We start from the raw sequence: 57282 nt of genomic DNA on the forward strand, positions 1-57282 counted from the left end.
CGGTGAGGCTGGAGCTACTTCACGTCCTCGTCGACCCAGTCGAACGTGCGGGTGACAGCCTTCTTCCAGAGCCGCAACTGGCGGTCGCGCTCCCCTGCCTCCATGGATGGGATCCAACGCTTGTCCTCGGCCCAGTTGGTCGCCAACTCGTCGGTGTCCTTCCAGAAACCCACCGCAAGACCTGCCGCATAGGCTGCGCCCAACGCAGTGGTCTCGGTGACCTTCGGCCGGATCACCGGGATACCAAGGATGTCGGCCTGGAACTGCATCAGCGCGTCGTTGGCGACCATACCGCCGTCGACCCGCAGGTCCTCCATGTCCACTCCCGAATCGGCGTTCGCCGCGTCCAGCACCTCGCGGGTCTGGAACGCGGTGGCTTCGAGAGCCGCCCGGGCGATGTGCCCCTTGTTCACGAACCGGGTCAGACCCACAATGACGCCGCGGGCTTCTCCGCGCCAATACGGCGCAAACAGGCCGGAGAACGCTGGCACGATGTACACGCCACCGTTGTCCTCAACCGATTCAGCCAACTGCTCCACCTCGGGTGCCGACTTGATGATGCCGAGGTTGTCCCGCAGCCACTGGATCAGCGACCCGGTCACAGCGATCGAGCCTTCCAGTGCGTAGACAGCCTTGGCGTCGCCAAGCTTGTAGCAAACGGTGGTCAACAGACCATTCTTCGAGTGAACAATCTCCTCACCGGTGTTGACGATCATGAAGTTGCCGGTGCCGTAGGTGTTCTTGGCGCCGCCCTTCTCGAACGCCGCCTGACCGAACGTCGCCGCCTGCTGGTCGCCCAGGATGCCGGCCACCGGCACCTCGCGCAGCAGTTGTGAGGTGTGGACCGTGCCATAGACCTCGGAGGAGGATTTGATCTCCGGCATCATCGACCGCGGCACACCGAAAGCTTCAAGGATTCCGTCGTCCCAGGACAGGGTCTCGAGATCCATGAACATGGTCCGTGAGGCATTGGTGACATCGGTGATGTGCACGCCACCATCGGTGCCGCCGGTGAGGTTCCAGGTGACCCACGAGTCAGTGTTTCCGAAGATCAGATCGCCAGCCTCGGCCTTGGCCCGGGCGCCCTCGACGTTGTCCAGGATCCACTTGATCTTGGTACCCGAGAAGTAGGTGGCCAGCGGCAGCCCGACCTTCGCCTTGAACCGCTCCACTCCCCCGTCAGCCGCCAGCTCGTCGACGATCGGCTGGGTCCGGGTGTCCTGCCAGACAATCGCGTTGTAGACCGGCTGCCCGGTCGTCTTGTCCCAGACCACCGCGGTTTCACGCTGGTTGGTGATGCCAACGGCGGCAATATCGTGCCGGGTCAGGTTGGCTTTCGACAGGGCGTTGCCGATGACCTCCCTGGTGTTGTTCCAGATCTCCAGGGGATCGTGCTCGACCCAGCCGGCCTTGGGGAAGATCTGTTCATGTTCCTTCTGGCCCGAAGAGACAATGTCCCCGTGGTGATCGAAGACGATCGCCCTGCTGGAGGTGGTGCCCTGGTCAATCGCAATAACGTACTTCGACATGTAGTGCTCCTCTTTGAGTATTTCCGTCGTGAATAGTCCCAGCCTGCGCGGTCGGAGGACCGAGCTGCCGGGGTGCAACTAATTGTTAGCCGGTGATAGCCGGGAAGGAGATGAAGGTGGCCACGAGGCCTCCGAGTGCACCACCGATCAGCGGCCCAACAACGGGCACCCAGGCGTAGGACCAGTCGCTGGATCCCTTGCCCTTGATGGGCAGGAGAGCGTGGGCAATACGCGGTCCGAGGTCACGGTTGGGGTTGATGGCGTAGCCGGTAGGACCACCAAGGGATGCGCCGATGCCGACAACCAGGAGTGCGACGGCCAGAGGGCCGAGGCCCGACGGCGTCGAACCGATGGCGACGATAACGAAGACGAGGACGAACGTACCGATGATTTCGGTTACCAGGTTCCAGCCATTGGACCGGATCGCTGGCCCGGTCGCAAAGACCCCCAGCTTGTTGGCGGGGTCCGGCTCAGCGTCGAAGTGCTGCTTGTAGGCCAACCAGCACAACACGGCTCCCACAATGGAGCCGATCATCTGCGCGGCAAAGTACATCAGCATGTTCACGAAGTTGACGTCAACACCAGGCGCGAATTGCTCAGCGTTGTTAGTCATGAGACCAACAGTGACAGCGGCATTCAGGTGAGCGCCGGACAGGGCGGCCGCGTAAATACCGGCGAAGACGGCGAGCCCCCAACCGAAGTTCACCATCAAGAATCCGCCGTTATTGCCCTTGGTGCCGGCCAGGGCGACGTTGGCAACGACACCCGTACCCAGCAGCAACAGCAGCATGGTGCCGAAGGCTTCGGCAACAAATACTTCAAGAGACATCTTTGACTCCTCTGATTATTCACTTTTAGCGAACCCAGCCCGCGGCTGTGGCTCTCTTGCTCCCCCCGGCAACAGCTGCCGTTGGTCCTGCATCCGCTCCGGGAGCGGCAATGGTTACGTGCCTGACAGCGGCTACGCCACCAAATCTTCGACCTGAACGTTGTGCCACTTCAGCAGCACCTGTTCAGCCAGTTCTATCTCAGCTGAGACTTTCTCGCTGCTCCACCCGAGCAGCGGGGCCAGCGTCTCCGCAAGTTCCTGGAGCAGCTCAGTGGTCACCAATCCGCGGAAGGCGATTGACGTCCGACGGATCAGCACATCGGCCAGATGACCCACCTGCTCGTGCTTGACCATGTAGGCCAGCTCGCGGTGACTGAGCTCGCTGGTGGAGGAGAACAAACGGTCCTGGCCCGCACGCAGGTACTCGATGACGTCGACGGCGCGGGTACCGTAACGGGTCAGCAGCACCTCGACGCGCTCGGCCGACAGCCCTGGTTCGATGTGGGCGCTCACCCAGGCTTTTTCTGCTGAGGGTGTTCTCGGGAATCCCTGCCCGCCACCGATGGCGAGGCCCGCCGTCGTCGTCGTCCTGCGCTTGCCGAGGATCTCCAGCACCTCATTGGTCATGTGCTCCGACAGCGCGCGGAACGTGGTCCACTTGCCGCCGACCAGGCTGAGCGTGGTCACCGTCCGGGCGTCGGAGCGGTCCTGGCGCTTCTCAATCCGGTAGTCCCGTGAGACGAAGCCCGGCTGCGTGTCGTCGTGCCGAGGCAGCGGCCGGACGCCGGAGAAACTGTAGACCACATGGCCGGGCTCGACGACGATGGCTGGGAAGACGTGTCCGATCAGTTCGATGAAGTAGTCAACCTCTTCGGGGGTGCAGACGGCCGGGGCGTCGACGTCGGTATCGATATCGGTGGTGCCCACCAGGACCCGGTCACCGATCGGGTAAACCAGCACGATCCGCCCGTCGGTGTGCTCGAAGAAGATCTCACGCCCAGCGCAGGCGGCCAACAGCTCGGGGTGGTCAAGGACGATGTGGGAACCCTTGGTGCCGCCCATGAACTTGCTGCGTTCGCCGAGCGAATCGTTGGTCCCGTCCACCCAGGCGCCGGTCGCATTGACGACGACGTCGGCCGCGAAGGCGAATTCCTCGCCAGTGAGCTCGTCACGGAGCAGCACCGAATCTCCGTCTCGGCCGATGGCACTGACGTAGTTGGTGGCCCGCGCCTCGGCATTGGCGGCGAGGCCGTCGCGGAGCACATCGAGGGTCATCCGCTCAGGGTTGTGCACCGAGGCATCGAAGTAGGTGGCCGTGTAGCGCACATCAGGCCGCAGATCCGGCAGCTGGGCCAGTGAGGCCTTGCGCCCGGCGAAGCGGTGACGCGGTACGGCGCCGCCATCCCTGGAGAACCAGTCATACATGGTCAGCCCCGCCTTGATCAGGAAGGCACCCCGTTCACGGGGTTGGCCGTGCTGGCGGTGGGTCAGGAATCGCAGCGGAGCCGCGAGAATCCCGGAGAAAGTGCTGAAAATGGGGATGGTGGTCTGCAAGGGCTTGACGTAGTGCGGCGCTGTCTTCAGCAGGGCGTTACGCTCAACCACTGACTCGCGGACCAGCCGAAACTCGCCATTCTCGAGGTACCGGATGCCGCCGTGAATCATGTGTGAAGAAGCACCTGAGGCGCCCTGGCAGTAGTCACCGCGTTCCACCAGTGTCACGTCCACACCCTGCAGGGCCAGATCCCTGAAGGTTCCTACGCCGTTGATGCCACCACCAATGATCAGCGCCGAAGCGCGCGGCGTTTCCTTCAGCCGCTGCACCCCCGGCCGTTCAGCAGGCGTGCTGGTGGCACCATTCGCACTGGCGGACTCAGCCAAAACATTCTCCTCAATAGTTTGCAGGCTGCAAGGGTTCCGCAGCCGTTCCACCTATTCTTGAAATGCTGGGAATAATAGTCAATGGTGTTGCACATACGTGCAGAAGTGACGGAGGATTTGGCGATGAACGTTCGACCCGAGGCTGAAAGATCGGACCCCGCTGCACAATCTTCCGCTGAGGACTTCAAACGGTCCCGGAGCGGAGACGCCCTGCGGGCCGCGCAGATGTACTACCTGCAGGACCTCACCATGAACGCCATTGCGCGGGAGCTGCGGACCTCACGATCAACCGTGTCACGGCTCCTGTCGATGGCCCGGGACACCGGGCTGGTCCAGATCCAGGTCAACAATCCGCTGCAACGGGCACCGTCGCTGGAGCAGCAGATCCGGCGGCAGTTCGGGGTGGAAGCCCATGTGGTGCCGGTGACCGACGTCGTGAGCGACTCCGACGTCCTTGACCGGGTGGCGATACAGGCAGCCCGGACCATCGGGCCGCTGGTCGATTCGAACGCCATTATCGGCGTCGCCTGGGGGTCAACCCTCAGCGCTGTCAGCCATCACCTGACCCGCAAGGTGACCCACGACAGCACCATTGTGCAGTTGAACGGTGCCGGCAACACACAAACCACGGGCATCACCTACGCCAGCGAGATCCTCCGCCGGTTCGGTCAGGCCTATGGCGCCCGGGTGGAGCAGTTCCCCGTACCGGCCTTCTTCGACCACGCAGAAACCAAAACGGCCATGTGGGCCGAACGCAGTGTCCTGCGCATCCTCGACCTGCAGCGGCGGATGACCATGGCCATCTTCGGGGTCGGCTCCATCGACGCCAATATTCCCAGCCACGTCTACTCGGGCGGATACCTCGACGACGACGACCTCCGGGCGTTGGATGAGCATCAGGTGGTCGGCGACGTCGCAACCATGTTTTTCCGAGCGGACGGTACCCATAGCGATCTGCTTCTCAACCAACGCAGCACCGGACCCGAACTGGATCTGCTCCGGCAGGTGCGACGCCGGATCTGTGTCGTGTCGGGCGAGACGAAGATCAACGGGTTGCGCGGCGCCCTGGCGGCTGGACTCGCCACCGACCTCATCCTCGATGAAGGGTCGGCGCGGCGCCTGGTGCATGGCGGGTCCCGCTGAGCCAATCGCCCTTCGGTATTGTCGAGGTATGCACAAGGCACCGAAAGTCGCGCTCAATAACGGGGTACAGATCGACCAGGTCGGGTACGGCGTCTACAAGGTGCCGCCGGAGACGACTGTAGATCTTTGCGCCCAGGCCCTTGAGGTGGGGTACCGCACCATCGACACCGCCGCCATGTATGGCAATGAGGCGGGAGTGGGCCGGGCGGTGACTGATGCCGTGAACGCCGGCTGGCTGGAACGCGACGACGTCTTTGTCACCACTAAGCTGTGGAACGACAACCACGGCTACGATGCGACGCTGCGCGCCTTCGACGCCTCCCAGCAGGCTCTGGGCCTGGACGACGTCGACCTCTACCTGATCCACTGGCCCTGCCCGGAAAAAGACCAGTACGTTGACACCTTCCGTGCCCTGGAACAGCTCTACCATGACGGGCGGGTGCGGGCCATCGGGGTGTCAAACTTCCAGGTGACCCACCTGGAGCGGTTGCTGGCGGAGACCGGGGTGGTCCCGGTTGTCAACCAGATTGAACTGCACCCCTACCTCCAGCAGGAGGAACTGCGGCGGTTCCACGACACCCACGGCATCCGCACCCAGGCGTGGAGTCCGCTGGGTCGCGGTGCGATCCTGACCGACCCAGTGATTGGGGAGATCGCCGCAGACCTGGATCGGACACCCGCCCAGGTGGTTCTCCGCTGGCATGTGCAATCCGGCCACCTGGTCATCCCCAAGGCCAGCAGCCCCGACCGGATCGCGAGCAACCTTGATGTCTTCGGCTTCGAGCTGAGCCCCGCACAGCTCACGGCCATTGAGGGTCTTGAGCAGAACACCCGCTTTGGCTCGCACCCAGACCGGGTGAACTAGCCGATGGCTTCCGCGACCATCACCGTGACGCGCCGCGCAACCGAGACAACCCATTCCTACCGTGGCGCAGCGCAGCGGTACTGGGATTTCGCTCCCGCATCCGGCGCCCCCGCGGACCTGCCCACCCTCTTCATGGTGCACGGGTTCAGGGGCGATCATCACGGCCTGCTTCGCATCGTCGAAGCGCTGCCGTTTCACCGGATTGTGGTCCCTGATCTCCCCGGTTTCGGCCGGTCCGAAGCGCTCGACGGCGTGCACGACGTCGACGCCTACGCTGATTTTGTCAGCTTCAGCTTCACCTCATTCGCGTTGGGACCGGACACGGTGCTACTCGGCCATTCGTTCGGATCCATCGTCGCGGCGCGGTGGGCGGCCGCCCACCCGACAGCGATCGCCGCCCTGGTGCTGATCAATCCGATCTGTGAGCCTGCGCTTGAGGGTGCCAACCGGCTGGCTTCCAGACTGGCGGCCGTGTACTACCGGGTGGGGGCGGCCCTGCCCGAGAGGCTGGGCCTGGCGCTGCTCGGCAATCCGTGGATTGTCCTCGGTATGAGTTCGATGATGGCGAAGACCAGGGACAGGGCGCTGCGCAGGTACATCCATGGACAGCATCTGAGTTACTTCAGCACCTACGCCAGCCGCCGGGTGCTGCTGGAGGCGTTCCAGGCCTCCATTACCGGGACGGTCAGGGATGAGGCGGCGCGGCTGGTCATGCCTGTCCTGCTGGTTGCCGCCGAAAAGGATGACCTGGGCTCAGTAGCCGGTCAACGTGCGCTCGCGGATCTGATCGCGGATTCCAGGCTTGAAATCATTCCCGAGGTGGGTCATCTGGTGCACTATGAGACGCCGGACGAGGCGGCTCGGCTGATCACGAGCTTCCTGGCAGGACGAACCCAATGAGGATCCTGTTCGATGCCCGGTTTACCCGGTTGGACCATCATGACGGCATCAGCCGCTACGGGGCCAGCCTGATTGCAGCGGTTGCGGAACGCGCAGACGTGACGATGCTCATTTCAGATCGCCGCCAGCTCGGCCTCCTGCCCGAGGTACCCCACGTGTTGATCACCTCTCCACTGTCCCCCCGCGAGCTCTTCGTGGCGAGCCAGATCAACGGGTTACGCCCCGACGTCGTCGTCTGTCCCATGCAGACCATGGGCAGCTGGGGCCGGAAGTACCCGCTCGTACTGACCCTGCATGACCTGATCTACTACCAGAACCCCCAGCCGCCCGGTTCCCTGCCCTTGCCGGTCCGGACCCTCTGGCGGCTGTACCACCTTGCGTACTGGCCGCAGCGGCTGTTGTTGAACCGGGCCGACGTCGTCGCCACCATCTCCGAGACCACCCGCGGGCAGATAAGCGAGCATCGCCTGACCCGCCGGCCGGTGCGGATTGTGGGCAACGCACCACAGCCGGACACCGTGGTGCGCCCCGAAGGAGTCGATCCCGGGCGGGACCTGCTCTACATGGGCTCCTTCATGCCGTACAAGAATGTCGAAACGATCCTGGCCGGGATGCGGGGACTCGATGGGTACACGCTGCACCTGCTGAGCCGCATCACCGAGGCCCGCCGGAAGGAACTGGAACTGCTGATTCCACCCGGCCAACGGGTGATCTTCCACAATGGGGTCAGTGACGAGCTTTACCAGGAGCTGCTGCGGTCGGGGGCGGCACTCGTGACGCTGTCCCGGGCCGAGGGCTACGGTCTGCCGGTCATCGAGGCAATGGCCGCCGGCACCCCGGTGATCGCCGCCGACACCCCAATTTTTCGTGAAGTTGGCGGGGCTGCTGCCCTCTATGTCGACCCCGATGATCCGTCGCAGTTCACGGTAGCGGTCAAGACCCTGGCCGAACCCGACCAGTGGCAGGCGGCGTCACGGGCTGGCAGGATGCAGGCCGGAACGTATTCCTGGGATCGGTCGGCCGAGCAGTTGCTTGAGGCGGCCGCCATCGCAACGGTCGAACATGCCGGCAAGGCGCCCTGGCGCCGGTAGTGGGCACGTGGCTGGGCCGGTGGTCAGCACCGACAGCTGGGCAGCGGTGGTCAGCACCGGTAGTCAGCACCACCAGCTGCGCTAGATCAGATCGGCAGCGTCGCAGCGGACATGGACCGGCTCTGACGTCCCCCTGGCTGACAGGGCTGCCTTGCGGGACTTTAGCCAGGCCGTCGCTGCGGGTGCGCTGCGATAGCTGAAAAACAGCAGCAGCCGGTGCTGGTCCGCGCTGGAGGTCTGGGTGTCGGATTGGTCGGCTCGTGGGCCCTGCCCCGAAGGACGTCCTCCCGCGGTGCGACCGGGCTGCCCACCGACGGGCATCGGACCGACGGTGCGAAGGAAGAGCCGGGAATCGAGGTCCGCGGTGAACACGGCCAGCGCTTCCCGCGAACCGGTCAGCGCCGCGAACCGGACCGCCGGCGGCAGTCCGAGTTCGCTGCGGGTGGCGAGCTCACGGCCAGCGGCGCCCTGTGGGTCCCAGCGCACGAGATGACCCACCACGCTCGAATCGTCGGCGGTGATGACCACGAGCCCGCCGTCGGCGGCGGGGCGGGCCAGCAGCGAAGCGGTGAACCAGCGCCGCAGGGTGTCCTCCCCAGCCCGGAGGGACTCGCGGGAGAGCATTGCTGAACCATCAAGCAAAATCACCGCCGCGTAGCCGGTAGGGGCCAGCGGCTCTGCGCCGGGGGTGGCGACCACCACCGAGGGCCGGTCGGGCACGGTGTCCAGAATGTGCTCGCCGGCAGAAGAGTAGACCGTCGCCCCGGGGAAGGCACGCCCCAGTTCCTCTGCGGTACGGGTTGCCCCCGCAACCGTGGCGCGCAACCGCTGGCTCCCGCAGTTGGCGCAGCTCCACCGCAGGTCCGGCCTGCCACACCAGCGGCATCCCGGTACGCCGCCGCGCCCGGTCTGGGCCAGCGGACCGGTGCACGCGGTGCACCGTGCAGGCTCGCGGCACTCCTCACAGGCCAGCGCTGGCGAAAACCCGGTGCGTGCCACCTGCAACAGCACTGGGCCGTGCGCCAGCCCGTCCGAGGCGGCCTTCCACGCCGCATGCGGGATACGGGCCCTGGCAGCGAGCGGATCGCGCGCCAGTTGAAACTCGTCCCCCGTATGGATGACCCGAGGGGTGCTTCGACGAACCTCGGACCGGTCGGCGACAATAGCCTGCGCCCATCCAGTGGCGACCAACCGGTGCGCCTCGGTGCTCTGTGCTCCAGAGGCGAGCAGCGCAGCGCACCCCTGCTGCTCGGCGCGCAGCAGTAGCACCTCCCGGACGTGTTGGTAGGGAGCGCGCTGCTCCTGGTGCAGGTCGTCGCCGTCGTCCCACAGGCACACCAGTCCCAGGTCCTGGACCGGCGCGTAGGCGGCGGACCGGGTGCCGACGGCCACCCGCACCTGCCCGCTCAGCAGTTTGAGGAAATTTCGGTACCGGGGCGTCGGCCCGTCCTCTGCGGTCAGCCGCGCGATGTTCCCGGCACCCAGGCGCTGGTCCAATGCCGCTTCGACCCGTGCCAGGTCCCGCTGGTCAGGGACGACGACGACGGCCCCGCGCCCCGTGTGCCAGACAGCAGCAACCGCCTCGGCGATTTCCGCTGGCCAGTCACTGGCACCGTAGCCACCCAGGCTGGTCAGGACGGCGCGGGGGCTGTGGCCGGCGGCGAGATGCCGCAGAAAGGTGGCGCCGTTGGCGTAGCGGCTGAGGAGTGCCGCCCCGGCGCCGGCACCTGTCCTGGATTGACCTGCTGCCAACTCGGAAGTGTCCGCAGCCCCGGCAGCAGCCTCCCCCTGTGGCGCCGCGAAGGCAGCGTCGACGCGCGCCATCCGGGGCGGGATCGCGACTTTCAGCACGTCGCTGACAATTCCCGCGTACCGGGCGGCGACCGCCCGGCTGAGGGCAAGCACCTCAGGGGTGAGCACCGGCTGCTCCGAGATCACTTTCGCCAGCGGCAGCAGCCGCGTGGTGCTGTCGGTGGTGGCAGCGCGTGCAACGATAAACCCGGTGAACTCCCGCCCGCTGAACCGCACCTTGACCCGGACACCGGGTTGGGCTGCGTCGGCGAGCTCTGCGGGCACGGCGTAGTCGAAGACCCGGTCGAGGTGGGTGAGCGGCGAGTCGAGGATCACCTGTGCCACGGGCAGGGTGCCCGCGGGGACGGGAGCGCCGACTGCCCGTGGCGCCGTCGGGAAGCCCTGGAGCAGCGACAGCTGGACCGCCCCGCCGCTGGGAGACCCAGCGGGCAGGGTGGGGTGCGGGGGCTGAGAAGTGACGCTGCCGTCGGAGCCGTCCCCGTATCCGCTCCCGGACGGATCCGCCCTAGGCGTTGAAATAGCTCCGCAGCTTGTCGACCCGGTCTGTGAGTTCCCAGTTGAAGCCGACGTCCTCGCGACCGAAATGGCCGTGAGCAGCGGTCTTTTGGTAGATCGGGCGCAGCAGGTCCAGGGCGTTGATAATGCCCAGCGGGCGAAGATCGAAGACCTCGCGAATAGCTTTGCCAATGGCGGCCGGATCGACTGTTTCAGTACCGAAGGTCTCGACGTAGATTCCCACTGGCTGCGCCATGCCGATCGCGTAGGCGATCTGAATTTCGGCGCGCCGGGCCAGGCCTGCTGCCACCACGTTCTTCGCTACCCAGCGCATCGCGTAGGCAGCCGAGCGGTCGACCTTTGAGGGGTCCTTGCCGCTGAACGCGCCGCCGCCGTGCCGTGCCATGCCGCCATAGGTGTCGACGATGATCTTGCGTCCGGTCAGCCCTGCGTCGCCCACCGGGCCGCCGATCACGAAATCACCACCCGGGTTCAGGATGTGCCGGACGTTGCTGATATCCAGTTCGGAGGCCGCCAGCACCGGATCGATCACGTGGGTGGCGAGGTCGGCACGCAGCTGGTCCAGGTTCACCCCCTGGGCATGCTGGGACGAAACCACCACTGAGTCAACGGATACCGGGATGTCGCCGTCGTAGCCGATGGTGACCTGGGTCTTGCCGTCGGGACGAAGGTAGGAGAGAGTGCCGTCCTTCCGAACCGCCGTCAGGCGCTCGGACAGCCGGTGTGCCAACCAGATGGGCGTCGGCATGAGCACTGACGTCTCGTCGCTCGCGTAACCGAACATGATGCCCTGGTCGCCGGCGCCCTGCGCATCGTACGGGTCCAGCCCGGTGCCCTGGCGGGTCTCCAGGGAATTGAACACCCCGTTGGCGATCTCTGGTGACTGCTGCCCGATGGACACCGACACACCGCACCGTGCGCCGTCGAAGCCGTTGGCTGAGGAGTCGTACCCGATCCCGAGAAGGGTCTGCCGGACCAGCTCCGGGATTTCCACGTAGGCCTCGGTGGTGACTTCGCCGGCCACATGCACCAGTCCGGTGGTGACGAGGGTTTCCACGGCAACCCGGGATTTGGGATCCTTCTCGAGCATGGCGTCGAGGATGGCGTCACTGATCTGGTCGCAGATCTTGTCCGGGTGCCCTTCGGTGACTGATTCCGAGGTAAACAGGCGCAGGTCGCTGCGAACGGGATTGGCTGAATTCACTTGATCACTCTACTTGGTTCGACCGTCGGGACGGCGGGTGGGTGACGGACTGTGTGGGTGACGGACTGTGTGGGTGACGGACTGTGTGGGTGACGGACTGTGTGGGTGACGGACTGTGTGGGTGACGGATGGCGTGCGGGCTGCTAGCCGCGGCCCGCAAGGGCTGCGGCTACCCGGGCCACCACGGCAGTGGCTACCTCGGCTTTGGTTCCGATGACCTCAACAGGTTCGGTGCCGCCAGCGTCAAGGATGGTTGCTGCTGTGTCATCGAGTCCGAACACCCGGCCGTCACCCACCTGGTTGAGCACCAGATAGTCGCAGCCTTTGCGGGCGAGCTTCTCCCGAGCGTGGCTCAGCGGATCAGCGGTCGGGTCCCCGGTTTCGGCGGCGAAACCGACGATCACTGGGCCGGCGCCCGCCGCGGTTCGCTGCTCTACGGCTTCCCTGAGGATGTCGGGGTTGCGGACCAGGGTGATGACGGGGTCGACGCCGTCGGCGCGTTTCTTGATTTTGGTGAGAATCTGTTCGGCGGGACGGAAATCCGCCACAGCTGCTGCCATGATCAGCGCATCGGCTTGCTTGGCCGCTCGCAGGGTCGCGGTCCGCAGTTCCTCGGCTGTTTCGACCTGGACCAGTTCGACGCCGTCGGGCGCCGGGACTTCGACGTGGGCGAGGATCAGTTCAACAGTTGCCCCCTCGGCGAGAGCCGCTGCGGCCAGCGCCATCCCCTGCTTGCCTGAAGAACGGTTCCCGAGGTAGCGCACCGGGTCGATGGGCTCGCGGGTGCCTCCGGCGGTGATGACCACACGGCGACCCGTGAGGGAACCGGGGGCGGGTAGGGTTCCGGACCCGATTGTGCCGCCTGACCCGGTGTGCGGCGTGTCAGTCTGTCCTCGGGCAGCCACGTGGGCGGCCAGTGCTGCCGCGAAAATTTCGGCGGGCTCGGGAAGTCTGCCAGCGCCCGAATCGTTGCCTGTCAGGCGACCGGAGGCCGGATCAAGAATGACCGTTCCGCGACTTCGCAGGGTGGCCACGTTGGCAACGGTCGCCGGGTGCTGCCACATCTCGGTGTGCATGGCAGGTGCCATCAGGATCGGGCAGCTGGCCATGAGTAGGGTCCCGGTGAGAAGGTCGGAGGCCATCCCCGCGGCCGACTTCGCGAGCAGGTCCGCCGTGGCCGGCGCGATGACCACCAGGTCAGCGAGCTGCCCCAACCGGACGTGGTTGACCTTGTCGACGTCGTCGAACACGCTGTTGCTGACTGGATTGCCGGACAGGGCCTCCCACGTGGCGGTCCCCACGAACCGGGTGGCAGCGTCGGTGGGGATCACCGTGACGTTGTGCCCTGCCTCAGTAAAAAGTCGGAGGAGGGAAGCCACCTTATAGGCGGCGATCCCTCCCCCGACTCCCAGAATTATGCGCACGTGATTAGCAGCTGGCTAAAGCTACTGCTCGGTCGATTCGACCGGCGTGGCGACGAGCATGCCCTCGTTGATTTCGCGCAGGGCGATCGAGAGTGGCTTCTCGTTCAGGCGGGTGTCGACCAGGGGGCCGACGTACTCGAACAGGCCCTCGTGAAGCTGGGAGTAGTACGCGTTGATCTGGCGGGCACGCTTGGCTCCGTAGATCACCAGGGCATACTTCGAGTCCGATGCCTCCAACAGGGAGTCAATCGGCGGGTTGATGATGCCTTCAGGCTGTGTAGACACAAATACTCCGTAAATGTTTCAGATTGTTGGTGAAACGATGGCTCGCGGACCGCGCGTCAGCGCTCCTGCGGGCTTAGTCCCATCAGTGATACAAGCTCGTCCGCTGCACGCTGAACACTGTCATTGACCACCGTGTGATCGAATTCAGGTTCCGCAGCAAGTTCTAGTTTAGCGGTTTCCAGCCGTTGCTGCTGCTCCTGCTCCGTTTCGGTGCCGCGGCCGACCAACCGACGCACCATTTCGTCCCAGCTCGGCGGGGTCAGAAACACAAAATTTGCTTCCGGCATCGACTCCTTGACCTGCCGTGCGCCCTGCAGATCGATCTCCAGCAGCACCGATTTTCCGTCCGCCATTGCCGCGTCGACGGTCCGGCGCAGTGTGCCGTACCGGTTCCGTCCATGGACCAGGGCCCATTCGAGCATTTGTCCTGACGCGACCAGGTCATCGAATTCCTCGTTGCTCACGAAGAAGTAGTGGACGCCGTCGAGCTCGCCGGGTCGTGCTGGCCGGGTGGTGGCGGAGACCGACAGCCAGACCTGTGGGTAGTTATCCCGAATGTACGTGGAGACGGTTCCCTTGCCGACGGCCGTCGGCCCGGCGAGTACTGTCAGCCGAGGCTGCGACACGTGGTTCCTCACTCACAGGAGTCCTTGGCGCGCCCCCGATCAGGGCGTTGGATCCTGCTTTGCTAGATGTTCGATCAATGCTTGTCGCTGGTGGACACCCAGCCCGCGCACGCGGCGCGTGGCGGCGATGCCGACGTCGTTCATGATGCCTGCTGCCCGCACTTCACCGACCCCGGGGAGAGCCTTCAGGAGGTCAAGGACTTTCAACCGGCTGACGGCTTCATCCTTGGACATCCCGTTGACCACTTCACTGACAGTGGTCTCACCGGTCTTCAGCTTCACCTTCAGTTCGGCCCTGACCGCGCGGGCGGCAGTGGCTTTCTCGCGCGCTTGCGTCCGTTCGGAGTCCGATAGCGGCTTCAAGCTCACAAGTGCTCCCCTGCAGTAGGCACCGTCCCGCGCTGATCGCTCGGGTAGATGCAAATTCTTGTGGAATGGGCTTGCACTGAACCTATCCGTAGTTGCGGCCGAAAATCAATTGCCGAGCTCGGCCAACGCCAGTTCCGCTGCCGCCCGCAACCTGCCATGGTCAGGACCCGCGGCGAGGATGCTGCGACTGGCACTGGCGAGGACCAGGGCTGAGGCCCCGCCAAAGGTGTCAATGATCTCTGCCCGCCCCGCGCCCTGGGCGCCGATCCCGGGTGCCAGAATCGGACCGTTCAGCTTGCCCAGTTCCAGGCCCAGCGTGCGCACTGCTGCACCGGCCGTGGCACCCACCACCAGGCCCACTGATCCAAGACCGACAGCGTCGCGGTTTTCCCACGCCGCAGCGTCGGCAATGATCCAGGCCACTGCATGGCCGATGGTGGCCCCGCCCGGGGCTCCGTCGGCTGGCCGGTCCCGGACCTGGGCGTGCTGGATGTCAGCGCCCTCCGGGTTGGAGGTCAGCGCGAGCACAAAGACCCCCCGACCGGTTTCTGCGGCCAGGTTCAAGGCAGGGCGCAGCGATTCAAACCCCAGGTACGGGTTCAGGGTGACCGCATCGGCGGCCAGGGCTGACCCGTCCCGCAACCAGGCGTCGGCGTAGGCGGCCATGGTCGAGCCGATGTCCCCGCGCTTCGCATCGGCGATCGTCAGCACTTCCCGGTCCGCAGCGTCAGCCAGCAGCCGTTCCAGGGCGGCCAGCCCCGCCGACCCGTGCCGTTCGAACAAGGCCACCTGCGGTTTCAGGATGCAGGCGGTCTCTCCCACCGCGTCGAGCACGGTCAGGGCGAAGCGTTCGCAGCCTGCGGCGTCGTCGGTCAGGCCCCACTCGCGCAGCAGAGCCGGGTGCGGGTCGATGCCGACGCACAGCTTGCCCCTGCTGCGCATCCGCTCCGCAAGCCGGACCCCGAAAGTCCCGTTACCGTGCGGCATCGCGGGCTTCGGTGGCCACCCGAAGGTTGGCGGCGTGTTCCTGGAGGCTGGTGACCGACCACTCGTAGGACCGCATGGCCTCGATGGCCTGCACCGCAGCACCGAATTCGGGCACCGTGGTGATCACCGGGAGGCCGTATGACGTCGCCGCGGCCCTGATCTCGTAGCCGTCGCCGCGGGCCTGCCCGCCGGTGGGGGTGTTGATGATCATGTCGATGGTGCCATCGGTGATCAGGTCGACCACCGTACCCTCACCGTGTTCCCCGGTGCCTTCGGCGATCTTGCGCACCGTGGTGGACTGGATACCGTTGCGGCGCAGCACATCGGCGGTGCCGCCAGTGGACAGAATCTCAAAGCCAAGATCCACCAGCCGTTTGACCGGCATGATGATCGAGCGTTTGTCCCGGTTGGCAACCGACACGAACACCCGGCCCTCGGTCGGCAGCGCCGCGTTGGCCGCCGACTGGCTCTTGGCGAAGGCGGTGTCGAAGTATTTGTCGATACCCATGACCTCGCCGGTGGACCGCATCTCGGGGCCGAGGAGTGAATCCACTACCGTGCCGTCGGGGGTGCGGAACCTGCTGAACGGCAGGACTGCTTCCTTCACCGAGACCGGGGCGTCCAGGGGGAGGTCCCCGCCGTCGCCGGTCGCTGGAAGCAGCCCATGCACGGACCGGAGGTCAGCGATCGACACTCCCGTGCCGATCAGCGCCGCGGCTTTGGCGAGCTGCACGCCGGTGGCCTTGGAAACGAACGGCACGGTGCGCGAGGCACGCGGGTTCGCTTCCAGAACGTAGAGCACATCGGAGGCCAACGCGAACTGGATGTTGATCAGCCCCCGGACCCCCACCCCTTCAGCGATGGCGAGGGTGGCTTCACGGACCCGGAGCAGGATATCGGCTCCGAGAGTGATCGGTGGCAGCACGCAGGCCGAGTCACCGGAGTGGATCCCCGCCTCTTCAATATGCTCCATGATGCCGCCGAGATACATGTCGGTACCGTCGTACAGGGCGTCGACGTCGATCTCGATGGCGTCTTCCAGGAACCTGTCGATCAGTACCGGATGTGCCTCGGTGATCTCGGTGGCGTTGGCGATATAGCGGGACAGGTTGGCCTCGTCGTAGACGATTTCCATGCCGCGGCCGCCCAGGACATAGGACGGGCGGACCAGCACCGGGTAGCCGATCTCGTCGGCGATCTTCTTGGAGTCCTCGAACGACACGGCGGTGCCGTTCTTGGGCGAAATCAACCCGGCCGCGTCGAGGACCCGGCTGAACGCGCCGCGGTGCTCGGCCAGGTCGATGGCTTCGGGGGACGTGCCCAGGATCGGGATGCCGGCGTCGGCCAGTTCCTGCGCGAGTTTCAGCGGGGTCTGCCCACCCAGCTGCACGAACACGCCCATCACGCCACCGGTGCGTTCCTCCGCCGCGATGACTTCGAGGACATCCTCGAGGGTCAGCGGCTCGAAGTACAGCCGGGTGGAAATGTCGTAGTCGGTGGACACGGTCTCAGGGTTGCAGTTGACCATCACCGTTTCGTAGCCGGCTTTGCGCAGCGCCATCGACGCGTGCACGCAGGAGTAGTCGAATTCGATGCCCTGGCCGATCCGGTTGGGCCCGGACCCCAGGATGATGATGGACGGCTGGGCGTGGGGGCCCACCTCGTCCTCCTCGTCGTAGGACGAGTAGTGGTAGGGAGTGTAGGCGGCAAATTCCGCGGCACACGTGTCGACGGTCTTGTAGACCGGGCGCACGCCGAGGGCGTGGCGGACTCCCCGCACTACTGCTTCGGGGGTGTGGGTCAGCGCGCCGATCTGCTCGTCGGAGAAGCCGTGCCGTTTGGCCAGCCGCAGCATGTCCTCGGTGAGCGCCGGTGCCTCCCGGACGGTCGCAGCCACCTCGTTGAGCAGGACCAGCTGGTCCAGGTACCAGGGGTCGATGCCAGTGGCCTGGTACAGCTCATCGATCGTGCCACCGCCCAGCAGTGCCTGCTGCACTTGGGCAAGGCGCTCCGTGGTGGGCCGCTTCGCAGCGGCGATGAGGGCCGGCACATCGATCTCGACCGACGTGTCAAAGGACAGCTGCGAGCCCTTCTGCTCCAGGGAGCGCAGTGCCTTCTGGAGTGCCTCGGTGAAGTTGCGGCCGATCGCCATCGCCTCGCCCACCGACTTCATGGTGGTGGTCAGGGTGGGGTCAGCTGCCGGGAACTTCTCGAACGCAAACCGGGGCACCTTGACCACTACGTAGTCGAGGGTCGGCTCAAAGGACGCCGGCGTCTTCTTGGTGATGTCGTTAGGGATCTCGTCCAGCGTGTAACCGAGGGAGAGCTTGGTGGCGATCTTCGCGATCGCGAAGCCGGTGGCCTTGGAGGCCAGGGCCGAGGACCGGGACACCCTCGGGTTCATTTCGATGACGACGATGCGGCCGGTATCCGGTTCGATGGCGAACTGGATGTTGCAGCCGCCGGTGTCGACGCCGACCTCACGGATGATGGCGATCGAAATGTCACGCAGCCGCTGGTATTCGCGGTCGGTGAGGGTCATCGCCGGGGCCACAGTGATGGAATCCCCGGTGTGGACGCCGACCGGGTCGAAGTTCTCGATGGAACAGACCACCACCACGTTGTCGTTCTTGTCGCGCATCATCTCGAGCTCGTACTCTTTCCAGCCGAGGATGCTTTCCTCCAGGAGGACCTCGGTGGTGGGACTGTACTGCAGTCCCTGGCCAACGATGCGGCGCAGGTCCTTCTCGTTGTAGGCCAGGCCCGAGCCGAGACCACCCATGGTGAAGGAGGGGCGCACCACCATCGGGTAGCCCAGGTCCTCGGCGGCCTCGAGCGCCCCGTCGATGGTGTGGATGATCATCGACCTGGCGGATTCTGCGCCGCAACGGGCGACGACTCCCTTGAACTTCTCGCGGTTCTCCCCCAGCTCGATGGCTGCAATGTTGGCGCCGATCAGTTCCACACCGTACTTGTCCAGTACACCGTTTTTGTCGAGTGCGATTGCAGCGTTGAGGGCGGTCTGGCCGCCGAGAGTGGGCAGGAGGGCGTCGGGGCGCTCCTTTTCGATGATCTTGGCGATCACCTCGGGGGTGATGGGTTCCACATAGGTGGCGTCGGCGAACTCCGGGTCGGTCATGATCGTAGCCGGGTTGGAGTTGACCAGGATGACCCGCAGGCCCTCCTCCTTCAGGACCCGCAGGGCCTGCGTTCCCGAATAGTCGAACTCCGCGGCCTGCCCGATCACGATGGGCCCCGAGCCGATGACCAGGACGCTTTTGAGGTCAGTTCTGCGTGGCATCTAGTGTGCTTCCTTATCGTTTGCGCCGTTGTCGGTCGCGCCGCTGCTCGGCTGGTCAGGGCTCGGCTGGTCGGTGGACCGTGTGTCACCCATCAGCTGGATGAACCGGTCAAAGAGGTACGCCGAATCGTGGGGCCCCGCTGCTGCCTCAGGGTGGTACTGGACGGAGAAGGCCGGCAGATCAAGGCAGGCAAGGCCCTCGACGACGTCGTCGTTGAGACTGATGTGGCTGACTTCGACCCTACCGAAGCGCCCCTCGGGCGCCTGGGTGGGACCATCGAGTGGAGCATCGACGGCGAAGCCGTGGTTCTGGGAGGTGATCTCCACCTTGCCGGTGCGCCGGTCCAGCACCGGCTGGTTGATGCCGCGGTGGCCGTACCGGAGCTTGTAGGTGCCGAACCCCAGGGCGCGCCCCAGGATCTGGTTTCCGAAGCAGATCCCGAAGAAGGGGATCCGCGCGTCGAGTACTTCCCGCAGCAGCGCGACCTGAGGGTCGGCAGTCGCAGGGTCGCCGGGCCCGTTGGACATGAACACGCCATCCGGTGACTCCCGGGCGACGTCGGCGAAAGTGGAGGTGGCGGGCAGCACCACCGTGCGCACCCCGCGCTGGGCGAAGTGCCTGGGGGTCATGGACTTGATCCCCAAATCCAGCGCGGCGACGGTGAACAGGGGCTCGCCCTCCCAGCCGTTGTCGGACGGTTCGACCACATAGCGGCTGGTGGCGCTGACTTCCTCGGCCAGCCGGGCGCCCTGCATCGGCTCCTGGCCGGCGACGAGCGCCAGCAACTCGGCATCGGAGCCGGCCGCAGCCGGCCCGGAGAAGATTCCCGCCTTCATGGCGCCGCGTTCGCGCAGGTGGCGGGTGACCGCCCGGGTGTCGACTCCCTGGATGCCGACGATGCCCTGGTCGCGGAGCTGACCATCGAGGCTCTGCTCAGACCGCCAATTGGAGGGTTTCCGGGCGGCGTCGCGCACAATGTAGCCGGCCACCCAAATGCGGCGGGACTCGGCGTCGGCGGCGTTGACACCCGTATTGCCGATGTGGGGTGCCGTCTGGACCACCAGTTGCCGGGCATAGGACGGGTCGGTGATGGTCTCCTGGTATCCGGTCATGCCGGTGGCGAAGACCGCCTCGCCAAGGGCGGTGCCCTCGGCCCCGTAGCTGCGGCCGCGGAAGATCCGGCCGTCCTCGAGCATCAGAACGGCAGCGCTTTCGGTTGCTGGCTGACTGGAATCTGTCACTGTGTGTCCTTCGTGGGGTTGTGAACCTGAGCCGGTGAGGTGCTGGGGGCTGCGGGGGCGAGGGCTGCGGCGGCGTCGAGGAGGCGGGTGCGGGCGGCTGCCTCACGGGTCCGGAATCCAGTGTCAACGGCTGTCCCGTTCAGGGTCCAGGTGAACACCACCAATCCGTCCTTCTCGACGAACTTGCCGGCCATCCCCCGGTCGAGGCGAACGCCGCGCAGGTCCGGCCGACTGATGAACAGGTCCCGGGCGCCACTGCGGACAATGAGGATTCCTTCGTCGTGGACACTGGCCGTGGCGTTGGATTTCACGCCAAGGCTGTGGACGGCGATCCGGTCGAGCCAGTCCCCCGCCGTCGTCGTGACCACGTACTGGCCGTTGGCCAGGTAAGCCGGGTCGCTGAGTGTTTCGGGCGCGGGCGACGGCGCCGCGATGTCGCTTTGCCGGGCCAGGCGGGCACGCCAGCCCAGGGCTCCAAGCGCGATGACGACGGCGATGGTGCCCAGTGAGATGGCGACGGGCATTAGCCAGTCCATGTGGATTCCTCAGCTGCAGTTGGGTGTGGGGTGTTCAGTTGGCCAGCCAGGACGGTTGGGTGGCCCCTGAAGAACGTGGCCTGCACGGCTCCAGGTAGTTCGGTGCCGGCGAATGGGCTGTTGCGGCCCATGGTGGACATTTTATCCGGATCGACCACCCAGCGTGCCTCAGGATCAACGAGTGTGACGTTAGCTGCCTCACCCTCGGCCAGCGGCCGTCCCTGCTGCTCCAGGCCGCCGATCGCTGCCGGAGTGCATGAGGTGACTCTGGCGAAGCCTTCCCAATCCATCAGGCCGGTGTTGATCATGGTGTGCTGCACCACCGAGAGCGCGGTTTCCAGTCCGGTCATGCCCATCGCTGCCTGCGCCCATTCGCAGTCCTTGTGCTCGGAAGGATGCGGGGCGTGATCGGTGCCGACGACGTCGATGGTGCCATCCGCGAGGGCCTCCCGCAGTGCCTGCACGTCCTCGCCGGTGCGGAGCGGCGGGTTCACCTTGTAGACCGGATTGTAGCTCCGGACCAGCTCGTCGGTGAGTAGCAGGTGGTGGGGGGTGACCTCGGCGGTCACCCTGATGCCGCGGGCCTTGGCCCAGCGGATAATTTCCACCGACCCGGCCGTCGACACGTGGCACACGTGGAGGCGTGAGCCCACGTGGTGGGCCAACAGGACGTCCCTGGCGATGATGCTTTCCTCGGCGACGGCGGGCCAGCCGGTCAGGCCGAGGACCGCGGAGACGGCGCCCTCGTTCATTTGGGCCCCCTCGGTCAGCCTTGGTTCCTGGGCGTGCTGGGCGATGACGCCGTCGAACGCCTTCACGTACTCCAGCGCGCGGCGCATCAGGACGGGGTCGCTGACGCAGACGCCGTCATCGGAGAAGACGCGAACCCGCGCCCGGGAGTCGGCCATGGCGCCAAGCTCGGCGAGCTGGGTACCACCGAGTCCCACGGTGACCGCACCGACCGGTCGTACTTCCACCCAGCCGGCGCGCCGGCCCAGGCTGTACACCTGTTCCACCACCCCGGCGGTGTCCGCGACGGGCGTGCTGTTGGCCATGGCGTGCACGGCGGTGAACCCGCCCCGGGCTGCCGCCCGGGTGCCGGTCTCGACGGTTTCGGCGTCCTCCCGGCCCGGTTCGCGGAGGTGGGTGTGAAGGTCCACGAGGCCGGGGAGGGCGATCAGGCCGTCGGCGTCGATCACCTCAGCACCAGCAGCTGAAAGTCCCGGGCCGACGCCAGCGATGATTCCGTCGGCAATCAGGAGGTCTGACCGGTCCCGGCCGAGCAGGGCTGCGCCGCGGATGAGATAGCGGGCCGTGGCTGGTGCGTTCATCGTGGGTTCTCCTGGGTGGATTCGGTGGTCGGCGACTGGTGGTCGTCGCCGGAGAGCAGCAGGTACAGGGCGGCCATCCTGACGGAGACCCCGTTGCGGACCTGGGCGAGGACTGTGGAGCGGGGCGAGTCGGCTGCCGCCGCCGATATTTCCAGGCCCCGGTTCATCGGCCCCGGGTGCATGATGACCGTGTGGTCCAGGCCGTGGGTGTCCAGGGCCGCCAGCCGGGCGTCGTCGAACCCCCACCGTCGTGAGTATTCGCGGGTGGAGGGGAAGAAGGCCGCGTTCATCCGTTCGGCCTGCAGCCGCAGCATCATCACCGCGTCCGGTCCGGCGGCCAGAGCCTCGTCCAGGTCGTAGGTGATCCGGCAGGGCCACCGTTCGGCACCGACCGGGACGAGGGTGGGCGGTGCGACCAGGGTGACCGACGCACCGAGGGTTTCCAGCAGCCACAGGTTCGAGCGGGCCACCCGGGAGTGCAGGACATCACCGACGATGGTGACAGCCATGCCCGCCAGGTCGGATCCGACCGATGGTACCCCCGAGACTTTCGCCCAGTGTCGCCGGAGAGTAAACGCGTCCAGCAGTGCCTGGGTGGGATGTTCATGCATCCCGTCCCCGGCGTTGATCACTGCTGCGTCGATCCAGTCGGACGTCGCCAGCCGGGCGGGGGCGCCGGACGCCCAGTGCCGGATGACTACGGCGTCGGCGGACATCGCTTCGAGGGTCTGGGCCGTGTCCTTGAGCGATTCGCCCTTGGACACCGAGGAGCCCTTGACGGCGAACGTGATGACGTCCGCCGAGAGTCGTTTGGCTGCGGCTTCGAAAGAGATTCGGGTGCGGGTGGAGTCCTCGAAGAAGAGGTTCACCACGGTGCGGCCGCGCAGCGCCGGAAGCTTCTTGATTTCCCGTTCACCGACCGCCGACATTTCCTCGGCTACGTCCAGGATGCGGATGGCGTCCCGCCGGGACAGGTCGCGGGTGGAGAGCAGGTGCCTCATGCGGGGCCCTCGATGACAACCTCGTTGATGGGCTCCCCGTCGACGGCGTCGATTTCCGCAAGATGGACCCTCACCTTCTCCGCCGAGGAGGTGGGAAGGTTCTTGCCCACATGGTCGGCGCGGATCGGCAACTCACGGTGGCCCCGGTCCACCAGGACCGCTAACCGGACCGCCCGCGGCCGGCCCAGATCCACGAGTGCGTCGAGGGCAGCCCGAATGGTCCGCCCGGAATACAGGACGTCATCGACGAGGACCACCACCTTATTGTCGATGCCCGACGGCGGCAACTGGGTTGGCAGCGGCGGCCGGGTGGGGTGGTGGCGCAGATCGTCCCTGAACATGGTGACATCGAGCTGGCCGACGATCGCGGTGGGGTCCAGTGGCGACCCGGTGGTCTGGTTTTCGGCGGCAGCGATTTTCCGGGCCAGGCGTTGGGCTAGCGGATAGCCACGACGGGGAATGCCCAGCAGCACCAGATCGGTGGTGCCCTTGTTGGCTTCCAGGATCTCGTGGGCGATGCGGGTTAGCGCTCGGTCAATATCGGCTTCGGCGAGAACGACACGCGAAAGAACACTCTCAGACTGAGGTGCGGGCATGGTCATTGGACGCTTCCTCCTTCCCCGCCTCACAGGACGGAATTTAAAGGTTGGTTGCGTTGTCAAAACTATCACAGCGCGCACCGCTCGCCCGGTGATGCTACCTTCTGTGACACTCCCTCCTGCGACGACATACCCTGTGAGAATGACGATGTCGGCGCCACCGCCCTGGGAATCACAGCAACCCGTTCAACCGATCTGGGACCGGACCGTGCACCGGGGGCCCGGCGTCGCCAATGTGCTGCTGGTGGTGATCGCAGCGCTGGTCCTCGTGCTGCTCGCCTGGTTCCTCAGCAGCAGCCTTGGCGGCGGCGCCCTGGTGTTATCCGGGATCCTCGCCCTGATCCCGCTGTCGATCTGTATTGCCGGACTGATGTGGATTGACCGCTGGGACCCTGAACCCCGCGGCGCCCTCTGGTTCGCGTTCCTGTGGGGTGCCGGAATTTCGGTGGTCGCAGCCCTGCTGCTGGGTAGCTATGTCACTGAGCTGCTGTCCCTGGCGTTGGCCTCCACCTCGCCCGATGTGATTGGGCCGGTGCTGCAGGCGCCACTCGTGGAGGAGATCGCCAAGGGGCTCGGTGTCCTGGTGCTCGTCTTCTCCCGGCGCAGCCATTTCGACGGGCCGGTGGACGGGATTGTGTACGCGGGGATGGTCGGAGCGGGCTTCGCCTTCACCGAGAACATCCTCTATTTCGGTGCCGCGGCACTGGACGGCGGCGGGCTGGGCGGACTGGTCTCCGTGTTCGTGATCAGGGGGCTGTTCTCGCCGTTCGCCCACGTCATGTTCACCGCGGCCCTGGGCGTGGTGCTCGGACTGGCAGTAGCCCGCAGCGGCACCCGCTACATTTTCCCGGCCTTCATCGTGGGCCTGGTGCCGGCGATCGCCGGGCACATGCTGTGGAACGGCGGTCTGCTGGTCCTGTTCACCGACTTTTTCGAGTTTTATTTTCTGATTCAGCTGCCCCTGTTTCTCGCTGCACTGGCCAGCATCGTGGCGCTGCGGCGAGCCGAGCGGCGGGTCACCGAAGACCGTCTCGGCGGCTATGCAGCAGCCGGCTGGTTCACGGCGCAGGAGGTTCACATGTTGGCCACCCGGGGTGGCCGGTCACAAGCCCTCGGGTGGGCACGGCGTTTCGGGCGGCAGCGCAGCATGAAGGCCTTCATCAGGGCCGCCACCCGGTTGGCCTTCACCCGGCAACGCATCATCGCCGGGCATGACCTGCAGCTCAACATCGAACGGGAACACCTGCTGCTGGCTGACGTCACCCGGCTCCGCCGCGAGTTGTTGACGACGGCGGCGGCCAACACCGGGGTCTGAGCCTCCGGGCGTCAGCCCCGAGGCTTCGGTGGTGCCGGGATGACCCAGCATTGTTGCCTAGGCGAGCAGCGTCGGCTTCAGCTGCTGCAGACGCCCCAGCAGGCCATTGACAAACGCTGGAGATTCGTCGGTGGAGAGCATTTTCGCGAGCTCCACCGCCTCACTGACCGCGACGCCGTCGGGCACGTCCGCGTTGTACAGCAGCTCCCAGGCGCCCACCCTGAGGATCATCCGATCCACGGCGGGCATCCGGTCCAGGGTCCAGCCCTGTGAGTAGGTGCCGAGGAACTCATCAATTTGCTCGCCCTGGGTCATGACGCCCTCGATGATGTCCACTGAATAGGGGGCAACCACCGTGTCGGTCTTTTCCCGACGGGCCTTGAGCGCTTCGAGCGGTGAAACGGCACGCTGCTCCGCTTCGAAAAGGATGTCCAGTGCCCGGCGTCGGGCTTTACTGCGGGCACTCACTCGTTGACGCGTCCCAGGTAATCGCCGGTGCGGGTATCAACCTTGACCTTGGTTCCGGTTTCCAGGAACAGCGGAACCTGGATGTCGTAGCCGGTTTCGACAGTGGCCGGCTTGGTGCCGCCGGTGGACCGGTCACCCTGCAGGCCGGGCTCGGTGTAGGTCACTTCGAGCACCACCGACGGCGGGAGCTCCACGTAGAGGGCGGACCCTTCGTGCATGGCGATGGTGACCATGAGGCTCTCCAGCATGAAGTTCTCGGCCTGACCGACAGTCTTGCCCGGAACGGTGAGCTGATCGTAATCTGACGTGTCCATGAACACGAAGTCTTCGCCGTCCTTGTACAGGTACTGGTAGTCACGACGGTCCACTGTGGCAGTTTCGATCTTCAGGCCAGCGTTGAAGGTCTTGTCGACTACCTTGCCCGAGAGGATGTTCCGCAGCTTGGTGCGCACAAACGCGCCGCCCTTGCCTGGCTTGACGTGCTGGAACTCGAGAACGTTCCACAGGTTGCCTTCAAGCTTCAGCACCGTGCCGTTTTTGATGTCGTTTGTGGTAGCCACAGAGTCTCTTTCGGGTAAAACAGCGACGTCCGGGCAGTAAGCATCCGGAGGCCACATGCGATGGGGTGGGAAAAGTCCAGAGCCCATTCTACCCTGTGGCGCACGAGGCGGCTGCGGCGGGTCTCGGTGGTGAGTTGCTGGGCGCTCCTACGAAGCGATTTCCTGGTACGCGGCGAACAGCAGCGACGTGTCGGGCACTTCCAGCATGCCGGGGCGGGCCAGGTCATCAAGGACCACAAAGCGCAGGAGGTCACCCCTGGACTTCTTGTCCCGGCGCATGCCGTCCAGCAGGGCAGCCCATCGGTCCCGGCGATATGTCACTGGCAGTTCAAGGAGTTCGAGGATACTGCGGTGGCGGTCGGCGGTTTCGTCGCTGAGCCTGCCAACCATCCGGGAGAGTTCCGCGGCGAACACCAGGCCCACTGAAACGGCTGCACCATGTCGCCAGGAGTACCGTTCGGCCAGTTCGATCGAGTGGCCGAGGGTGTGTCCGTAGTTGAGGAACTCCCGACGTCCGCTTTCCTTCAGGTCGGCTGACACGATCTCGGCCTTCACCGCGACCGCCCGTTCAATGAGTTCGCGCACCGTTGCCGAACCGCCGTCGGACACTGCTGCGGGATCTGCCTCAATCAGGTCGAGGATGCGCGGATCGGCGATGAAACCACATTTGACCACCTCGGCCATCCCGGTGAGCAGTTCGTTGCGGGGTAGCGTCGCGAGGGTGTCAAGATCGGCGAGGACAGCAGCGGGTGGGTGGAACGCGCCCACCAGGTTTTTGCCTTCGGCGGTGTTGATGCCGGTCTTGCCGCCCACGGCGGCGTCGACCATTCCCAGCAGGCTGGTGGGCAGGTGGACCACCTTCACGCCCCGCAACCAGGTGGCCGCGACGAAGCCCGCGAGGTCAGTCACGGCGCCGCCGCCCACAGCCACAACTGCGTCGGAGCGGGTGAAGTCGTTCTGGCCCAGGACCTGCCAGCAGAAAGCGGCGACCTGGATGTGTTTGCCTTCTTCGGCGTCGGGGATTTCGGCGGTCACGGCAGTGAATCCCGCGTCGGCGAGTTCGGCCCGCACGGTGTCGCCGGTGCTCCTGAGCGCACGCGGGTGAATCACCAGGACGCGGCGGACCCGCTCCCCCAGCACGGCTGGGAGCCGTTCCAGTAGCCCGTGCCCGATGACTACCTCGTAGTTCTCGGCCGCCTGGGTTCCGGTGACGTTGATGACGGTCGGCTCTTTGCTGACGGTCGGCTCGTTGGCCATGACTGTCCCTTCGTTGGTCTGCTCAGCTACGACTGGGTCAGCTGAAACTGTTGGATAAGCTCGGCGACGAGCTGGTCAATGGTGCGGCCCCGCGTATCAAGGACGCAGTCGGCCAGGAGTTCGTAGACGGGCCGTCGCTCCCGGTCCATCCGGAGCCAGGCCTCCACCGGATCGCCGGCGAGCAGCGGTCGGCTCCGGTCCCGGGTGATACGGCGACGCACTGTGGCCAGGTCTGCGTCGAGGAAGACTACCCGTGCTCCGGCGAGCAGCGTGCGGGTCCCCTCGTCCAGGACGGCTCCCCCACCGAGCGACACCACCTGGTGCTCCGGTGCATCGGTGAGCACCTCGGCAACCACCCGGGCCTCAAGGGTCCGGAAAGCCTGTTCACCCTGCTGGCTGAAGATGGTGCTGATCCGTCCGTGCCTTGCGACGATGAGCTGGTCGGTGTCGACGAAAGGCCAGCCGAGCCGGGCGGCGAGGCTCGCCCCGACCGCTGACTTACCGGTAGCCATCAACCCGATGAAGACCACCGGTCCGGCGCCGGGTGCTGCCACTAGGTCCCAGCCGAATTGAGCGAGGTGGGAATGGCCGCCAGGTACGCTGCCAGGTTGCGTGCCGTCTCCTGGACCGAGTCCCCACCGAACTTCTCGGTGACCGCTTCGGCGATGACCAGGGCCACCATGGCTTCGGCGACCACCCCGGCAGCGGGGACGGCGCAGACGTCGGACCGCTGGTGGTGGGCACGGGCAGCGTCACCAGTGCTGACATCAATGGTTCGGAGGGCTCGTGGCACGGTGGCGATGGGTTTCATGGCGGCACGGACCCGCAGCGTGTCGCCGATGCTCATCCCGCCCTCAATCCCGCCCGCGCGGTTGCTGGTCCGCTCGATCATGCCGGAGTCACCGCGAACAATCTCGTCGTGGGCTTTTGATCCGCGTCGCGCGGCGGTAAGGAACCCATCGCCGACCTCGACGCCCTTGATGGCCTGAATGCCCATCAGCGCGGCCGCGAGACGGGAGTCGAGCCGCCGGTCCCAGTGGACGTAGCTGCCAAGTCCCGGGGGCAGTCCGTAGACCACCACCTCCACCACCCCACCGAGTGTTTCACCCTCTTTATGGGCGGCGTCCACCTCGGACACCATCGCGAGAGAGGTCTCGCGGTCGAAGCACCGCAGTGGATCAAGGTCCAGGGCGATCACGTCGGTTGGTCGCGGCAGGGGTGAGCCTTCGGGAACTGCCACCGAGGCGATCGCGACCGTGTGGCTGACCAGGGAGATACCAAGTGCGGACAGGAAGCGGGCGGCGACCTCGCCCAGCGCAACCCGGGCGGCGGTCTCCCGCGCGCTGGCCCGTTCCAGGACGGGCCGAGCCTCGTCGAAGCCGTACTTCTGCATTCCGGTGAAGTCCGCGTGTCCCGGGCGGGGGCGGGTCAGTGGTGCGTTCCGGGCGAGTTCGGACAGCTCAGCGGGGTCCACCGGGTCGGCTGACATGATCTGGTCCCACTTGGGCCACTCGGTGTTGCCCACCTGAACCGCCACGGGCCCACCCTGGGTCAGCCCGTGCCGGACGCCGCCAATGATGCTGACCTGATCCTGCTCAAACTTCATGCGGGCACCGCGGCCATAGCCAAGCCGCCTACGGGCCAGCGCGGCCTGGATGTCACTGCTCGTGATCTCCACGCCTGCAGGCATTCCTTCAATAATTCCCACCAGTGCCGGTCCGTGGGATTCTCCGGCAGTTAACCAACGCAACATGCCTCCAATCCTGCCACGGTGGCGCCGCTGTTTCAGCGCGGGGGCGCTCCGACTGCGTCACACATGACTTTTAGGACCGGTAAATCGTCGGTGAAAGCACCACCGGAGAACAGCCTGACCTGCTCCACCGCCTGATAGATCAGCATCTCCAGTCCCGGCACGATCGCCCCGCCTCGGGCCTGCCAGACGTCAGCAAGGGGACTCGGCCACGGGTCATAGGCGACATCCAGGAGCACCGGCGGGACCCCGGTGGGTCCTCCTGGAGCGCTGGATAGTTCCTGGGCGAGCGAATCGGCCCCGTGCGGGGGAAGAGTGGAGATCGCGACGTCGGCGTGTTGCAGACCCCCGACGGCGACGGTCCACCCGCAGATAGCGACATCGAGTCCGAGGGACCGTCCCAGGGCCTCCAGGGGCGCAGCACGAACAGGTGACCGGACAAAGACCGAGGCCCGGGAGGCACCCAGTTCCTGCAGTGCGGCCAGTGAGGCGGCAGCGGTACCGCCACCACCGAGGATCACTGCAGCCTGGGGCGGTTCACGGACTCCGCCGTGCCTGAGAGCACCCACGATGCCTGCCACGTCCGTGTTGTGACCGGTCAGGATGCGGTCTCCCCCCGCGCCGTCGACAGTAACGGTGTTGAGCACACCCAACGTCGCTGCGTGCCCACTGACCAGGTCGACCAGGTCGACCATCGCTGCCTTGTGTGGCATGGTCACCGACAGCCCCCGCCAGTCGTCAGCAGTCCGCACCTGGTCGACAAACGACTGGAGGTCTTCGGGCGTTACCTCGATGGCCTCATAGCTGCACTCGAACCCCAGGAGCCGATAGGCGGCCCGGTGCAGTGCAGGCGACTTGGAGTGCCCAATCGGTGACCCAATCACCGCGGCCCTCAGCGGCTGCCGGGGACGGGCGGTGCTGGCGGCGGCGTGCGCCGACGGATTCACCTAGCTGCACCGACCGGGGTTGTCCGCGCACCAGGCCTGGTATTCAGCGACATAGACGGCGTGTTCGGCGAGGGTTTCCGAGAACTTCGTTTCACCCGTGTCGAGATCCACGGTGACCCAGTAATAGAAGGGCACGTCCGCGGGATTCACGGCGGCGTCGATGGCTTCGGCCCCGGGAGACCCGATTGGCCCCACTGGCAGACCCGGGTTGGCGAAGGTGTTGTACGGGTTGGACTCGTCGGCGCGTTCTTCTTCCGTGAAGTCGAAGCTGCGGCGGTCCAGTCCATAGGTGACGGTGGCGTCCGACTGGATCAGCCCGTTGGTCTCGGTGTTGTTCTCCCCGAGACGATTCTCGATAGCCCCGGAAACCGCAGCGTAGTCGGCTTCGCCAGCCTCGGCTTCGATGATGCTGCCGATGGTCAGAATCCTGAACTGCTCCTCCGGGTCCGTGACACCCGCGTCCTCAAGGAGGGCGAATGCGCCGTCGACCATTGTCTGGATCATCTCGGTTGCGGTGGCGTCGACATCGAACCGGTACTCCCCCGGAGCGAGGTATCCTTCAAGGCTCCGAGCGTCTTCGGGAAGCCCGAACTGGGTGGGATCGGCGGCCAATTCGTCGAACTCGGCCCGCTCGATGGCGGTCGAGTCGGCGAGAATGTCTAGTGTTTCCCCTTGCCGGAGTCCCTGGGCGACAGCCGCGTAGAGGACCTTGTTCGCTTCGACGTCCAGCAGTGCCAGTGCCGCACCCTCGGAGGACATCTGGTAGCTGAGTTCGTACTCGCCGGGCTGCACTTCCCGTCCGTCCGCCACCTGTTGCAGGGCGGAAACGAATTCGGAGCCGCTCGCGACAATGTCGACTGATTCCAGGCCGTTGCCAATGGCAAGTGGGCCCGCGCCCTCAGGCACCGTGAAGACCACGCTGCCCGCGCCGGGTCCGGGATAGTCAGCGATGTCGTCCAGGCCAAGGAGATCGCGCAGCATCAGGGATACGGCAACGACTACCCCGATGAATCCGAGGATGACCACCAGCATGACGATGGTGCGACGACGGCGACGACGCTGCCTGGCTTTCGACGGACGGCGGCCGCGGCGCTGGCCCGACCGGGGTTCGAAGAACTGTTCGACGGGTTCAACTGTTTCGTTGTGGGAACCCTCGTACACGCCGTCGTGCTGGGCATCGTCGGTGTGACGCTCCGGTTCGCTGTCGGCGGTCGGGAACTGGCGGTGGCTCACAGGTCCAGGTTCCTTTCGCGGCTGTTCTCCGTAATGTCCTGCTCCTTGTTAGGGGTCAGCGGATCCCCTGGTGGGGGGGTCCGCTTTCGCGCTGCGACCGGATCCCCCACATCCCGCATCTGTGACCTTTGCATATCCATGGCGTGCTGCAGAATTTCGACAGCTGCCACTTGATCTATCACCTTACGGTGATCGCGGGTGTCCAAGCCAGCTTGCCTCAGGGAACGATGCGCTGAAACGGTGCTCAGACGCTCGTCGATCAGCCGGACGCGGGCCGTGAGACCGGCCCGCTGGATGGCATTCGCCAGCTCCAGCGCATAGCCCCGGGCCATCTCGGCGGACGCCGACTCGGTGCCGCTCAGATTTCGCGGCAAACCCACGAACACCTGGACGGCCTCCCGTTCGGCAATCTCCCGGACCAGAATGTTGAGGTCCGATTTTTTCTTCAGATCACGTTTCATCGTCCGCACAGGGGTGGCGAGCAGCGACCCACTGTCGCTACTGGCTACCCCCACCCGGACCATTCCGACGTCGACGCCCATCTTGACGCCACGCGGGTAGTCCCCGGTGGAGGCTGAAGTGTCAGTCATCGCTGGTCGGGCGTGTGATCAGCGGGCCGCGACAGCGGACCGGATGGCGGTCAGGGCGGCCTCAATCTGCGCAGGATCGGAACCGCCGCCCTGGGCCACGTCGTCCTTACCGCCGCCACCGCCGCCGAGGATTCCAGCGGCGACGCGGACCAGCGCGCCAGCCTTCACTCCTGCGGCGCGGGCCTCCTCATTGGTCGCGACCAGGACAAGCGGGCGGTCGTTGCTGATTCCGGCGGTTGCCACCACTGCTGCACCGGATCCCAGCCGGCTTCTGAGGTCGAGGGCGAGAATCCGCAGGTCGTCGGCTCCGTTCACCGTCCCGGCGTCGTGCGCCAGGAGGCGGACGCCGTCGACGTCGATCGCGGAGCCCACCAGGGCCGCAGCCGACGCGCTGAGCGCTTCCTTACGCAGCCGTTCGAGTTCCTTTTCGGCGGTCTTGAGCTTCGCCAGGGTGGCTGCGAGCCGTTCCGGCAGCTGAGCTGACGGTACCTTGAGCATGTCCGACAGCTCGGTCACCAGGGCACGCTCTGCCGCGAGGTGGCGGAACGCGTCCATTCCGACGAACGCCTCAACGCGGCGGTTGCCTGAGCCGACCGACTGTTCACCCAGTAGGGTCAACGATCCGATGAGCGACGTCGACCCGACGTGGGTGCCCCCACAGAGTTCCCTGGACCAGTCACCGTCGATTTCGACCACCCGGACGGTGTCGCCGTAGGCTTCGCCGAACAGGGCGGTAGCGCCGAGCGCTTTCGCCTCGTCGAGCTTCATCAGCTTGGTTTCCACTGTGTGGTTGTTACGAATGGCGATATTGGAAACTTCTTCGATCTCCGACTTGGCGCTGGTGCTGATGCCTTCGCCCCAGGAGAAATCGAACCGCAGGTACCCGGCCTTGTTGAAGGAGCCGCGCTGCAGCGCTTCGGGGCCGAGGATCTGGTGGAGGGCGGCGTGCACGATGTGGGTACCCGAGTGGGCCTGCTCCCCGGCGTGACGGCGCTGCCGGTCCACGGCAGCCACCACGGGTGAGGTGACCGAGATGTCGCCTTCCCGCACGACTGCGCGGTGGACGCTGAGACCTTTGATGGGGCGTTGCACGTCGAGGACTTCCACCACGAAACCGTTGCCGGTGATGAGCCCGACGTCGGCGGCCTGGCCGCCTGCCTCGGCGTAGAACGGCGTCTGGTCCAGGATCAGGTCGATTTCCTCGCCCTGCGATGCCGCGGGCACGGCAACGCCGTCGCGGACAATCCCGGTGACGATGGATTCGGTGGTCAACTCGTCGTACCCGGTGAACACCGTCTGACCGCTGGCCAGCAACTCGGAGAAGACGGACAGATCGGCCTGGCCGGCCTTCTTCCCACGCGCGTCAGCCTGGGCACGCTGGCGTTGCTCGAGCATCAGTGACCGGAATCCGTCGGCGTCGACCGCGAGGCCAGCTTCCGCAGCCATTTCAAGGGTCAAATCGATGGGGAAGCCGAAGGTGTCATGGAGCGCGAAGGCGTCTTCGCCGGACAGTGGACGTCCCGCGGCCTTCGATTCCAGGACCGCGCCCTCAAGGCGGGCGGTACCGGAGGCAATGGTGCGCAAAAAGGCACGTTCCTCGGCGTAGGCGATCCGGCTGATCCGTTCGAAGTCCTTCTCCACCTCGGGGTAGGTGCCCTTCATCGCGTCACGGGACGCCGGCAGCAGTTCCGGGAGGCAGGCGCGTTCGACGCCGAGCAGACGCATGGCACGGACGGCCCGCCGGATCAGGCGGCGCAACACGTACCCGCGCCCTTCGTTGGAGGGGGTCACGCCGTCGGCAATCAGCATCAGGGCTGACCGGATGTGGTCGGCCACGACCCGCATGCGGACGTCATCGGTGTGGTGCGGGTCCGTGTCGGACTCGGCGCTGGTGTAGGTCTTGCCCGAGAGTTCCGCGGCGCGGTCCAGCACCGGACGCACCTGGTCGGTCTCGTACATGTTCTCGACACCCTGCAACACCATGGCGAGACGCTCAAGACCGAGCCCGGTGTCGATGTTCTTGGCCGGCAGTTCGCCGGCGATGTCGAAATCTTCCTTGCTGCGGACAGCCGACAGCTGGTACTGCATGAATACCAGGTTCCAGATTTCGATGTACCGCGGTGAGTCGGTGGCCGGTCCGCCAGCAATGCCGTATTCGGGGCCCCGGTCGTAGAAGATTTCCGAGCAGGGTCCACCGGGCCCCGGCTGCCCGGTGCTCCAGTAGTTTTCCGCTTCGCCGAGCTTCTGGATACGTTCGGTCGGGATACCGACCTCATCGCGCCAGATGGCCAGGGCCTCGTCGTCGTCCTGGTAGACGGTAACCCAGAGACGATCGGGGTCCAGGCCGAAGCCTCCCGCCTCGAGAGGGGAGGTCAGGAGCTCCCACGCCATCGGAATGGCGCCTTCCTTGAAATAGTCGCCGAAGGAGAAGTTGCCGCACATCTGGAAGAACGTTCCGTGGCGGGCGGTCTTGCCCACTTCTTCAATGTCGCCGGTCCTGATGCACTTCTGGATGCTGGTGGCCCGGTCGAAGGGGGCCTTCTCACGCGCCGTCAAGTACGGGATGAAAGGAACCATTCCGGCGATGTTGAAGAGCAGCGACGGGTCGGTCGATACCAGCGACGCCGACGGCACCACTGTGTGTCCCTTGCCCTCGAAAAACGCGAGCCAGCGCCGTGCAATCTCATGGGATTTCATTGAAGCTTTCAGTCCTTATGATTTTTTTCAGGGCCAGAATCCTGTGGGTCGTACCCCAGTGAAGGCGACGGGACGGGCTGGCTGGCAGCCCTGGTCCGGTTACTGGCCGGGACGGTCCGGGCGTACTTCGGCGGGGTCGACACCGAGGGCGGCGCGGAGGTCGGATTCGCGCTCCTGCATTCCTGTCCGCAGCGCATCAGCGAAGTTGGCGACACTATCGCTGACTTCGCCCATGGCACGGTTCAACCCGGCCGGCCCGTAGCTGTCGGCCACTGAGGTGAGTTTCCGTACGGCGATGACGCCAATGGCCACTCCGGCGCCCATCCAAATGACTCGCATGATCATGGTGTTTTTCATCGTGTCCTTAACGGCTGCGGCGGCGGGGAGCTGGCTTGCCTCGACCAGCCAGAGCGGTCCGTACCCCATAGGAGAACGCGGCAACCTTGATCAGCGGCGCGCCGACGGTAGCGGCGATCAGCGATGACAGGGCCGAAAGGTTGGCGGTTGCGTCGGAGACGTTGGAAGTGATTCCGTCGACATTCTTCAGCTGCTGATGCGTGGTGGTGACGGTGCTGGTCACTTCCTCGATCAGGGGTGTGGTTTCGTTGCTGACGCTCCTGATGGTGGTCCGCAATTCGTCAAACACTTTGCCCAGCTTCCACACCGGGATAGCGAGCAGTGCGACCAGCACCGCGAACACACCGGCCGCGATGAGACCGGCGATATCTCCACCAGACATGGATCGTGTCTCCTTTTTTGAATCAGGTAGGCCGTCTGCGCGTGGATAGCCCAGCGGCGATAACTTACCTATGTACCTTACCTACTCAAAGGCCCGCGGCGTGTGCCGCGGGCCTTTGAGCGCCGGTCCTTGCTGTGAAAGCTAAGGAACTAGCGTGCGTAGTACTCCACCACGAGCTGCTCTTCGCAGGTCACGGGGACCTCGGAGCGCTTGGGGCGGCGCACCAGGCGGGCCTGGAGCTTGTCCAGCTGGACCTCCAGGTAGCCGGGTACTGCGGGCAGCACATCGCGGTGCGCGCCTGCGGCGGCAACCTGCAGTGGGTCGAGGACCTCACTGCGCGGGTGTACGTGAATGAGCTGTCCTTCGGCGACGCGGTAGGACGGGCGGTCAACGCGTGAACCGTCGACCATGATGTGACGGTGAACAACGAGCTGGCGAGCCTGCGCGCTGGTGCGGGCGAAGCCGGCGCGGAGCACCAGGGCATCGAGACGCATTTCGAGCAGTTCAATCAGGTTCTCACCGGTCAGCCCCTTGGTGCGGCGTGCTTCTTCGAAGACCCGGGTCATCTGGGCTTCGCGGATGCCGTACTGGGCGCGCAGACGCTGCTTTTCGCGCAACCGTACAGCGTAGTCGCTGTCCTGCTTGCGGCGGGCGCGTCCGTGCTGGCCGGGCGCGTACGGCCGGCGTTCCAGATACTTTTCGGCCTTAGGGGTCAAAGCAATGCCGAGGGCACGCGAAATGCGAACCTTGCGGCGGGCACGTGTGTTGTTAGCCACGAATACCTTCCATTATTTTTGCGGCAAAGTTGCGCTGCTGCCCCATCGGTTTCCCGGTTGAGCGACAGGCACTTTCAGTGTCGCTGGCCTCCACTTGCGGAGAGCCGGGAGTAGCCGCTTCCCGGTACTACAGTTCGCAGTGCGCGCAGCCCTGCCTCGAAGAGACCCGCCGGAGCGGGCCATACCTGAATGAATCAAACCTTCGATGGTGGGTTGCGCAGAACGCGACTTGCCAGTCAACCGTCAATCCTAGCAGTGCCGCGGGCGGACAGCTGAATCACTCACCGCGGATGATCCGCCGCAGACGGGCGAGCCTGGAACCGATGTCCCGTTCGGCCCCACGATCGGTGGGCTGGTAATAATTGTGGCCGGTCAGATCATCCGGTGCATACTGCTGCGCGGCGATGCCGTGCGGCTCGTCGTGGGAGTAGAGGTAGCCGCTGCCGTGCCCCAGTTGTTTGGCCCCCGGGTAGTGGGCGTCCCGCAGGTGTTGCGGAATGCCCTGCCCCCGACCGGCGCGCACATCGGCGACGGCTGCGTTGATTCCGTTGTACGAAGCATTGGATTTGGGTGCGGTGGCGATGTGCACCACGGCCTGGGCCAGGATGATCCGGCCCTCGGGCATGCCAATCAACGCAACGGCCTGTGCTGCAGCGACGGCTGTTTGCAGGGCGGTCGGATCGGCCATGCCGACGTCCTCGGCAGCCGAAATCATCAGTCTTCGCGCCACGAAGCGAGGGTCCTCCCCCGCCTCCAGCATTTTCGCCAGATAATGCAACGCCGCATCGACGTCGGACCCCCTCAACGATTTGATGAAGGCACTGGCGACGTCATAGTGCTGGTCCCCGGCACGGTCGTAGCGCAGGGCAGCCACGTCGACTGCCTTCTCGGCATGGTCGAGCTCCACCAGCACCGGCTTCCCGGGCTCGTCAGAGGCCGAGTGGGCCACCCCGGCTGCTGCTTCGAGGGCGGTCAGTCCGCGGCGCGCATCACCTGCGGCCAGCCGGACCAGGTGTTCCAGGGCGTCGTCGCTTACCCGGACCGACCCGTCGAGGCCCCGCGGGTCATTCACTGCGCGGGTCAGGAGATCGGCAATGTCCGCCTCGGTGAGAGGTTTCAGGGTTTGCAGCAGAGACCGGGAGAGCAGGGGTGACACCACGGAGAAAGAGGGATTCTCGGTCGTGGCGGCGATCAGCACGACCCAGCGGTTCTCGACGCCCGGCAGCAGGGCGTCCTGTTGTGCCTTGTTGAAGCGGTGGATCTCGTCCAGGAACAGGACGGTGGTGGTGCGGTGCAGGTCGCGGGCAGTGAGGGCCTCATCCATGACCCGGCGGACGTCCTTCACCCCGGCGGTGATGGCCGACAGCTCAACGAAGGTCCGTCCTCGACCCCGTGCAATCACATGCGCAAGGGTGGTTTTTCCGGTGCCTGGCGGCCCCCAGAGGATCACTGAGGATGGTCCGGCCGGACCGGAACGGTCGGCGTCGCCTGCCAGGGTGCTCAGCGGCGACCCTGGGCCGAGAAGGTGTTGCTGGCCCACCACTTCATCAATTGAGCGCGGCCGCATCCTGACGGCCAGGGGGCTGCGGTGGCGTTCGGCACTGGTGGCGCTGTGGCTGGGGACATCGTCATCGTCGTCCGACCCGTACGCCGCGCTGAATAGATCATTCACACAGCCAAGGCTACTGTGAAGCACTGACGGTCGGGCCATCGGTAGCAGGCCCGAGTTGGGCACGACCAGACGCAGAAGATACGGAGACGCTTGTGGGATCACCGCGCCAGGTGCTGGTGTCACCCGAGCGGCTTCCCGGCTGGGTGGAGCGGTTCAGTGCGGGAAACGGCGGTTTGGCTCCGACTGACGGGCTCGACGACGAGATCCGGGCCCGCGGCGCACTCCTACTCCGCGGCGCCAACGGCTGCCTGGCTGTGCTCAACCCGCCAGGGGAGTCCGCCGGGGGTGGCCCGGGAGGTCCAACTGTCGATGACCTCGTCGCCGCGGCCACCAGGCAGCGCCTCATTGGACTGGTCCTGGTACGCCGGGGCGGCTATGCGGTGGGTGTTGCCGAGCACGGCAAGCTGGTGGCGTCGAAGACCGGCACCAAATATGTCCAGTCCCGGACCGCAGCTGGCGGCTGGTCGCAGCAGCGCTTCGCGCGGCGGCGGGCCAACCAGGCGGCCGGGTTGGCCGATGCAGCAGCAGTTCATGCGGCGCGGCTGTTCGCTGAGCACAGTCCTGACAGCCTGCAGTTGGGCGGAGACCGGACCCTGGCCAGTGAAACCCTGGCGAACCCGGTCCTGCGCAACTATCGGGCGCTGCCGCAGCAGGCATTCCTGGTGGTGCCCGATCCTCGGCTCGACATCCTCAAGCAGGCGGCAGCAGACGCCCGCTCGATCAGGATCACCATCACCGACCCGTGACGTCGGCGCCGGCTGCCGCGCCGGATGCTGTGCCGAATGCTGCGCCGGTTCAGGTGCCGGTTCAGGTGCCGGTCGCCTGACTTACCGGCGTTCGTCAACCGCGCGTTGGGCGGCTTCGCGGAGCCGGACGACAGCCTGATCGGGATCGTCGGCACCGTACACCGCGGAGCCTGCGACGAAAACTGTTGCCCCGGCGTCGGCCGCCCTGAGGATGGTGTCCTCAGTGATGCCACCGTCCACCTGCAGTGCCACCGGCAGACCGCTCCCCCTGATCGCTTCGGCCGCCCGCCGGATTTTCGGCAGCATGACATCGAGGAACGGCTGGCCACCGAACCCGGGCTCGACCGTCATGATCAGTAGGAGGTCCAGTTCGCCCAGCAGGTCGAGGTACGGTTCGACGGGTGTTGCCGGGCGCAGCGCCATTCCTGCCTTGGAGCCGATGCTGCGCAGCTCGCGGGCCAACCGGATCGGCGCCGCCGCTGCTTCGGCATGGAACGTCACCGAGGCTGCGCCGAGTTCGGCGTAGCCGGGAGCCCACCGGTCGGCGTCATCGATCATGAGGTGCACGTCCAGCGGAAGGTCACTGACCTCCTGGATCCGTTTGACCACCGGAAGGCCGAGGGTCAGGTTGGGGACGAAACTGTTGTCCATGACGTCCACATGCACTGCATCAGCTGAGGCAATACGTGCGAGCTCGGCCTGCAGGTTGGCGAAGTCAGCGGACAGGATGCTCGGGTTGATACAACAGGCGGTCATGGCGCTCCTTGGCTGCGGCGGGGTGGAGGGTGGTTTTATGCGGTCCGGCGAATCAGGGCCAGATACATCGCATCCGTGCCATGCACGTGTGGCCAGAGCTGGGCTGTTGACTCGTGGCCCGCGGCCAGCGAACCGGTGAGGCTGACGTCGTCCAGGACCGCCCCCGCGTCGAGGAGTTCGACGTCGTCACGGCGGCGCAGGCAATCCTGGACCACTGCCGAGGTCTCGGCCGGGTGCGGGGAACAGGTCACGTAGGCGACAACTCCCCCGGGTCGAACGGCCGTCAGCGCGGCGGCCAGGAGTTCACGCTGCAGCGTTCCGAGTCCGGCGATATCGGAGGGCTTACGCCGCCAGCGGGCTTCCGGGCGTCGGCGCAATGCCCCGAGTCCGGTGCAGGGCGCGTCCACCAGTACCCGGTCAAAGGTGTCAGGGAAATCCTCGGCGACGGTGCGGCCGTCGCCGACCCGCACTGTCCAGACCGCAGGGTTGAGCGGCCGGAGCGCCTGCCGCACCAGCTGAGCCCGGTGCTCCAACGGCTCGTTGGCCACCAGCGTGTTGCCCCGCTGCTGTGCCAGGGCACCCAGCAGCGCCGATTTTCCGCCGGGTCCAGCGCACAGGTCCAGCCACTGTTCGGAGCGGCCGGCGGTACCAGGTCTCACCGACCGCGCGTCCTCTTCGGCAGCTTCAGGTCCCCCTGCTTCCGGCCCCACTGGCTCCAGCTGTACTGGCTCCAGCTGCACTGCCGCGAGGGCACGGGCAACCAACTGGGATCCGGCATCCTGGACCCGGGTGGTGCCGGTCCTGATGCTTTCCAGACGCCCGACGTCGCCAGCTGAGAACAGTGCCGATCCTTCGGCCAGCTCTCCAGGAACAGCTCCGGCCTCGAACGCCTCGTCGAGGGACCCCAGCCCGGGGAGGGCCAGGAGGTTAACAACCGGTGCCGCATTGTTCGCGGCGAGCAGTGCTTCAATCTCTGACACGTCCCGGCCGTGATCGACGAGGGCCTGCCGAAGCGCCCGGACAATCCATTCCGGGTGGCTGTGGGTCAGTGAGCTGACTTTGGTGGCATCAGTCACACCGGCGGTGAGTTCTGCTGTCCACTCCTCGAGGGATTTCGACGAAACCCGCCGCAGCACTGCATTGATCAGGGCCGACGGTCCTGCACCAATGACGGCGCGGGCCAGGCCGACGGTCTGGTCCAGGGCAGCATGAGCGGGGACCCGCATGGCGAGCAGCTGGTGGGTGCCAATCCGCAGCGCATCGAGGATGGCCGGATCGAGCTTCTCCAGGGGGCGGTCAACGCACTTCGCCAACACTGCGTCATACGTACCCTGACCACGCAACGCTCCGTACGCCAGTTCAGTGGCAAAGCCTGCGTCACGCTTGTCCAGCTTGTGCTTCCGGATGCTGACCGGCAGCACCAGGTTGGCGTAGGCGTCGTCGGCGGCGACGGCGCGCAGCACCTCGAACGCGACCAGTCGTGCCGGATCGGCGCGTCGTGTCCGTTCCGACGGTGCGGCAGTAGAGAACCCGCGTGGCTCAGACCTGTTCCGTTCCCGTCCGGCCGCATTACGACGACGATCCGGGCCGCCCGCTTTGCCCTGCCCTGGATTGCTCACGAAAATAACCTCGTCACGAAAAAACCAGCTCTCCTTGTTGAAGGGCGCCGCGCGCCCAGTCCTGTGCCCGCATCATCTTTTTCCCGGCAGGCTGGATATCACCCAGGACCACGGGACTGGAGCCCGTTCCGACCAGCACGGCAGTCCCGGCCATCGTCACTTCGCCCGGGGTGAGCGCCGCAACGGCGTCTTCCCCCGACTCAGGACTGTCGACCCACGGCGATACCGGCCCCACCTTCACCCGCTGATCACCTAACTGGGTCCAGGCGCCCGGCTCGGGGGTCACACCATTGATCAGTCGGCGGACGGCAAGAGCCGGCCGGCTCCAGTCCACCCGGGCGTCGTCAATGGTGAGTTTGGGTGCCAGGCTGACATCTCCCTGCTGGGGAACTGCCACGGCCCGGCCAGCCGCAATGGCTGAGAGGGTCTGGACCAGCAGGACGGCGCCGCTGTGGGCTAGCCGTTCCAGCAACTCGCCACTGGTGTCGCTGGGTCGGACCGTTTCGGTCATGGTGCCGAAAACCGGGCCCGTGTCCAGGCCCGCCTCCAGACGGAAGGTGGAGGCGCCCGTGATTTCGTCACCGGCCATGACTGAGTGCTGCACCGGGGCGGCGCCCCGCCAGGCCGGCAGCAGCGAAAAATGAAGGTTGATCCAGCCGTGCTCCGGCAGATCCAGCGCTGGCTGCGGAACCAATCCGCCGTAGGCAACGATCGCTGCGACCGCGATGTTGAAGTCAGCAAGCTGTGCGGTGACTGCGCCGTCAATCCGGTTGGCGCGGATGATAGGGAGATTCAGTTCCGCCGCCCGGGTGGCCACCGGGCTGGGCGTCATGATCCGTTTGCGGCCCAATGGCGCGTCTTCACGTGTCAGCACGGCGACGACGTCGAACCCGGCAGCCACCAGCGCGTCAAGGGAGGGCACCGCCACGGCAGGAGTACCGGCGAAGAGGACTCTCATGCTCGTCTGGTCCCACTCTGGCGCGAGCCGGTGGTAGGGCGGGCGGCTGACACGCCGAGCCCGAAGCTGGATCCGAGTGACTGTGACCGGTCCCGCGTGGTCTGGTCGGCAACTGTGGAGTAGGCCGAGCTCCGGATGGCGCGCATCGCGGCCTTGCGGTGCTCCCCATCGAGGCGTTCGATGTACAGCGAGCCGTTGAGGTGGTCCGTCTCGTGCTGGAAGCAGCGGGCGAGCATACCGGTTCCCTCATAGGCGATGGCCGCCCCATGGATGTCCACGCCCGTCACCCTCGCCCAGCCCGCGCGCTGCAATGGGTAGCCGAGTCCCGGGATCGACAGGCAACCCTCCAACTCCTCGTCCCTGTTTTCGTTCTGGGTCTCGGCCTGGGCCTCAGCCTGGGTCTCGTTCTCGTCCTCGGCTTTCACCTCGAGGACAGGATTAACGACGTACCCGGAAACGTCGTCAATCCTGAAGGTGAAAACCCGCAGGCTTACCCCCACCTGGGGTGCTGCGAGCCCGGCGCCGTGCACGTCGTCCATGGTTTCCATCATGTCCGAAACCAGTCTGGCGAGTTCGGGTCCAAAATTGGTGACCTCGGCGGAGGGGGTTCTCAGTACCGGGTCGCCGATGATCCGAATGCTCAAGACGGCCATGCTCTCCGTGGTCCTAACGTTGCGAATACTTCACTGTGGGTCGATGCCATTCTAGGCGCGAACCTTGTCGACCTCAGCCGAAGGAAGGCTAACCGGCCATCCCGCTGGCCGTAGCGCCGACGGCGGGTACCGGCGGTGGTCCAATCGGCAGCAGTGCGCGGCCAGCCGCGGCGGCGTCGAGCCCCGCCTCCCAGGACCGGCGCAGGGCACAGAACCGGAACCAGTGCTCTTTCAGGACCTCGGGGTTGGCACGCATGGCACGCACCTCGGTCTTACCGATCGCGACGCCCAGCAGGATCAGCTCGTGGTCATACTTCCACGGCTCCCAGACACCCTTCTCGCCGTCGACCAAGCTTTCCTGAGCCTTCATGCCGGCCACCAGCTGCATCACCACCTTGTCATCCAGCGGCTTGACCTGCCCGTCACGGTCGGTGTTCTTGGTCTTGAAGTCGATCAGGCACATCCGTCCCCCAATCTCGGCCAGCAGATCAAGGGTCCCGGCGTAACCGACGTCCTCGTTCCAGACGGTCAGTTCGGCAGCGATCGGGCGGACCTGGTACAGGGTCCACCATTCGTCAAACCGATCAGCGAAGGCCTCTTCACCGTTCGCCGCCAGGGCAGCCCGGGCGGCGTCGACGTCGTGCGCCTGTTCCAGATCGCGAAGCGCCACCTGCTCGCAGTAGTAGTGCACCCGCGTGCCCCGTTCGGCCGCCTCGTCGCGGTACCGTTCCGCCGCGACGGATGCGTCCTTCACGATGGTCCGGAGTTGCGCCGGATTGCCCAGTGCCGCGGAGATGCGGGGATCGTTGGCGACGGCGTTGGCAGCCATGTAGCCGATCCACCCGTCCAGCGACGCGCCAGCCTGGGAGATCACCGTGGTGATCGAGGGGACGATCGGGCGGTCTTGGGTGGAACGGGCATACATGCGTCCGTGCTCTGTCGAGTGAGCCAGCAGCGGTTGTGTCATGCTTCCAGTCTGACACCGGATACTGACAATCGACATTTGGCGCGCTCTGGCGCTGCAGGACGCGGATTGGACGAACCCCATTTCCTCCTATAGAGTTTTTACTCGTTGGAAAACGACGAATAACCCTGCAAATCCAAGGATTTTCACCGGGTTGTGAATCATCACTCAACATGCGGACGTAGCTCAGCTGGCTAGAGCACCACCTTGCCAAGGTGGATGTCGCGGGTTCGAATCCCGTCGTCCGCTCGCAAGTCACTGTAGCTGTTGAAGTACGTTTCGGCAGTCCTGGTTTACTAGGCACGGTGGGGTGGCCGAGAGGCGAGGCAGCGGCCTGCAAAGCCGTATACGCGGGTTCGAATCCCGTCCCCACCTCCAGTACAGAGGTTTGCACCCATTTCGATGGGCGATTGGCGCAGCGGTAGCGCGCTTCCCTGACACGGAAGAGGTCACTGGTTCGATCCCAGTATCGCCCACTCAAAGCGGTTCCCGTGGTTTCTTCGGAATTCACCGGGTACCGCTTTTTCGCGGACGTAGCTCAGCTGGCTAGAGCACCACCTTGCCAAGGTGGATGTCGCGGGTTCGAATCCCGTCGTCCGCTCCACGCATTCCAACACCAGCCACCGGGGATCCCACCCGGTACCCGCCCCGTTCAGGGCTTAGCCCAGGGTCAGTGCAGCAGTTTCAGGCCCACCACACAGGCCACAATCCCGAGGACCAGCAGCACCTTGATGACGGACGCGGGTTCGCCGTCGAAAATCATCGCGTAGGCCACAGTCAGCGAGGCCCCGATCCCCACCCAGACCGCATAGGCGGTCCCGACGGGCAGGGTACGCATCGCCCAGGCCAGACCAATCATGCTGAGGGTCACCGCGACACCGAAAATAATTGAGGGGACTAACCGAGTGAAGCCCTCCGACTTTCCGAGGGCTGTGGCCCACACGGCTTCGAGTACGCCGGATACCACTAGAACAATCCATGCCATGACAGTCTCACTCCTGAAACGCCGTCTTGTCGCTGACCGGGTACGGCGCACCTCGTCCGGGTGCCATCTGGCTCGTTAAGGGTGTCACACCCCCGCTGAACGGGCAATCTGGGGAGGAAATACGCCAGGGGCGGACACCCAGCTGTTGCACAGGCTATGTCCTTGGAACTGCCATGTGATCGGCCTAAGATATTCGGCAGAGGGAACAACAGGTTCCCGGATCGAAAGGAGGTGCCTGTGTCTGTATTTGACGGGCTCAAAGGCAAGGCCGGGATGCTGAAGGAAAAGGCAACCGAGCTGGTGGGCGAAAACTCTGGAAAGATCAAGGACGGCATCGGTCACGCTGGCAACTTCGTTGACAGCAAGACCGGAGGCAAGTACGCCGACAAGATCGACAAGGTTCAGTCCAAAGCCTCCGAAATGGTCGATAAGACCGACCGCGGGGACACCAACCGGCCAGCTGGCCCCGGAACTCCCCCGGCCGTATAAGACCTACTGCTCGACAAGAAAGTGCCGGTCCTGCCGCGAGGCAGCACCGGCACTTTTTGCGTGCTGGGGGTCGGGCTAGACCTCGCTGCCCTGGCGTGCCAGGGCAGTCAGGCGTGACACCGCCCGGTGATACTTCTTCATGTAGCCACCGGTCATCATTTCCTCGGTGAAAAGCTGGTCGAAGGCTACGCCGCTAGCCAGGACGGGGATGTCCTTGTCATAGATCCTGTCCGCGAGGACGACGAAGCGGAGCGCCACCGCCTGCTCCGAAATGGTGGCCACCTGGTGCCAGGCAATGAAATCAACGCCATCGATCAGCTGACGGTACCGGCTTGGATGCACTCCGGACAGGTGTTTCACCAAATCGCTGAACGTATCCTCGGCGAGGATACCGTCCGGGCCGGCCTTGAGCTCGCGGACCCGGTCGTGCAGGCCGGATTCGCTGAAGGGGACAGGTGCCTCGGGAAGGCCGCGGTGGCGGTAATCCTCACCGTCAATCCGGAGCACGTCAAACTGGTCGGCGAGGACCTGGATTTCCCGCTGGAAATCCACCGCCGCAAAGCGCCCGTCCCCCAACGAACCCGGAAGGGTGTTGGAGGTCGCAGCGAGCTTGACCCCAGCGTCCGCCAATTCACGCATCAGGCGGGACATCAGGACCGTGTCGCCTGGATCGTCGAGTTCGAACTCGTCAATGCACACCAGCGCGTAACCGCTCAGGGCGTCGACGGCGCGGCGGAAGGACAGCGCCCCCACCAGGTTGGTGTACTCGACGAACGTGCCGAAGGCCTTCTTGCCGGCCGTTGCGTGCCACAGGGATGCCAGGAGGTGGGTCTTCCCGACACCGAAACCGCCGTCCAGGTAGATTCCGGCCCGCGCCGCTGGCTTCTTGGCGCCGAAGAGCTTCCGCAGGCCGGTCGGCTCCGGCTGGTTCACCATGTCGGCGAACTCTGACAACGCTTTGACGGCCGCAGCTTGCGATGGCTGCGCGGGGTCCGGACGGTAACTGTCGAAGGACACGTCACCGAAACGAGGGGACGGATAGAACCCGGTCAGGAGTTCGTCGACCGAAACTTTGGGGGTCCGCTGAGAGAGCTGCTCAATAGTTGCCACGGTAGGCAAGAATACGGCACTTTCGCCGGCCTTCGCGCCCTGCGAGAACCCCACAGCCCGCCGTTTGTGGCGTGCGGTGAACGCGCCGGAAATAAATGGGTGAACCCGTGGTTAGGCTAGTAGAGACCACAAGTTCGTCACGAGAAAGGCCAACGGATGTCAGTCGCAGCAGACCCCCACGAGAAGTTCGCTCACTATGCCCACCCGGAACGGCTCGTCTCCGCGGACTGGCTAGCCCAGAATCTCGACAACCCGTCAGTAGTGGTGGTGGAGTCTGATGAAGACGTGCTGCTCTATTCCACGGGCCATATCCCCGGTGCCGTCAAGGTCGACTGGCACACGGATCTGAACGATGAGGTTACCCGCGACTATGTTGACGGCGCCGCCTTTGCCCGGCTGATGTCAGCCAAGGGAATCACCAGGGATTCGACAGTCGTCATCTATGGCGACAAAAGCAACTGGTGGGCAGCTTACGCGCTCTGGGTTTTCAGCCTGTTCGGACACGAGGACGTCCGGCTGCTGGATGGCGGCCGCGACAAGTGGCTCGCTGAGGGTCGGCCCACCACCACCGAGGTGCCGGCGCCGCAGGCCGCCGACTATCCAGTGGTGGAACGCAATGACGCTCCGATCCGCGCCTACCTGAGCGACGTCCTCGGTCACCTGGGAAACCCGCTGATCGATGTCCGCTCGGTGGACGAATACACCGGCGCACGGACCCACATGCCCGCGTACCCCGAGGAAGGCGCGCTTCGCGGCGGCCATATCCCGACCGCGGCGTCCGTCCCGTGGGCTCGCGCCGCCGCCGAGGATGGCACCTTCAGAAGCCGGGCCGAACTCGACGCGATCTACCGGGATGAAGTGGGACTGAAGGATGACGACGACGTCGTCGCCTATTGCCGTATCGGCGAACGGTCCAGCCACACCTGGTTTGTCCTGTTCCACCTGCTGGGTTTCACCAAGGTACGCAACTACGACGGTTCGTGGACCGAGTGGGGCAACGCTGTGCGCGTCCCGATCGTCAAGGGTGAAGAGCGCGGCGAGGTTCCGGCGTCATGACCACTGGACTTCCCGTCAAGCTGAGTGAGATCGTCGAGGATTTTCAGGCGCTCGACGAACCTGACCGGTTGCAGCTGCTGCTCGAATTCTCCCAGGGACTTCCCGAGCTGCCCCAGCATCTGCAGGAGCATCCGGAACTGCTGGAACAGGTGGTCGAATGCCAGACTCCCCTGTTCCTCAGCGTCGACATCGACGACAGCCCCGAACAGATCGTGCACCTGTATTTCTCGGCTCCGCCGGAGGCTCCGACGACCCGCGGGTTCGCCGGGGTGCTGCAGGAAGGTCTGGACGGGCTCTCCTCTGCCGACATCCTTGCCGTGCCGGATGACGTCCCTGACCGGTTAGGACTCACCCGGGCCATCACGCCGCTGCGGATGCGCGGGATGACGGCCATGCTGGGGCGGATCAAACGCACCGTCAGGGCCGGGCAGACCAGCTAACCAGCTTGACCGGCCTGGACGGCAGGAGCTAGGCAGCCCAGTTCCGGCCTGTCAGTTCCGTACTGTCAGTTCCGAAACTGTCAGTTCCGGACGCCCGGCCGGGCACGGCCGTGGAGCACGGGGGCAAGCCAGTTGGCCACCGTCTGCTCCCATTTCATCGGGTCCACATTCCATTCCTTGGTGTGGCGGGCCCGGTGGAACCGCTCGAACGTGACAAACGCAGGGTTGCGTTCTGCGAGTTCAGCCGAGGCTCCTACCGGGACGAACTCATCGTCCTCGCTGTGGATGATGAGTGTGGGAATGGTCAGCTGCTCGGCCCGTGACACCCAGTCAAGGCTCTTCAGGTCGAGCGGCGCCGCGAGGCCCGTGGCTTTCCGGCCGGCACGGTTGGTCAGCAGCCACTGGCCCAGCCGGCCAATGGGTGCGGGGATGCGGTTGAGCTGGGCGTGATAGGCGAGTACCTCAATCCAGTTGACCACGGGACCGTCAAGCACCAGCGCCCTGATCCGTTGACGATGACCCGAGAGGTCAGCGGTCTGCAGGCAGATGGCACCACCCATTGACCACCCGAAAAGCACCACACCCTCGGCACCGTGCGCCACCGCGTAGTCGATCGCCGCCTCAACATCACGCCACTCGGTCATCCCGAGCCCGTACCTGCCATCGGCTGCGTGCGGGGCTTCGCCGTCGTTCCGGTACGAGGTCAACAGACTGGTCAGGCCCAATGACCTGGCCAGACGCACCGCCCGCAATCCTTCGCTCCGCTGCACTCCCCTGCCGTGGACCATGACCGCCCAATCCTTCGAGGCTTCCTCGGCGCGGATCAGCCAGGCCGGAGCTACTCCCCCGTCGACCGGGATGTCCACCTCTTCGTCAGCGAATCCAACCGCCGACGGCGAGGGAAAGACGGCTCCGCTCCACCAGCCGCGCGTCGCGCCGGCCAGGTCCCCTGAGTACACCGCCTCCACCTCGCGTTGCACGGTCCCTTCGCGCGGGACATAGGACAGGATCGCCCCGATCCGGGCGTGTCCAGCTCCACCGTCGAAGTAGAGACTGTAAGTCCCTTCGACGGTGGTGTCGTCATTCGCTGGGAGAATGACCTGCTGATTACCCCCGGTGCCGATCACCGCCAGGATGTCGAGGTTTTCGTCCCTGCCCCGGGCTGGAGTCACTACCTGACGCGCGAAATGCGCAGCAAGACCGGAGGTGCCAGCCGCAATCGTTGAGCCGACGGCACCGCCAATCCCTACCCCGAGCATGGTCCATTTGACCCAGGGGGCGGTGGCGGACTGCTCCGGCATGGTGGCGGAAAGTTTACGCATACCCCCATTCTTGCCTGAGAACAGGAGGATCGGCAGCACACAGGAGCGGGTGTCGTGCTGGGCGCTGTCCCCTGCACTAGGGTGCAACGCGTTGGAGCACTAGTCTTGGCTCATGTCCGAGACGATAGTGGTACTAACCGAAGAGAGCCTCAACGACGGCGACGCGAAGAACCTGTTGACCCTGGTGGGTGAGGAACAGGCCACGCTGCTCGTGTTGATCCCCGATGACCGGCACAAGAATGTGATGTCCGAGTTCTTCCATCATCTGAGCTTGCTGGAATTCGCTGACGCGTTCCGCGAACTGTCCCAGGGGCAGCCATCGGCCCAGGAGTCACGTGGGAGCGCCGAGGCGGCCCTCGAAGCTTCGCTGCGGGTGGCCGAGGCCCACGGCCTCACCGCCCACGGCGTCATTGCCACCGGGAACGCCGTCGAGGCAATGGTCGACGCCGTCACTGAGCACGGCGCACGGCAAGCCGTGGTCATCACCCGACCGCACGCCGTCGCCGATACCCTGCACACCGACTGGGCCAATCAGGCCCAGGACCGGCTGGGCGTGCCTGTGCTGCACCTCTACTCCGGTTCGGGATTTATCGGCGGTTCTTAGGCGTTGAAGGAAACATGAGCACAACAGAATCCAGCGATGTCCCTGTCCAGAAGACCGACGACGAATGGCGCACCGAGCTGACCAGCGAGGAATACCGGGTCCTTCGTCAGGCTGGCACAGAGCGGCCTTACACCGGCGAGTACTACGACACCAACACCAAGGGTGTCTACCAGTGCCGCGCCTGCGGGCACGAGCTCTTCACCAGCAATGAAAAATTCGATTCACATTGCGGGTGGCCGTCCTTCTGGGCACCCCTCGCCGAGAACACCGTCCGGTACCTGCATGATCATTCCATGGGGATGCAGCGCACCGAGGTCCGGTGTGCCAACTGCGACTCCCACCTCGGCCACCTGTTTGAAGGTGAGGGCTATGGCACCCCCACCGACCAGCGCTTCTGCATCAACTCGGTGTCCATGAAGCTGCTCGAACAGCCCTGAGCCACACCCGGGGAGGTCCAGCAGATCTGGGCCTCCCCGCCCGTGAGACCCGGCGATAAATTAGAATTGCTTATGCTTGATTAACTTTTGGATAAGTAAACCTTTTGGGTTGCTAGGCTGGCTGCCATGACCTCGACCACCATTGACACCAGCCTCGTCTCACCCGCCGGAGCCCCCGAGAGTTCGCCGGCCTGGCTCCAGCTCAAAGCCGCCGCTTCGGCCCTGCAACCGCTTCAGGTCAAGGACGGATCCGTCCCGGAGCCGTCGGACCATGCCGTGGCGTCCGAACTGGTCGACGCCATTGTCGAGGCCATCACGGCCCTGGCGCCGCTCTTCCCCCACGACGCCGGCTACCTCACGGCCCTCGTCAAGGACTTTCAGACGTGGCAGTCCACGGACTTCGGCGTACCCGATTTCCTGAGCTCGTTGCTGCAGTTCCAGCCGCAGGAGCACCGGGTCGACGGACTCCGACACCTGGTGGTATTCCCCATGTACACGCAGAACGGCAGCACCAGCCGGCTGGTCGAGGCAGTGCTCATTGAAGTCCTCTGGCCCGAGTTCATCGCTGAACTCGAGGCCGGGGAGTATTCCAACAAACTCTTCGTCCCCATCCGCTTCCTCGACTTCACCGCTGGATATGACACCAACTCGGCTGTCCTCTTCCCGGAGACCGTCGCCGTCAGCACCACACCGCAGTTCACCTGGGGCGCCATCTTCGCCGACCGCGAGGCGGCACGCTTCCGCCGGGTGGTCACCGCCGCAGCTGAAATCACCAAGCTGGAGCTGCCAGCCGAAGCCGCGGAACTCGTCGGGGATCAGCAACTGGCGGAGCGGACCTTCGTCATGTGGGACCTCATCCATGACCGCACCCACATGCGCGGCGACCTTCCGTTCGACCCGTTCATGATCAAACAACGCATGCCCTATTTCTTGTACTCGCTGGAGGAGCTGCGGTGCGACCTGACGGCGTTCCGTGAGTCAGTGAAAATCGCGCTCGACGAATCTGCCTCCGACGAGACCCGCAGGCATGCACGACTGGTGCAGTACGCGGTCATCTTCGACCGGATCTTCCGCTTCTCCATCACCGGCAGCAGGGTCCGGAACTACGACGGCCTGGGAGGCCAGCTCCTGTTCGCGTGGATGCACCAGCACCATGTACTGCACTGGACCGACACCCGTCTGAGCATCGACTGGGCGGAGGTTCCCGCCGTCGTCATCGCCCTCGGGGAGAAGATTGAGCACCTGTACTGGCGTTCCATTGACCGGCCCAAGACCGCCCACTGGCTTGCCGCCTATCAACTGGTCACCGAAACCGTCACGCCTCATCCGGCATCGGCCTGGGCCAAGGGTCCGGACGCCCTCGACCTGACCGGCCCACCTCGTGGATTGACTGATGCAGTACTCGACGACGAATTCCCGCTGTCGATGTTCTTCGAAGCCCTGGACCGCAAAATGAAACCCGTCATCGAGTCCACCGCTGGCATCACCGGGACCGCCGAGTGAGCAACGCGTCGCCAGCGCTCGACGGACTGACAGCGCTCCACGGACTGACAGTGGTCGTTGCCGGCGCCGCTGGCGCTTCGGGCGTCGCCTGCGCCACTTTGCTCAGCCGGCACGGGGCCACCGTGGTAGCTGTCGGATCACACGCCGGCCGGCTGGAGCAGGCGCTGGGCCATCTCGACGACGTCGACCGCCGGGTCTGTGATCTGGCCGATGCGCAGGCTGTCACCGAGCTTTGTCAGGCGCTCAGCGCTGACTACGAGTCACTCGATGGCCTCATTCATCTGGTGGGCGGCTGGCGCGGCGGCAAGGGAATCGCCGGGCAGACGGATGATGACTACGAACTGCTCCACACCAGCGTGCTCACCACCTTGCGGAACACCACCCGCGCCTTCTACCCCGCACTTCTCGCATCATCCAGAGGGCGCGTGGCCATCGTGTCCTCCACCGCCGTGGACAGCCCGACGGCGGCAGTGGCCTCCTATGCGGCTCTCAAGTCAGCAGCGGAAGCCTGGACCCGGGCGGTGGCCGACGGATTCCGGCGTGATCAGGAACCCGCCGGCGACAGTACCACCGAGAGCGCGGGCCAGACCTCCGCTGCCACCATCCTCGTGGTGAAAGCCCTCGTCGACGACGCTCTACGGGACGCGCACCCAGAACGCAGATTCCCCGGGTACACCCACGTCGATGATCTGGCGGCAGCCGTGGTTGGCCTTTACGCCGCCGAGGCGCCATCGGTCAACGGCCAACGCATCATCCTGCCCGGCTAGGGCAGACGCTACTGAGCGGCGGCGTCCTCGCCGCCCCAGGCTTTCGCGTAAAAGTGCGGGGAAAGTGAGCTCACCAGCTCCTCGTACTGACTGGGCTGCAGCGCCTGCGCTGAACCAGCCGGGACAGTGGGGGCGAAGGCGGAAACACCCAGCCCGGCCTCCCTGCCCTGGAGCGTCAGGCCGGCAGCTTCCAGGATTGTCGGGTACATGCTCAGCTGGTCCACGCGGGGGCGCAGGGTACTGTTCCCATTCTCCCCTGGAATCCAGATCCGGTTGAAGATGGTGCGGTTGTCATGATCCGTCAGCTCCGCCTGGAAAGCATGGCCGCCACCGATCTGCTTGAGATGATCCCCCATGATCACGACAGCAGTGTCCTCGAGGTAGCCCTGCTCCTTCATATGGTCCACAAATCCGGCCACCTGCGTCATCGAGCAGGAGAACGCGGCGGTCACCTCGCTCTGCGTATCCACGGTGCAGTAGTCGTAGATGTGCACCGGCTCATGGGAATCCAGGGTCAGCATCGAGAGGTTAAACGGCTGACCAGTCCTCTCCGCCTCGGCGTGCAACTCGTCGACCTCGTCCTTCGCGTGAGCCATCAGGCGTTCATCGCTCAGGCCCCAGTCGCTGCGGAAAGCTTCTTCCGGCTCACCCGCGGCACGCCAGTCTGGAAGGTCCTTCACCTCGGAATAGCCGTGCCCGCTCAGGAAGACGTCTTTCGCAGCGAACGCGGCGTTGGCTCCCCCGAGGAAGACGTTCGTGTAGCCGTGCCCACCCAGGACATCACCCAGGCAGGTCGCCCCTTCGAGGTAGGTCTGAACGGTGCCGCCGAGCGCGTTGTAGGCGCCGCCTCCCGAGGTGGAGCCAATACCCTTGAGCGGGATTCCGCACTGCGTCGAGGTGATCCCGGACATGGTCCAGCCCCCGCCCTCGTACTGTTTCAGGTCCTCAACGCTTTGCCAGCCGTCCGACGCCTTCGTGGCCGCCTTGAGCGGTGCGAAGGCATCCTTCTCGAAAAGCTGGTCATCAGCGAGCGTGGCCTCGCCGGACTCAAGATAGATCAGGACCAGATTGCGTTTGTTCGTGGCACTGGTGACGGTCGGCTCCACATGGTAGTCGCCGACGTCGTACCTGGAGTTGGCCGCCTCAAGGTAGTCGCGCACGCCGACCGTGGCAGCAAAAGCGGTGGTGCCACCGACGACAACTGCGGCCACCAGGGCGACGGAGACGGTGCGCATAATCCACGGCGCGCGACGAGGCACTTGACTGTCGCCCGCACGGCGGCGCTGACGACGCCGGAAATACAGCCAGACGGCGATCCCCCCTGTGGTGAGCAGGGGCACCACGCCAATGCCCAGGACGCTCATCCAGACGATGGATCCGCCACCACCATCGGCTTCCACGGCGACGATGTTCAGGAACATCTGGTTCACCGAAATCTCGCCCCAGGAGAGGCGGATAATGACTGCAGCCATGAGAAGGGCGAGACCGACTCCGATCAGGAGGTGGACCACGATCCGCCCCACGACGACGCCGGCCCGGCGGGTCACCTGAAAAGTACGGCCAGGCATCGCACCCCCTGCGTCTCGGATGCCAGGATGTTCGAAGGACATCCGTATCACCAGCCCATTCCCGGGCCCACAAAAGCGTAATACCGTTTGATCCACCGTTCAACCGGGCCCCAGCTGGTGGCAGCGAAGCGAACGCTGAGGATGACCTATCGCCTGGGTGATAATTGAGAGGTGACTGAAATCATCGCGCCCCCAGCCTCCCTGCACAATCCCGATGTCCGCGGCTTCGCGTCCGACAATTACTCGGGAGTTCATCCGGAAATCCTCGCGGCCCTGGCCGCCGCAAACGGCGGCCATCAAACGGCCTATGGCGACGACGTGTACACGCACCGACTGCAGGAACTGATGCAGGAGCACTTCGGTGCCGGCACCGAAGCCTTCCCGGTCTTCAACGGGACCGGAGCGAACGTCCTGAGCCTGCAGTCAATGCTGCCGCGGTGGGGCGCAGTGATCTGTGCTCAAACGGCCCACATCAATAAGGACGAGAACGGGGCACCCGAACGCATTGCCGGAATCAAGCTCCTCACCGTGCCCACCCCGGATGGCAAACTGACCCCAGAGCTGATCGATCTGGAAGCCTGGGGTTGGGGCGACGAGCACCGGGCCCAGCCGCTGGCCGTCTCCATCACGCAGACCACCGAGTTGGGGACGCTCTACACGGTGGAAGAGATCAGGGCGATTGCCGACCACGTGCACGCCCGCGGCATGTACCTGCACCTGGACGGGGCACGGATCGCCAACGCTGCAGCGGCGCTCAACCTGCCTCTACGCGCCTTTACGAGGGACGCGGGAGTCGACATTCTCTCGTTCGGCGGTACCAAGAACGGCCTGATCTTTGGTGAGTGCGTCGTGGTGTTGAACCCTGACGCAGCGACTGGTCTCACGTACCTCCGCAAAATGAACATGCAGCTCGCCTCCAAGATGCGGTTCATCTCGGCGCAGCTCATCGCCCTCCTGGAGGATGGGCTGTGGCTTCGTTCGGCTGCGCACTCCAACGCCATGGCAGCACGCCTGACAGCACTGGTCCAGGAGATTCCCGGGGTGCAGCTCACACAGCAGACCGCTGCGAACGCAGTCTTCGCCGTCCTCCCCCGCGACGCCGCGGAGCGGGTCCGCGAGCAGTTCAAGTTCTATGACTGGGACACCGCCACCGGAGAAGTGCGCTGGATGTGTTCCTTCGACACCACTGCCGACGACGTGGACGCTTTCGCCGAGGCGATCCGCCGGGAAACGGCCGCCAGCCCACACCAGATCGGGCATCTCCAGGCCTAGAACAATCTCGCCGGCTGTATCGGCGAGCCTGCCCGGCACGGGGGTCGGTGTGCCATAGCCTTCCTGAGTGAGCGCAATTGGCGATCTGACCCCCATGCCCCGCGAGTTCCAGTCAGCCCTGACCGAACTTCGCCAGGCGACGTGCCGTAACGAGATCCGGCTGGACGAAATTCCGGCGCCCTCGCGGCTGGCACCCTTTGCTGTGGCCCTTGGCGCTGAAGTATTCCAGGCCGAACCGCACCGGAGGCCCGTGCACGGTCCTGCACTGGCCGCTTTCGCGGGCAGTGAGCCGGAAGAATTGGCCACCGGACGCTTCATCCTGTTGCATGACCCCAACGGCTCCGACCTCTGGGGCGGCACGTTTCGGATTGTCACCTACATCAGGGCGCAACTCGAACCCGAGATGGGAAACGACTCCCTGCTGGGATCAGTCGCCTGGACGTGGCTGGTGGAAGCCCTCCAAAACCACGGCGCCGAGTACGGCTCCGCCGGGGGAACAGCCACCCGAATCCTCTCCGAAAGCTATGGCACGCTGACGGACCGACCCGACAGCATCGATATTGAACTGCGTGCGTCCTGGACCCCTGGCTCGTCGATGGTGCGGAACCATCTGGAGGCCTGGGCGGATATGGTGTGCACCTTCGCCGGTCTACCGCCGCTGCCCGAGGGCGTCACCTCCCTGCCGAACCGTCGCCGAAGCTAGCCCACCGCGCCCTGGCCGCACCCCGCCGTCGGGCTGGCTCGCCAGTCCGAACCGCGCGGCTAGACTGGACCCATCATGACCTCGCAGATTTCGCAGCATCCTGACGATCGCACGCCGGGTGATGACGCACCGGTTGAGGACGTCATCGAACCGCTCCCCCTCCTCAACGAACCCAAAGACGGTGTACCGCTGGTCATCAACACCCAGGCCGGCCTGGAACGTGCGGCCCGGATGTTGGCTCAGGGCACCGGCCCAGCCGGCGTCGACGCGGAGCGCGCATCCGGATTCCGTTACGGGCAACGCGCTTTCCTGGTGCAGATCCGACGCGAAGGATCCGGCACCTGGCTGATCGACCCCGAACCATTCACCGACCTCCGCATCATTGATGAGGCGCTTGAAGGAGTTGAATGGATCCTGCACGCGGCATCCCAGGATCTGCCCTGCCTGTCGGAGCTCGGGATGTGGCCCGACCGGCTCTTCGACACCGAGCTCGCTGCACGCCTCGCAGGGATGCCCCGCGTTGGGCTGGCTGCGGTCATCGAGAGCCTCCTCGGATACACCCTGGCCAAGGAGCACTCAGCCGCTGACTGGTCGCGCCGCCCGCTGCCCGAACCGTGGCTGCGCTACGCCGCCCTGGACGTTGAGGTGCTGACCGAGCTACGCGCCGAACTGATTGCCCTGTTGACCCACGATGGAAAACTTGACCTTGCCGAGCAGGAATTTGAGCACATCCGCAACACCCCGCCCGCCGAGCCGCGCGTCGACCCGTGGCGCAGGACATCGGGTCTGCACCAGATCCGCGACCGGCGTCAGCTGGCGGTGGTCCGACAGCTTTGGCTCGAACGCGAGGACCTTGCCAAGAACCGGGACATTGCCCCGGGCCGCCTGATCCCCGATTCGGCAATCCTGGCCGCGGCCAAGGCCTTGCCAACAACAGTCCCGCAGCTGCTGGGCACCAGCGGCTTCCATGGCCGTGCGGCGTCGCGGGAGGCGCCGAGGTGGTTGCGCTGTATCAGCGACGGACGGTCATCGGACCAACTCCCCGATCTGCAGGTGCCCACCAATGCACCCCCTCCGCCTCGGGTGTGGGCGGACAAGGATCCGGAGGCCGCCGCGCGGCTGGCGACGGCGCGTCCCCGGCTGGCAGCAATAGCGGAATCCTCGAATCTGCCCATCGAGAACCTCCTGACACCCGACTATCTGCGCCGGGTGGCCTGGCGTCCGCCAACCGAGATCACGCTCGAGTCGATCAGCGCGGCGCTGGCCGAACTGGGCGCGCGTCCCTGGCAGATTGAAAAAATTGCTGCGGTGCTGACGGTGGCGTTCCTGGACCCCGATCCGCTACCCGAGAAAACACCGAGGACCGCAGACTCAACCCGGTAGTCCCCCGGTCTTCAACACTTCCGCTGAGCCATCCTTGCAGGCTAAGTTACTCACAAGTAACATAGGGTCGAATCACTATCTCGGATCGAATCAAGACTCAATGAGGAGCAATAGGTGAGCACCACTACAGTGCCAGCGCAGACCGGCTCAGGTCGCCGGATCAAGGATGTCGTGTTCGTCGACGGTGTCAGGACTCCGTTCGGCAAGGCCGGTGAGAAGGGCATCTACGCGGGCGTCCGTGCCGATGATCTGGTGGTCAAGTGCATCCGCGACCTGATGCGCCGCAACCCAACCCTGCCCCCCGACCGAATCGACGACGTCGCCATCGCCGCCACCACCCAGACCGGTGACCAGGGGCTCACCATCGGCCGCACCGCCGCGCTGCTCGCGGGTCTCCCACGGACGGTGCCCGGCTTCGCGATCGACCGGATGTGCGCCGGCGCCATGACTGCCGTCACCACGACGGCGTCGG

General features: G+C 65.3%; 55 protein-coding genes, 4 tRNA genes and 1 riboswitch (1 of these 60 only partly in view). Of the genes, 21 read left to right on the top strand and 38 right to left on the bottom strand.

Annotated features, from left to right (window positions below; translation table 11 throughout):
• Positions 1-14: 14 nt before the first annotated feature.
• The 3 genes from glpK to ABD059_RS16535 form a co-directional block, all read right to left on the bottom strand.
• Positions 15-1529 carry a glycerol kinase GlpK gene (gene glpK, locus ABD059_RS16525; protein ID WP_343882033.1) on the bottom strand — a complete coding sequence of 505 codons (1515 nt, stop codon included), beginning with the start codon at positions 1527-1529 and terminating at the stop codon, positions 15-17.
• An 85-nt stretch (positions 1530-1614) separates the two neighbouring features.
• Positions 1615-2358: an MIP/aquaporin family protein gene (locus tag ABD059_RS16530; RefSeq protein ID WP_343882035.1), complete on the bottom strand. Its 744-nt coding sequence runs from the start codon at positions 2356-2358 to the stop codon at positions 1615-1617.
• A gap of 132 nt (positions 2359-2490) precedes the next feature.
• A complete protein-coding gene (locus ABD059_RS16535) occupies positions 2491-4239 on the bottom strand; it encodes a glycerol-3-phosphate dehydrogenase/oxidase (RefSeq protein ID WP_377959694.1) in 1749 nt (582 codons plus the stop codon).
• 225 nt (positions 4240-4464) lie between these two features.
• Here ABD059_RS16535 and ABD059_RS16540 point away from each other — a divergent pair, with 225 nt between their 5' ends.
• The 4 genes from ABD059_RS16540 to ABD059_RS16555 are packed head-to-tail and all read left to right on the top strand — an operon-like array spanning position 4465 to position 8238.
• Positions 4465-5382, top strand: a complete 918-nt coding sequence (locus ABD059_RS16540; protein WP_343882179.1) for a sugar-binding transcriptional regulator — start codon at positions 4465-4467, stop codon at positions 5380-5382.
• A 28-nt stretch (positions 5383-5410) separates the two neighbouring features.
• Positions 5411-6247, top strand: coding sequence for an aldo/keto reductase (locus ABD059_RS16545; RefSeq protein WP_343882037.1), 837 nt, complete (start codon positions 5411-5413; stop codon positions 6245-6247).
• A gap of 3 nt (positions 6248-6250) precedes the next feature.
• Positions 6251-7147, top strand: a complete 897-nt coding sequence (locus tag ABD059_RS16550; RefSeq protein ID WP_343882039.1) for an alpha/beta fold hydrolase — start codon at positions 6251-6253, stop codon at positions 7145-7147.
• A complete protein-coding gene (locus tag ABD059_RS16555) occupies positions 7144-8238 on the top strand; it encodes a glycosyltransferase family 4 protein (RefSeq protein ID WP_343882041.1) in 1095 nt (364 codons plus the stop codon). Before ABD059_RS16550 ends, ABD059_RS16555 begins: the two co-directional genes overlap by 4 nt.
• An 81-nt stretch (positions 8239-8319) precedes the next feature.
• Here the strand turns inward: ABD059_RS16555 and ABD059_RS16560 are convergent, their stop codons facing one another.
• The 13 genes from ABD059_RS16560 to pyrR form a co-directional block, all read right to left on the bottom strand.
• Complete coding sequence (locus ABD059_RS16560; protein ID WP_343882043.1) at positions 8320-10374, bottom strand: primosomal protein N'; 2055 nt, start codon at positions 10372-10374, stop codon at positions 8320-8322.
• 181 nt (positions 10375-10555) lie between these two features.
• Positions 10556-11770 carry a methionine adenosyltransferase gene (gene metK / locus ABD059_RS16565; protein WP_343882045.1) on the bottom strand — a complete coding sequence of 405 codons (1215 nt, stop codon included), beginning with the start codon at positions 11768-11770 and terminating at the stop codon, positions 10556-10558.
• 143 nt (positions 11771-11913) lie between these two features.
• Positions 11914-13194: a bifunctional phosphopantothenoylcysteine decarboxylase/phosphopantothenate synthase gene (locus ABD059_RS16570; protein ID WP_343882047.1), complete on the bottom strand. Its 1281-nt coding sequence runs from the start codon at positions 13192-13194 to the stop codon at positions 11914-11916.
• A gap of 21 nt (positions 13195-13215) precedes the next feature.
• Positions 13216-13479, bottom strand: coding sequence for a DNA-directed RNA polymerase subunit omega (rpoZ, locus tag ABD059_RS16575; RefSeq protein ID WP_019482806.1), 264 nt, complete (start codon positions 13477-13479; stop codon positions 13216-13218).
• A 56-nt stretch (positions 13480-13535) separates the two neighbouring features.
• The gene (gene gmk / locus ABD059_RS16580) at positions 13536-14105 is read right to left on the bottom strand and encodes a guanylate kinase (protein ID WP_343882050.1); all 570 of its coding nucleotides are present in this window, start codon (positions 14103-14105) and stop codon (positions 13536-13538) included.
• A gap of 39 nt (positions 14106-14144) precedes the next feature.
• Positions 14145-14474 carry an integration host factor, actinobacterial type gene (gene mihF / locus ABD059_RS16585; RefSeq protein ID WP_343882052.1) on the bottom strand — a complete coding sequence of 110 codons (330 nt, stop codon included), beginning with the start codon at positions 14472-14474 and terminating at the stop codon, positions 14145-14147.
• Between the two features lie 105 nt (positions 14475-14579).
• A complete protein-coding gene (gene pyrF, locus ABD059_RS16590) occupies positions 14580-15461 on the bottom strand; it encodes an orotidine-5'-phosphate decarboxylase (protein ID WP_343882054.1) in 882 nt (293 codons plus the stop codon).
• Entirely contained in the window at positions 15448-18762 is a 3315-nt protein-coding gene (gene carB / locus ABD059_RS16595; RefSeq protein WP_343882056.1) for a carbamoyl-phosphate synthase large subunit, read from the bottom strand. The genes pyrF and carB overlap by 14 nt, the downstream gene beginning before the upstream one ends.
• Positions 18763-19959, bottom strand: a complete 1197-nt coding sequence (carA, locus tag ABD059_RS16600; RefSeq protein ID WP_343882181.1) for a glutamine-hydrolyzing carbamoyl-phosphate synthase small subunit — start codon at positions 19957-19959, stop codon at positions 18763-18765.
• A gap of 41 nt (positions 19960-20000) precedes the next feature.
• Entirely contained in the window at positions 20001-20540 is a 540-nt protein-coding gene (locus tag ABD059_RS16605; RefSeq protein WP_343882058.1) for a PH-like domain-containing protein, read from the bottom strand.
• Positions 20528-21871 carry a dihydroorotase gene (locus ABD059_RS16610; RefSeq protein WP_343882060.1) on the bottom strand — a complete coding sequence of 448 codons (1344 nt, stop codon included), beginning with the start codon at positions 21869-21871 and terminating at the stop codon, positions 20528-20530. Before ABD059_RS16610 ends, ABD059_RS16605 begins: the two co-directional genes overlap by 13 nt.
• Positions 21868-22872 carry an aspartate carbamoyltransferase catalytic subunit gene (locus tag ABD059_RS16615; RefSeq protein ID WP_343882062.1) on the bottom strand — a complete coding sequence of 335 codons (1005 nt, stop codon included), beginning with the start codon at positions 22870-22872 and terminating at the stop codon, positions 21868-21870. The genes ABD059_RS16610 and ABD059_RS16615 overlap by 4 nt, the downstream gene beginning before the upstream one ends.
• Entirely contained in the window at positions 22869-23474 is a 606-nt protein-coding gene (gene pyrR / locus ABD059_RS16620) for a bifunctional pyr operon transcriptional regulator/uracil phosphoribosyltransferase PyrR (RefSeq protein WP_192813077.1), read from the bottom strand. Before pyrR ends, ABD059_RS16615 begins: the two co-directional genes overlap by 4 nt.
• Before the next feature lie 139 nt (positions 23475-23613).
• Between pyrR and ABD059_RS16625 the strand changes: the two genes are divergently transcribed.
• A complete protein-coding gene (locus ABD059_RS16625) occupies positions 23614-24786 on the top strand; it encodes a PrsW family intramembrane metalloprotease (protein ID WP_343882065.1) in 1173 nt (390 codons plus the stop codon).
• Between the two features lie 57 nt (positions 24787-24843).
• Here the strand turns inward: ABD059_RS16625 and nusB are convergent, their stop codons facing one another.
• From nusB to ABD059_RS16690, 13 genes are all read right to left on the bottom strand, one after another.
• Entirely contained in the window at positions 24844-25254 is a 411-nt protein-coding gene (gene nusB / locus ABD059_RS16630; RefSeq protein ID WP_019482817.1) for a transcription antitermination factor NusB, read from the bottom strand.
• Positions 25251-25814 (bottom strand): elongation factor P, encoded by a 564-nt coding sequence (gene efp, locus ABD059_RS16635; RefSeq protein ID WP_019482818.1) that lies wholly within the window; start codon positions 25812-25814, stop codon positions 25251-25253. The genes nusB and efp overlap by 4 nt, the downstream gene beginning before the upstream one ends.
• Before the next feature lie 147 nt (positions 25815-25961).
• Positions 25962-27071, bottom strand: a complete 1110-nt coding sequence (gene aroB, locus ABD059_RS16640; RefSeq protein ID WP_343882068.1) for a 3-dehydroquinate synthase — start codon at positions 27069-27071, stop codon at positions 25962-25964.
• A 26-nt stretch (positions 27072-27097) separates the two neighbouring features.
• On the bottom strand, positions 27098-27625 hold the full coding sequence (locus ABD059_RS16645) for a shikimate kinase (protein WP_343882070.1): 528 nt from the start codon (positions 27623-27625) through the stop codon (positions 27098-27100).
• A complete protein-coding gene (gene aroC / locus ABD059_RS16650; RefSeq protein WP_343882072.1) occupies positions 27625-28824 on the bottom strand; it encodes a chorismate synthase in 1200 nt (399 codons plus the stop codon). The genes ABD059_RS16645 and aroC overlap by 1 nt, the downstream gene beginning before the upstream one ends.
• A 32-nt stretch (positions 28825-28856) precedes the next feature.
• Positions 28857-29768: a shikimate dehydrogenase gene (locus ABD059_RS16655; protein WP_343882074.1), complete on the bottom strand. Its 912-nt coding sequence runs from the start codon at positions 29766-29768 to the stop codon at positions 28857-28859.
• Positions 29769-31001, bottom strand: a complete 1233-nt coding sequence (gene mltG, locus ABD059_RS16660) for an endolytic transglycosylase MltG (protein WP_343882076.1) — start codon at positions 30999-31001, stop codon at positions 29769-29771.
• Positions 30998-31591 (bottom strand): Holliday junction resolvase RuvX, encoded by a 594-nt coding sequence (gene ruvX, locus ABD059_RS16665; RefSeq protein ID WP_343882078.1) that lies wholly within the window; start codon positions 31589-31591, stop codon positions 30998-31000. Before ruvX ends, mltG begins: the two co-directional genes overlap by 4 nt.
• A gap of 18 nt (positions 31592-31609) precedes the next feature.
• Positions 31610-34288: an alanine--tRNA ligase gene (gene alaS, locus ABD059_RS16670; RefSeq protein WP_343882080.1), complete on the bottom strand. Its 2679-nt coding sequence runs from the start codon at positions 34286-34288 to the stop codon at positions 31610-31612.
• 99 nt (positions 34289-34387) lie between these two features.
• Positions 34388-34645, bottom strand: a complete 258-nt coding sequence (locus tag ABD059_RS16675) for a hypothetical protein (protein WP_343882082.1) — start codon at positions 34643-34645, stop codon at positions 34388-34390.
• 7 nt (positions 34646-34652) lie between these two features.
• Positions 34653-35027, bottom strand: a complete 375-nt coding sequence (locus ABD059_RS16680; protein ID WP_019482827.1) for a DUF948 domain-containing protein — start codon at positions 35025-35027, stop codon at positions 34653-34655.
• 149 nt (positions 35028-35176) lie between these two features.
• Positions 35177-35803 (bottom strand): 30S ribosomal protein S4, encoded by a 627-nt coding sequence (gene rpsD / locus ABD059_RS16685; protein ID WP_019482828.1) that lies wholly within the window; start codon positions 35801-35803, stop codon positions 35177-35179.
• Between the two features lie 277 nt (positions 35804-36080).
• On the bottom strand, positions 36081-37475 hold the full coding sequence (locus tag ABD059_RS16690) for a replication-associated recombination protein A (RefSeq protein WP_343882086.1): 1395 nt from the start codon (positions 37473-37475) through the stop codon (positions 36081-36083).
• 92 nt (positions 37476-37567) lie between these two features.
• On the opposite strand from ABD059_RS16690, the gene ABD059_RS16695 reads away from it, so the two are divergent.
• Positions 37568-38221, top strand: coding sequence for an acVLRF1 family peptidyl-tRNA hydrolase (locus ABD059_RS16695; RefSeq protein WP_343882088.1), 654 nt, complete (start codon positions 37568-37570; stop codon positions 38219-38221).
• An 81-nt stretch (positions 38222-38302) separates the two neighbouring features.
• On the opposite strand, the gene rpe is transcribed toward ABD059_RS16695, so the two are convergent.
• The 5 genes from rpe to ABD059_RS16720 all read right to left on the bottom strand — a co-directional run bounded on the left by rpe (position 38303) and on the right by ABD059_RS16720 (position 43174).
• Positions 38303-38977, bottom strand: coding sequence for a ribulose-phosphate 3-epimerase (gene rpe, locus ABD059_RS16700; RefSeq protein WP_343882090.1), 675 nt, complete (start codon positions 38975-38977; stop codon positions 38303-38305).
• Between the two features lie 35 nt (positions 38978-39012).
• Positions 39013-40596: an RsmB/NOP family class I SAM-dependent RNA methyltransferase gene (locus ABD059_RS16705; RefSeq protein WP_343882092.1), complete on the bottom strand. Its 1584-nt coding sequence runs from the start codon at positions 40594-40596 to the stop codon at positions 39013-39015.
• Positions 40597-40609: 13 nt separating this feature from the next.
• Positions 40610-41554 carry a methionyl-tRNA formyltransferase gene (fmt, locus tag ABD059_RS16710; RefSeq protein WP_343882094.1) on the bottom strand — a complete coding sequence of 315 codons (945 nt, stop codon included), beginning with the start codon at positions 41552-41554 and terminating at the stop codon, positions 40610-40612.
• On the bottom strand, positions 41551-42207 hold the full coding sequence (def, locus tag ABD059_RS16715; RefSeq protein WP_343882096.1) for a peptide deformylase: 657 nt from the start codon (positions 42205-42207) through the stop codon (positions 41551-41553). Before def ends, fmt begins: the two co-directional genes overlap by 4 nt.
• A gap of 88 nt (positions 42208-42295) precedes the next feature.
• Positions 42296-43174: a cytochrome gene (locus tag ABD059_RS16720; RefSeq protein ID WP_343882098.1), complete on the bottom strand. Its 879-nt coding sequence runs from the start codon at positions 43172-43174 to the stop codon at positions 42296-42298.
• A gap of 172 nt (positions 43175-43346) precedes the next feature.
• Here ABD059_RS16720 and ABD059_RS16725 point away from each other — a divergent pair.
• The 4 genes from ABD059_RS16725 to ABD059_RS16740 all read left to right on the top strand — a co-directional run bounded on the left by ABD059_RS16725 (position 43347) and on the right by ABD059_RS16740 (position 43775).
• A tRNA-Gly gene (locus tag ABD059_RS16725) sits at positions 43347-43420 on the top strand.
• Between the two features lie 55 nt (positions 43421-43475).
• Positions 43476-43549, top strand: a tRNA-Cys gene (locus tag ABD059_RS16730).
• Positions 43550-43575: 26 nt separating this feature from the next.
• Positions 43576-43647: transfer RNA gene (locus ABD059_RS16735), tRNA-Val, on the top strand.
• A 51-nt stretch (positions 43648-43698) separates the two neighbouring features.
• Positions 43699-43775 (top strand) — tRNA-Gly (locus ABD059_RS16740).
• Positions 43776-43841: 66 nt separating this feature from the next.
• On the opposite strand, the gene ABD059_RS16745 is transcribed toward ABD059_RS16740, so the two are convergent.
• Positions 43842-44156 (bottom strand): DMT family transporter, encoded by a 315-nt coding sequence (locus ABD059_RS16745; RefSeq protein WP_343882100.1) that lies wholly within the window; start codon positions 44154-44156, stop codon positions 43842-43844.
• 15 nt (positions 44157-44171) lie between these two features.
• Positions 44172-44233: riboswitch (guanidine-III (ykkC-III) riboswitch) on the bottom strand.
• 160 nt (positions 44234-44393) lie between these two features.
• Between ABD059_RS16745 and ABD059_RS16750 the strand changes: the two genes are divergently transcribed.
• Positions 44394-44645 (top strand): antitoxin, encoded by a 252-nt coding sequence (locus ABD059_RS16750; protein WP_019482837.1) that lies wholly within the window; start codon positions 44394-44396, stop codon positions 44643-44645.
• 75 nt (positions 44646-44720) lie between these two features.
• Here ABD059_RS16750 and zapE read toward each other — a convergent pair whose 3' ends face one another.
• Positions 44721-45755, bottom strand: a complete 1035-nt coding sequence (zapE, locus tag ABD059_RS16755) for a cell division protein ZapE (protein WP_343882102.1) — start codon at positions 45753-45755, stop codon at positions 44721-44723.
• A 156-nt stretch (positions 45756-45911) separates the two neighbouring features.
• On the opposite strand from zapE, the gene ABD059_RS16760 reads away from it, so the two are divergent.
• Together ABD059_RS16760 and ABD059_RS16765 are read left to right on the top strand one after the other, a co-directional pair.
• The gene (locus ABD059_RS16760) at positions 45912-46811 is read left to right on the top strand and encodes a sulfurtransferase (protein WP_343882104.1); all 900 of its coding nucleotides are present in this window, start codon (positions 45912-45914) and stop codon (positions 46809-46811) included.
• Complete coding sequence (locus ABD059_RS16765) at positions 46808-47251, top strand: SufE family protein (RefSeq protein ID WP_343882106.1); 444 nt, start codon at positions 46808-46810, stop codon at positions 47249-47251. The genes ABD059_RS16760 and ABD059_RS16765 overlap by 4 nt, the downstream gene beginning before the upstream one ends.
• An 80-nt stretch (positions 47252-47331) precedes the next feature.
• On the opposite strand, the gene ABD059_RS16770 is transcribed toward ABD059_RS16765, so the two are convergent.
• Positions 47332-48573, bottom strand: a complete 1242-nt coding sequence (locus tag ABD059_RS16770) for an alpha/beta hydrolase family protein (RefSeq protein ID WP_343882108.1) — start codon at positions 48571-48573, stop codon at positions 47332-47334.
• 112 nt (positions 48574-48685) lie between these two features.
• Here ABD059_RS16770 and ABD059_RS16775 point away from each other — a divergent pair, with 112 nt between their 5' ends.
• The 4 genes from ABD059_RS16775 (at position 48686) to ABD059_RS16790 (ending at position 51884) form a co-directional block, all read left to right on the top strand.
• Positions 48686-49177 carry a hypothetical protein gene (locus ABD059_RS16775; protein ID WP_343882110.1) on the top strand — a complete coding sequence of 164 codons (492 nt, stop codon included), beginning with the start codon at positions 48686-48688 and terminating at the stop codon, positions 49175-49177.
• 14 nt (positions 49178-49191) lie between these two features.
• Positions 49192-49614: a peptide-methionine (R)-S-oxide reductase MsrB gene (msrB, locus tag ABD059_RS16780; RefSeq protein WP_343882112.1), complete on the top strand. Its 423-nt coding sequence runs from the start codon at positions 49192-49194 to the stop codon at positions 49612-49614.
• 126 nt (positions 49615-49740) lie between these two features.
• Complete coding sequence (locus tag ABD059_RS16785) at positions 49741-51117, top strand: DUF6421 family protein (RefSeq protein ID WP_343882114.1); 1377 nt, start codon at positions 49741-49743, stop codon at positions 51115-51117.
• Entirely contained in the window at positions 51114-51884 is a 771-nt protein-coding gene (locus ABD059_RS16790; protein WP_343882116.1) for an SDR family NAD(P)-dependent oxidoreductase, read from the top strand. Before ABD059_RS16785 ends, ABD059_RS16790 begins: the two co-directional genes overlap by 4 nt.
• Before the next feature lie 8 nt (positions 51885-51892).
• Here the strand turns inward: ABD059_RS16790 and ABD059_RS16795 are convergent, their stop codons facing one another.
• Positions 51893-53452: an LTA synthase family protein gene (locus ABD059_RS16795; RefSeq protein WP_343882118.1), complete on the bottom strand. Its 1560-nt coding sequence runs from the start codon at positions 53450-53452 to the stop codon at positions 51893-51895.
• A 171-nt stretch (positions 53453-53623) separates the two neighbouring features.
• Here ABD059_RS16795 and ABD059_RS16800 point away from each other — a divergent pair, with 171 nt between their 5' ends.
• The 4 genes from ABD059_RS16800 to ABD059_RS16815 form a co-directional block, all read left to right on the top strand.
• On the top strand, positions 53624-54724 hold the full coding sequence (locus ABD059_RS16800; protein ID WP_343882120.1) for a threonine aldolase family protein: 1101 nt from the start codon (positions 53624-53626) through the stop codon (positions 54722-54724).
• Between the two features lie 94 nt (positions 54725-54818).
• A complete protein-coding gene (locus ABD059_RS16805) occupies positions 54819-55427 on the top strand; it encodes a DUF3000 domain-containing protein (RefSeq protein WP_343882183.1) in 609 nt (202 codons plus the stop codon).
• A gap of 75 nt (positions 55428-55502) precedes the next feature.
• Positions 55503-56810 (top strand): HRDC domain-containing protein, encoded by a 1308-nt coding sequence (locus tag ABD059_RS16810; RefSeq protein WP_343882122.1) that lies wholly within the window; start codon positions 55503-55505, stop codon positions 56808-56810.
• Between the two features lie 114 nt (positions 56811-56924).
• On the top strand, positions 56925-57282 hold the start of the coding sequence (locus ABD059_RS16815) for a thiolase family protein (protein WP_343882124.1). 902 nt of this gene lie beyond the right edge of the window; only the first 358 of its 1260 coding nucleotides appear in the window; its start codon is at positions 56925-56927; its stop codon lies off the right edge, out of view.

Origin of the sequence: Arthrobacter flavus (assembly GCF_039526005.1) — a bacterium.
Lineage (GTDB): Bacteria > Actinomycetota > Actinomycetes > Actinomycetales > Micrococcaceae > Arthrobacter_D > Arthrobacter_D flavus.

Excerpts from the sequence above, each read along its gene's own strand:
- carA (WP_343882181.1), bottom strand. The coding sequence starts at position 19,959 with ATGCTCGAGGACGGCCGGATCTTCCGCGGCCGCAGCTACGGGGCCGAG.
- ABD059_RS16770 (WP_343882108.1), bottom strand. The coding sequence starts at position 48,573 with ATGCGTAAACTTTCCGCCACCATGCCGGAGCAGTCCGCCACCGCCCCC.
- ABD059_RS16720 (WP_343882098.1), bottom strand. The coding sequence starts at position 43,174 with ATGACACAACCGCTGCTGGCTCACTCGACAGAGCACGGACGCATGTAT.
- aroB (WP_343882068.1), bottom strand. The coding sequence starts at position 27,071 with ATGGCCAACGAGCCGACCGTCAGCAAAGAGCCGACCGTCATCAACGTC.
- ABD059_RS16675 (WP_343882082.1), bottom strand. The coding sequence starts at position 34,645 with ATGAAAAACACCATGATCATGCGAGTCATTTGGATGGGCGCCGGAGTG.
- ABD059_RS16615 (WP_343882062.1), bottom strand. The coding sequence starts at position 22,872 with ATGAGGCACCTGCTCTCCACCCGCGACCTGTCCCGGCGGGACGCCATC.
- rpe (WP_343882090.1), bottom strand. The coding sequence starts at position 38,977 with ATGACCGCCTGTTGTATCAACCCGAGCATCCTGTCCGCTGACTTCGCC.
- msrB (WP_343882112.1), top strand. The coding sequence starts at position 49,192 with ATGAGCACAACAGAATCCAGCGATGTCCCTGTCCAGAAGACCGACGAC.
- ABD059_RS16610 (WP_343882060.1), bottom strand. The coding sequence starts at position 21,871 with ATGAACGCACCAGCCACGGCCCGCTATCTCATCCGCGGCGCAGCCCTG.
- ABD059_RS16775 (WP_343882110.1), top strand. The coding sequence starts at position 48,686 with ATGTCCGAGACGATAGTGGTACTAACCGAAGAGAGCCTCAACGACGGC.
- ABD059_RS16745 (WP_343882100.1), bottom strand. The coding sequence starts at position 44,156 with ATGGCATGGATTGTTCTAGTGGTATCCGGCGTACTCGAAGCCGTGTGG.
- ABD059_RS16530 (WP_343882035.1), bottom strand. The coding sequence starts at position 2,358 with ATGTCTCTTGAAGTATTTGTTGCCGAAGCCTTCGGCACCATGCTGCTG.
- fmt (WP_343882094.1), bottom strand. The coding sequence starts at position 41,554 with ATGAGAGTCCTCTTCGCCGGTACTCCTGCCGTGGCGGTGCCCTCCCTT.
- ABD059_RS16625 (WP_343882065.1), top strand. The coding sequence starts at position 23,614 with ATGACGATGTCGGCGCCACCGCCCTGGGAATCACAGCAACCCGTTCAA.
- alaS (WP_343882080.1), bottom strand. The coding sequence starts at position 34,288 with ATGAAATCCCATGAGATTGCACGGCGCTGGCTCGCGTTTTTCGAGGGC.
- ABD059_RS16555 (WP_343882041.1), top strand. The coding sequence starts at position 7,144 with ATGAGGATCCTGTTCGATGCCCGGTTTACCCGGTTGGACCATCATGAC.
- pyrR (WP_192813077.1), bottom strand. The coding sequence starts at position 23,474 with ATGACCATGCCCGCACCTCAGTCTGAGAGTGTTCTTTCGCGTGTCGTT.
- ABD059_RS16540 (WP_343882179.1), top strand. The coding sequence starts at position 4,465 with ATGTACTACCTGCAGGACCTCACCATGAACGCCATTGCGCGGGAGCTG.
- ABD059_RS16765 (WP_343882106.1), top strand. The coding sequence starts at position 46,808 with ATGACCACTGGACTTCCCGTCAAGCTGAGTGAGATCGTCGAGGATTTT.
- ABD059_RS16785 (WP_343882114.1), top strand. The coding sequence starts at position 49,741 with ATGACCTCGACCACCATTGACACCAGCCTCGTCTCACCCGCCGGAGCC.
- ABD059_RS16805 (WP_343882183.1), top strand. The coding sequence starts at position 54,819 with ATGCCCCGCGAGTTCCAGTCAGCCCTGACCGAACTTCGCCAGGCGACG.
- carB (WP_343882056.1), bottom strand. The coding sequence starts at position 18,762 with ATGCCACGCAGAACTGACCTCAAAAGCGTCCTGGTCATCGGCTCGGGG.
- def (WP_343882096.1), bottom strand. The coding sequence starts at position 42,207 with ATGGCCGTCTTGAGCATTCGGATCATCGGCGACCCGGTACTGAGAACC.
- glpK (WP_343882033.1), bottom strand. The coding sequence starts at position 1,529 with ATGTCGAAGTACGTTATTGCGATTGACCAGGGCACCACCTCCAGCAGG.
- pyrF (WP_343882054.1), bottom strand. The coding sequence starts at position 15,461 with ATGCCGCACGGTAACGGGACTTTCGGGGTCCGGCTTGCGGAGCGGATG.
- ABD059_RS16545 (WP_343882037.1), top strand. The coding sequence starts at position 5,411 with ATGCACAAGGCACCGAAAGTCGCGCTCAATAACGGGGTACAGATCGAC.
- ABD059_RS16795 (WP_343882118.1), bottom strand. The coding sequence starts at position 53,452 with ATGCCTGGCCGTACTTTTCAGGTGACCCGCCGGGCCGGCGTCGTCGTG.
- ABD059_RS16810 (WP_343882122.1), top strand. The coding sequence starts at position 55,503 with ATGACCTCGCAGATTTCGCAGCATCCTGACGATCGCACGCCGGGTGAT.
- ABD059_RS16605 (WP_343882058.1), bottom strand. The coding sequence starts at position 20,540 with ATGGACTGGCTAATGCCCGTCGCCATCTCACTGGGCACCATCGCCGTC.
- ABD059_RS16760 (WP_343882104.1), top strand. The coding sequence starts at position 45,912 with ATGTCAGTCGCAGCAGACCCCCACGAGAAGTTCGCTCACTATGCCCAC.
- aroC (WP_343882072.1), bottom strand. The coding sequence starts at position 28,824 with ATGTTGCGTTGGTTAACTGCCGGAGAATCCCACGGACCGGCACTGGTG.
- ruvX (WP_343882078.1), bottom strand. The coding sequence starts at position 31,591 with ATGACTGACACTTCAGCCTCCACCGGGGACTACCCGCGTGGCGTCAAG.
- ABD059_RS16680 (WP_019482827.1), bottom strand. The coding sequence starts at position 35,027 with ATGTCTGGTGGAGATATCGCCGGTCTCATCGCGGCCGGTGTGTTCGCG.
- ABD059_RS16550 (WP_343882039.1), top strand. The coding sequence starts at position 6,251 with ATGGCTTCCGCGACCATCACCGTGACGCGCCGCGCAACCGAGACAACC.